General features: G+C 63.3%; 61 protein-coding genes and 6 pseudogenes (1 of these 67 running past the window's edge). 20 read left to right on the forward strand and 47 right to left on the reverse strand.

The genetic code is table 11. The features are described 5' to 3' along the window. The 3 genes and pseudogenes from H7A12_14905 to H7A12_14915 form a co-directional block, all read right to left on the reverse strand. Positions 1-575: site-specific DNA-methyltransferase (locus tag H7A12_14905; GenBank protein MCP5322086.1), on the reverse strand; the 575-nt coding region annotated here is incomplete at its 3' end. A gap of 47 nt (positions 576-622) precedes the next feature. Beyond that, positions 623-3563: pseudogene (locus H7A12_14910) on the reverse strand (DEAD/DEAH box helicase). Further along, positions 3560-3763 carry a helix-turn-helix domain-containing protein gene (locus tag H7A12_14915; GenBank protein ID MCP5322087.1) on the reverse strand — a complete coding sequence of 68 codons (204 nt, stop codon included), beginning with the start codon at positions 3761-3763 and terminating at the stop codon, positions 3560-3562. Before H7A12_14915 ends, H7A12_14910 begins: the two are co-directional and overlap by 4 nt. A gap of 607 nt (positions 3764-4370) precedes the next feature. Between H7A12_14915 and H7A12_14920 the strand changes: the two genes are divergently transcribed. Continuing rightward, on the forward strand, positions 4371-4970 hold the full coding sequence (locus H7A12_14920) for an AbiEi antitoxin N-terminal domain-containing protein (protein ID MCP5322088.1): 600 nt from the start codon (positions 4371-4373) through the stop codon (positions 4968-4970). Positions 4971-5163: 193 nt separating this feature from the next. Here H7A12_14920 and H7A12_14925 read toward each other — a convergent pair whose 3' ends face one another. The 5 genes and pseudogenes from H7A12_14925 to H7A12_14945 form a co-directional block, all read right to left on the reverse strand. Next, on the reverse strand, positions 5164-5346 hold the full coding sequence (locus H7A12_14925) for a hypothetical protein (GenBank protein MCP5322089.1): 183 nt from the start codon (positions 5344-5346) through the stop codon (positions 5164-5166). A gap of 71 nt (positions 5347-5417) precedes the next feature. Continuing rightward, positions 5418-7051: pseudogene (locus H7A12_14930) on the reverse strand (IS1634 family transposase). Positions 7052-7307: 256 nt separating this feature from the next. Then, positions 7308-8159 carry an AAA family ATPase gene (locus H7A12_14935; protein ID MCP5322090.1) on the reverse strand — a complete coding sequence of 284 codons (852 nt, stop codon included), beginning with the start codon at positions 8157-8159 and terminating at the stop codon, positions 7308-7310. Further along, the gene (locus H7A12_14940) at positions 8156-9637 is read right to left on the reverse strand and encodes a transposase (protein MCP5322091.1); all 1482 of its coding nucleotides are present in this window, start codon (positions 9635-9637) and stop codon (positions 8156-8158) included. The genes H7A12_14935 and H7A12_14940 overlap by 4 nt, the downstream gene beginning before the upstream one ends. A 76-nt stretch (positions 9638-9713) precedes the next feature. Next, positions 9714-10064, reverse strand: a complete 351-nt coding sequence (locus tag H7A12_14945) for a hypothetical protein (protein MCP5322092.1) — start codon at positions 10062-10064, stop codon at positions 9714-9716. Positions 10065-10516: 452 nt separating this feature from the next. Between H7A12_14945 and H7A12_14950 the strand changes: the two are divergent. From H7A12_14950 to H7A12_14970, 5 genes and pseudogenes are all read left to right on the forward strand, one after another. Then, positions 10517-10750 (forward strand): annotated as a pseudogene (locus H7A12_14950) (transposase domain-containing protein). 11 nt (positions 10751-10761) lie between these two features. Next, positions 10762-11308 (forward strand): annotated as a pseudogene (locus H7A12_14955) (virulence RhuM family protein). Then, entirely contained in the window at positions 11292-11633 is a 342-nt protein-coding gene (locus H7A12_14960) for a hypothetical protein (GenBank protein MCP5322093.1), read from the forward strand. Before H7A12_14955 ends, H7A12_14960 begins: the two are co-directional and overlap by 17 nt. Further along, on the forward strand, positions 11630-11965 hold the full coding sequence (locus H7A12_14965; GenBank protein MCP5322094.1) for a hypothetical protein: 336 nt from the start codon (positions 11630-11632) through the stop codon (positions 11963-11965). The genes H7A12_14960 and H7A12_14965 overlap by 4 nt, the downstream gene beginning before the upstream one ends. Next, positions 11962-13032: pseudogene (locus tag H7A12_14970) on the forward strand (DEAD/DEAH box helicase). Before H7A12_14965 ends, H7A12_14970 begins: the two are co-directional and overlap by 4 nt. A 160-nt stretch (positions 13033-13192) precedes the next feature. Here the strand turns inward: H7A12_14970 and H7A12_14975 are convergent. Then, on the reverse strand, positions 13193-14515 hold the full coding sequence (locus H7A12_14975) for an IS1182 family transposase (protein ID MCP5322095.1): 1323 nt from the start codon (positions 14513-14515) through the stop codon (positions 13193-13195). Here H7A12_14975 and H7A12_14980 point away from each other — a divergent pair. The 4 genes and pseudogenes from H7A12_14980 to H7A12_14995 all read left to right on the forward strand — a co-directional run bounded on the left by H7A12_14980 (position 14514) and on the right by H7A12_14995 (position 16901). Continuing rightward, positions 14514-14951: pseudogene (locus H7A12_14980) on the forward strand (S49 family peptidase). The gene H7A12_14975 and the pseudogene H7A12_14980 sit on opposite strands and share 2 nt — an antisense overlap. After that, on the forward strand, positions 14951-15112 hold the full coding sequence (locus H7A12_14985; protein MCP5322096.1) for a hypothetical protein: 162 nt from the start codon (positions 14951-14953) through the stop codon (positions 15110-15112). The pseudogene H7A12_14980 and the gene H7A12_14985 overlap by 1 nt, the downstream one beginning before the upstream one ends. 267 nt (positions 15113-15379) lie before the next feature. Beyond that, positions 15380-15640, forward strand: a complete 261-nt coding sequence (locus tag H7A12_14990) for a helix-turn-helix transcriptional regulator (GenBank protein MCP5322097.1) — start codon at positions 15380-15382, stop codon at positions 15638-15640. After that, a complete protein-coding gene (locus H7A12_14995) occupies positions 15621-16901 on the forward strand; it encodes a type II toxin-antitoxin system HipA family toxin (protein MCP5322098.1) in 1281 nt (426 codons plus the stop codon). Before H7A12_14990 ends, H7A12_14995 begins: the two co-directional genes overlap by 20 nt. Here H7A12_14995 and H7A12_15000 read toward each other — a convergent pair. The 3 genes from H7A12_15000 to H7A12_15010 all read right to left on the reverse strand — a co-directional run bounded on the left by H7A12_15000 (position 16871) and on the right by H7A12_15010 (position 21259). Next, positions 16871-17377, reverse strand: coding sequence for an N-acetyltransferase (locus H7A12_15000; protein ID MCP5322099.1), 507 nt, complete (start codon positions 17375-17377; stop codon positions 16871-16873). The genes H7A12_14995 and H7A12_15000 overlap by 31 nt on opposite strands. Positions 17378-17415: 38 nt before the next feature. Then, entirely contained in the window at positions 17416-18393 is a 978-nt protein-coding gene (locus tag H7A12_15005) for a DUF808 domain-containing protein (GenBank protein ID MCP5322100.1), read from the reverse strand. A gap of 517 nt (positions 18394-18910) precedes the next feature. Then, on the reverse strand, positions 18911-21259 hold the full coding sequence (locus H7A12_15010; GenBank protein ID MCP5322101.1) for a pyrroloquinoline quinone-dependent dehydrogenase: 2349 nt from the start codon (positions 21257-21259) through the stop codon (positions 18911-18913). 429 nt (positions 21260-21688) lie between these two features. Between H7A12_15010 and H7A12_15015 the strand changes: the two genes are divergently transcribed. The 7 genes from H7A12_15015 (at position 21689) to bfr (ending at position 28243) form a co-directional block, all read left to right on the forward strand. After that, positions 21689-22756: a TIGR03617 family F420-dependent LLM class oxidoreductase gene (locus H7A12_15015; protein MCP5322102.1), complete on the forward strand. Its 1068-nt coding sequence runs from the start codon at positions 21689-21691 to the stop codon at positions 22754-22756. Positions 22757-22973: 217 nt separating this feature from the next. Then, positions 22974-23546 (forward strand): TMEM165/GDT1 family protein, encoded by a 573-nt coding sequence (locus H7A12_15020; GenBank protein MCP5322103.1) that lies wholly within the window; start codon positions 22974-22976, stop codon positions 23544-23546. Positions 23547-23624: 78 nt separating this feature from the next. Then, entirely contained in the window at positions 23625-24677 is a 1053-nt protein-coding gene (locus H7A12_15025) for a VCBS repeat-containing protein (protein ID MCP5322104.1), read from the forward strand. A 133-nt stretch (positions 24678-24810) separates the two neighbouring features. Beyond that, positions 24811-25686: a transketolase gene (locus H7A12_15030; protein ID MCP5322105.1), complete on the forward strand. Its 876-nt coding sequence runs from the start codon at positions 24811-24813 to the stop codon at positions 25684-25686. Between the two features lie 2 nt (positions 25687-25688). Beyond that, on the forward strand, positions 25689-26654 hold the full coding sequence (locus tag H7A12_15035) for a hypothetical protein (protein MCP5322106.1): 966 nt from the start codon (positions 25689-25691) through the stop codon (positions 26652-26654). 60 nt (positions 26655-26714) lie between these two features. After that, complete coding sequence (locus H7A12_15040) at positions 26715-27767, forward strand: alcohol dehydrogenase catalytic domain-containing protein (protein ID MCP5322107.1); 1053 nt, start codon at positions 26715-26717, stop codon at positions 27765-27767. Positions 27768-27778: 11 nt separating this feature from the next. Continuing rightward, positions 27779-28243 (forward strand): bacterioferritin, encoded by a 465-nt coding sequence (bfr, locus tag H7A12_15045; protein ID MCP5322108.1) that lies wholly within the window; start codon positions 27779-27781, stop codon positions 28241-28243. A 52-nt stretch (positions 28244-28295) separates the two neighbouring features. On the opposite strand, the gene H7A12_15050 is transcribed toward bfr, so the two are convergent. From H7A12_15050 to H7A12_15065, 4 genes are all read right to left on the reverse strand, one after another. Further along, a complete protein-coding gene (locus tag H7A12_15050) occupies positions 28296-30506 on the reverse strand; it encodes a TonB-dependent receptor (GenBank protein MCP5322109.1) in 2211 nt (736 codons plus the stop codon). Positions 30507-30509: 3 nt separating this feature from the next. Further along, positions 30510-30659: a hypothetical protein gene (locus H7A12_15055; GenBank protein MCP5322110.1), complete on the reverse strand. Its 150-nt coding sequence runs from the start codon at positions 30657-30659 to the stop codon at positions 30510-30512. A gap of 176 nt (positions 30660-30835) precedes the next feature. Next, a complete protein-coding gene (gene yghU, locus H7A12_15060) occupies positions 30836-31690 on the reverse strand; it encodes a glutathione-dependent disulfide-bond oxidoreductase (GenBank protein MCP5322111.1) in 855 nt (284 codons plus the stop codon). A 107-nt stretch (positions 31691-31797) separates the two neighbouring features. Continuing rightward, entirely contained in the window at positions 31798-33009 is a 1212-nt protein-coding gene (locus H7A12_15065) for an MFS transporter (GenBank protein ID MCP5322112.1), read from the reverse strand. A 164-nt stretch (positions 33010-33173) separates the two neighbouring features. Here H7A12_15065 and H7A12_15070 point away from each other — a divergent pair, with 164 nt between their 5' ends. Continuing rightward, complete coding sequence (locus H7A12_15070; protein ID MCP5322113.1) at positions 33174-33434, forward strand: hypothetical protein; 261 nt, start codon at positions 33174-33176, stop codon at positions 33432-33434. Between the two features lie 21 nt (positions 33435-33455). Here H7A12_15070 and H7A12_15075 read toward each other — a convergent pair whose 3' ends face one another. Next, positions 33456-34814, reverse strand: coding sequence for a phosphomannomutase (locus H7A12_15075; GenBank protein ID MCP5322114.1), 1359 nt, complete (start codon positions 34812-34814; stop codon positions 33456-33458). Between the two features lie 94 nt (positions 34815-34908). Here H7A12_15075 and uvrA point away from each other — a divergent pair, with 94 nt between their 5' ends. Further along, complete coding sequence (gene uvrA, locus H7A12_15080) at positions 34909-37779, forward strand: excinuclease ABC subunit UvrA (protein ID MCP5322115.1); 2871 nt, start codon at positions 34909-34911, stop codon at positions 37777-37779. Next, a complete protein-coding gene (gene galE / locus H7A12_15085; GenBank protein ID MCP5322116.1) occupies positions 37776-38783 on the forward strand; it encodes a UDP-glucose 4-epimerase GalE in 1008 nt (335 codons plus the stop codon). The genes uvrA and galE overlap by 4 nt, the downstream gene beginning before the upstream one ends. 267 nt (positions 38784-39050) lie before the next feature. Here galE and rplQ read toward each other — a convergent pair whose 3' ends face one another. From rplQ to fusA, 30 genes are all read right to left on the reverse strand, one after another. Continuing rightward, on the reverse strand, positions 39051-39440 hold the full coding sequence (rplQ, locus tag H7A12_15090; protein MCP5322117.1) for a 50S ribosomal protein L17: 390 nt from the start codon (positions 39438-39440) through the stop codon (positions 39051-39053). 38 nt (positions 39441-39478) lie between these two features. Then, the gene (gene rpoA, locus H7A12_15095) at positions 39479-40480 is read right to left on the reverse strand and encodes a DNA-directed RNA polymerase subunit alpha (protein ID MCP5322118.1); all 1002 of its coding nucleotides are present in this window, start codon (positions 40478-40480) and stop codon (positions 39479-39481) included. 34 nt (positions 40481-40514) lie between these two features. Then, entirely contained in the window at positions 40515-41135 is a 621-nt protein-coding gene (rpsD, locus tag H7A12_15100; GenBank protein MCP5322119.1) for a 30S ribosomal protein S4, read from the reverse strand. Between the two features lie 24 nt (positions 41136-41159). Then, positions 41160-41555, reverse strand: coding sequence for a 30S ribosomal protein S11 (gene rpsK / locus H7A12_15105; GenBank protein MCP5322120.1), 396 nt, complete (start codon positions 41553-41555; stop codon positions 41160-41162). 54 nt (positions 41556-41609) lie between these two features. Continuing rightward, positions 41610-41966: a 30S ribosomal protein S13 gene (rpsM, locus tag H7A12_15110; protein MCP5322121.1), complete on the reverse strand. Its 357-nt coding sequence runs from the start codon at positions 41964-41966 to the stop codon at positions 41610-41612. Between the two features lie 113 nt (positions 41967-42079). After that, positions 42080-42196: a 50S ribosomal protein L36 gene (gene rpmJ, locus H7A12_15115; protein ID MCP5322122.1), complete on the reverse strand. Its 117-nt coding sequence runs from the start codon at positions 42194-42196 to the stop codon at positions 42080-42082. Between the two features lie 24 nt (positions 42197-42220). Then, positions 42221-43540: a preprotein translocase subunit SecY gene (gene secY, locus H7A12_15120; protein ID MCP5322123.1), complete on the reverse strand. Its 1320-nt coding sequence runs from the start codon at positions 43538-43540 to the stop codon at positions 42221-42223. Continuing rightward, complete coding sequence (rplO, locus tag H7A12_15125) at positions 43540-43974, reverse strand: 50S ribosomal protein L15 (protein MCP5322124.1); 435 nt, start codon at positions 43972-43974, stop codon at positions 43540-43542. The genes secY and rplO overlap by 1 nt, the downstream gene beginning before the upstream one ends. Before the next feature lie 16 nt (positions 43975-43990). Further along, positions 43991-44182 carry a 50S ribosomal protein L30 gene (rpmD, locus tag H7A12_15130; GenBank protein ID MCP5322125.1) on the reverse strand — a complete coding sequence of 64 codons (192 nt, stop codon included), beginning with the start codon at positions 44180-44182 and terminating at the stop codon, positions 43991-43993. Between the two features lie 17 nt (positions 44183-44199). Continuing rightward, complete coding sequence (gene rpsE / locus H7A12_15135) at positions 44200-44709, reverse strand: 30S ribosomal protein S5 (protein MCP5322126.1); 510 nt, start codon at positions 44707-44709, stop codon at positions 44200-44202. Between the two features lie 9 nt (positions 44710-44718). After that, positions 44719-45069 carry a 50S ribosomal protein L18 gene (rplR, locus tag H7A12_15140; GenBank protein ID MCP5322127.1) on the reverse strand — a complete coding sequence of 117 codons (351 nt, stop codon included), beginning with the start codon at positions 45067-45069 and terminating at the stop codon, positions 44719-44721. Positions 45070-45079: 10 nt separating this feature from the next. Further along, positions 45080-45613: a 50S ribosomal protein L6 gene (rplF, locus tag H7A12_15145; protein ID MCP5322128.1), complete on the reverse strand. Its 534-nt coding sequence runs from the start codon at positions 45611-45613 to the stop codon at positions 45080-45082. 29 nt (positions 45614-45642) lie between these two features. Beyond that, entirely contained in the window at positions 45643-46038 is a 396-nt protein-coding gene (gene rpsH, locus H7A12_15150) for a 30S ribosomal protein S8 (GenBank protein ID MCP5322129.1), read from the reverse strand. Positions 46039-46060: 22 nt separating this feature from the next. Continuing rightward, the gene (gene rpsN, locus H7A12_15155) at positions 46061-46366 is read right to left on the reverse strand and encodes a 30S ribosomal protein S14 (GenBank protein MCP5322130.1); all 306 of its coding nucleotides are present in this window, start codon (positions 46364-46366) and stop codon (positions 46061-46063) included. 6 nt (positions 46367-46372) lie between these two features. Next, entirely contained in the window at positions 46373-46912 is a 540-nt protein-coding gene (rplE, locus tag H7A12_15160; GenBank protein ID MCP5322131.1) for a 50S ribosomal protein L5, read from the reverse strand. 5 nt (positions 46913-46917) lie between these two features. Then, complete coding sequence (gene rplX, locus H7A12_15165; protein ID MCP5322132.1) at positions 46918-47235, reverse strand: 50S ribosomal protein L24; 318 nt, start codon at positions 47233-47235, stop codon at positions 46918-46920. Between the two features lie 44 nt (positions 47236-47279). Next, positions 47280-47648 carry a 50S ribosomal protein L14 gene (gene rplN, locus H7A12_15170; GenBank protein MCP5322133.1) on the reverse strand — a complete coding sequence of 123 codons (369 nt, stop codon included), beginning with the start codon at positions 47646-47648 and terminating at the stop codon, positions 47280-47282. Between the two features lie 45 nt (positions 47649-47693). Continuing rightward, positions 47694-47969: a 30S ribosomal protein S17 gene (gene rpsQ, locus H7A12_15175; protein MCP5322134.1), complete on the reverse strand. Its 276-nt coding sequence runs from the start codon at positions 47967-47969 to the stop codon at positions 47694-47696. Positions 47970-47971: 2 nt separating this feature from the next. Next, entirely contained in the window at positions 47972-48163 is a 192-nt protein-coding gene (gene rpmC / locus H7A12_15180; GenBank protein ID MCP5322135.1) for a 50S ribosomal protein L29, read from the reverse strand. Further along, on the reverse strand, positions 48163-48576 hold the full coding sequence (rplP, locus tag H7A12_15185) for a 50S ribosomal protein L16 (protein ID MCP5322136.1): 414 nt from the start codon (positions 48574-48576) through the stop codon (positions 48163-48165). Before rplP ends, rpmC begins: the two co-directional genes overlap by 1 nt. A gap of 34 nt (positions 48577-48610) precedes the next feature. After that, the gene (rpsC, locus tag H7A12_15190; protein MCP5322137.1) at positions 48611-49273 is read right to left on the reverse strand and encodes a 30S ribosomal protein S3; all 663 of its coding nucleotides are present in this window, start codon (positions 49271-49273) and stop codon (positions 48611-48613) included. Between the two features lie 18 nt (positions 49274-49291). After that, positions 49292-49624, reverse strand: coding sequence for a 50S ribosomal protein L22 (gene rplV, locus H7A12_15195; protein MCP5322138.1), 333 nt, complete (start codon positions 49622-49624; stop codon positions 49292-49294). Between the two features lie 23 nt (positions 49625-49647). Further along, positions 49648-49923 carry a 30S ribosomal protein S19 gene (rpsS, locus tag H7A12_15200; GenBank protein ID MCP5322139.1) on the reverse strand — a complete coding sequence of 92 codons (276 nt, stop codon included), beginning with the start codon at positions 49921-49923 and terminating at the stop codon, positions 49648-49650. A gap of 42 nt (positions 49924-49965) precedes the next feature. After that, complete coding sequence (rplB, locus tag H7A12_15205; protein ID MCP5322140.1) at positions 49966-50793, reverse strand: 50S ribosomal protein L2; 828 nt, start codon at positions 50791-50793, stop codon at positions 49966-49968. 15 nt (positions 50794-50808) lie between these two features. Continuing rightward, complete coding sequence (gene rplW, locus H7A12_15210) at positions 50809-51105, reverse strand: 50S ribosomal protein L23 (GenBank protein MCP5322141.1); 297 nt, start codon at positions 51103-51105, stop codon at positions 50809-50811. Continuing rightward, on the reverse strand, positions 51102-51719 hold the full coding sequence (rplD, locus tag H7A12_15215) for a 50S ribosomal protein L4 (protein MCP5322142.1): 618 nt from the start codon (positions 51717-51719) through the stop codon (positions 51102-51104). Before rplD ends, rplW begins: the two co-directional genes overlap by 4 nt. A gap of 22 nt (positions 51720-51741) precedes the next feature. Beyond that, on the reverse strand, positions 51742-52377 hold the full coding sequence (rplC, locus tag H7A12_15220; protein ID MCP5322143.1) for a 50S ribosomal protein L3: 636 nt from the start codon (positions 52375-52377) through the stop codon (positions 51742-51744). Between the two features lie 92 nt (positions 52378-52469). Beyond that, positions 52470-52781, reverse strand: a complete 312-nt coding sequence (rpsJ, locus tag H7A12_15225; protein MCP5322144.1) for a 30S ribosomal protein S10 — start codon at positions 52779-52781, stop codon at positions 52470-52472. Between the two features lie 149 nt (positions 52782-52930). Beyond that, complete coding sequence (gene tuf, locus H7A12_15230) at positions 52931-54124, reverse strand: elongation factor Tu (GenBank protein ID MCP5322145.1); 1194 nt, start codon at positions 54122-54124, stop codon at positions 52931-52933. Positions 54125-54156: 32 nt separating this feature from the next. Then, positions 54157-55907: the 3' portion of an elongation factor G gene (fusA, locus tag H7A12_15235; protein MCP5322146.1), read on the reverse strand. Its footprint extends 346 nt past the window's final position; the window shows 1751 of its 2097 coding nt (coding positions 347-2097); the start codon falls outside the window, past its right edge; it ends in the stop codon at positions 54157-54159.

Genomic DNA, 55907 nt, shown 5'->3' on the forward strand with positions numbered 1-55907 from the left:
CATAACAGAACGGCGTGGTTTGGACGGTTACCTGTGCGGCCGTCTTCGAGCTTGAAGCTGTAGTTGCTGAAGTTCTCGCCGCTCTTGGTGTAGTACTGATCCTTGTTGGCCCAGTGCAGCATCACCTCTTCGCCTGCGTAGGGGATGGCGTAGGTGTCGCCTTTGTAGCGGCGCTGGCTGATGAAGTCACCATCTTGGTAATAGCGCGAGAAAAAAGTGAGCAGGTGCGAGAACACTGCGTTCTCGTGTTCGCTGCTGCCTGCGGTCGCATCCTTCAGCCGGGCGCGTAAATCCTTGACCTTGGGCAGGTCGTCGGGGTTCGCCCCTAGCGCCTGTGCCTGCTTGATCGCTTCGTCCAGATCGGCCTGCAACTGCTGGGCACTGGCGGTGCTGCCAGCGGACAGGGCAGCCTGCACCTTCTCGGCCAGCCGGTTTTGCAGGTAGTCGTTGACCTCATCGGCACGAGCATTGAGGATGCGGTAGATGCCGAAGTCGAGTTCCGGGCGGTCGATCTGGAAGATCTCGCGCAACTTGGCGACGAGCTCCCGGAACTTTGGATTCTGTTTATTGGTCATGGTGTGCCCTGATCTCGGAGTTTCTGATTTCTTGGTGAATAGATGCTTCAGGTTACCTGCCAGCGGATGCTGAACAGGGTCTCGTGGCTGGTTTTTTCTTGCAAGCGCTGCTGAAGCGAGGCAATCAGCGCATCGCGCTTGGCGATGATTTCGTCTTCCACCTCAAAAACTTCTTGCCGTTGGCGACGTTGCTTGCGCTCTTGCTCAGCCAGTTCGCGCTGGATGCCGTCTTGCTCCTGCAAGGTGGCGGCCTTGCGGGCATCGCGCTTGAGCTGCGCGATGCGGGCTTTGGTGTTCTTCAGGGCCTCTTCGGCGGCCAGCAGCTTGTCGTCGGCCCAGCGTTCGAGCTTGTCGCGCTCTTCATGGAAGAGGCGCTGGTTGGCCTCCAGAACTCCTGAAATAGTAGCTGCTACCGCTTGATGGCTATTGGCTAGAAGCGTTTTTGGCACAAATTCTTGTAGGGGCGCTGGCTTGGCTGCGGCGGGAAGGGCCATCAGCTTTTCGCAGGTTTCCTGGTCTAGTACCTGACCATCGTCGGTGAGGCCGGAGAACAGCAGCGCCTCGGTGGTCTCGAAGGCGGTGACTTCCAGCCGGGCCAGCGTCAGCCAGCCGGACATGCCGCGCAGTCTCTCGATGACGGAGACCCGTGCGCCGTGTTTGCCATAGTCGAGCTTCAAGGTGGCGACGGGCGTTGCCGCATTCAGGCTGGTATCAATGCTCCATTCCCCCAGCGGGTGGCTGAGGCGGTAGGCGTGCGCCAGCATGTCCGGCTGGGCCGCACCACGAATGAGCTGGTAGCGGCCGGTGGCGATTCCAGTTGGCGGCGTGCTCAGAGAAAACGCGTAGGACTGCTCGTCGAAGCGCGCGCGGCCGCCCAATGCAAAGCAGGTGACACCCCAGAACCAGCGCCCCAGCTTGTCGAGCCGCGCTTCGGCGTCTTGAAGACGCAGTTTGAGGCGGTCGTGAACGTCCTCATCGAAGTTCTCCAGCAATTGGGACTGGGTGTCTTTGATGCGGTCGGCAATGACTTCTTCCAGCTCAGCTTGCAGGGCGTTGAAGGCGGCTTCGATCTGCTCGGGCTGGCGACAGGTGTCGTAGATCTGGAGGATGCGTTTCTCGAAGTCGAGGCCGCCTTCAATGCGACCCAGCACTTCATCGCTTGCACCGAACACACCGGAGAACAGGTTGAATTTTTCGGTGAGCAGTTCCAGCACACGCTGGTCGGCCTGGTTGCGGGTGTTCAAGAAGTTGATGACCACCACATCGTAGCGTTGGCCGTAACGGTGGCAGCGGCCAATGCGCTGTTCGACTCGCTGCGGGTTCCACGGCAGGTCGTAATTGATGATCAGCGCGCAGAACTGCAGGTTGACACCTTCGGCAGCCGCTTCAGTGGCGATCATGATTTCCGCGCCGGTGCCGTCGTCCTTGCGGAAGTGGTCGATCAGCGCGGTGCGGCGATCCACCTGCGGCGAGCCGGTGACGCGATCCGTGCCTTTGTACTCTTCGAGCCAGCGTTGGTAGATGACGGTGGAGTCTTCATGATTGTTGGTGCCGCTGAACAGCACCAGCTTGCCTGCGTGGCCGTTGGCGGAGAGAAAGCGGTGCAGGTACTCCTGTGTACGCTTGGATTCCGTGAAGATGATGGCTTTACGTGGCGCACGCAGCTCGGCCATATTGTCGAAGCCCAGAGCGAGCCCCTTCAGAAGCGCCTGGGCCTTGGTGTCGGTTTTCAGAGTTTGAGCGGCATCGACGAACGCGGCCAGCTCCGCAATCTCGGCGGTTATGGCAGCGCGGACAGCATGCGCATCTTTTGCAGCGCCCGGCTTGCCGTCCTCGGCTGGCCCGGACGCAGGGGCTTCGGTGTCTTCGTCGCCCTCGCTGGCTTCCTCTTCCAGGTAGTCCTGCTCCAGATCGTCCTCGGCAATGAGCTGTTCGACCAGTTGGCTGCCGTCGTCTTCCGTTTTGTCTTCCGTTTTGTCTGCCGTGAGCAAGCCCTGCAGGCGCTCGCGGATGGTGACCAACGTGGCAGCGACGGCGTGCGAACTGGAGGCCAGCAGCTTGCGCAAGATCAGTGCCGTGAGATGGCGCTGCCGTTTGGGCAGGGCGTAGGAGTCTTCCTTTTGCAGAAAGGCCGAGATGCGCTCATACAGCGCCTGCTCATCGTCGGTGGGGTTGAACGGCTGGGTGAGCGCCTTGCGTTCGGTGTACTTGATGTACTCCAGCACGTCACGGCGGAGTGTGCGTTTGGCGAAGCTGGCAAGGCGCTCGCGCAATTCGTCCAGGCCCGTCCCGCTGTTCATGAACTGCTTGCGGAAGGCCGTCTTCGTCGCCGAACAGGTGCTCGTCGATCAGCGTCGACAGGCCGTACAGCTCCATCAGCGAGTTCTGCAGCGGCGTGGCGGTGAGCAGCAGCTTCTTGCGGCCTTGCAGTGCGCGCTTGAGCGCCTGCCCGGTGCGGTTGCTGGCGCGGTGCGCGTTGCGCAGCTTGTGCGCTTCGTCGATGACCACCACGTCCCAAGGCACGGCACGCAGCTCGGCTTCCAGTTTGGCGGCGAACTGGTAGGACATGATCACGACCGCCTTGCCGACCAGCCGCTGCAGTGTGGCGAGCATGTCGCCAGCGGACTGCTTGCGCAGAGAAACGGCATCCACCACGGTGGTGGGCACGGCGAACTTGTCGTGCAGCTCCTGCGCCCATTGCTTGCGCAGGCTCGCCGGGCAGATGACGAGGAGCCGACGGCGGCGTTCAGCCCAGTATTGGCAAACCACCAGCGCGGCTTCGATGGTCTTGCCCAGCCCCACCTCGTCAGCCAGCAGTACGCCTTCCTGCAATGGGTTCCGAAGGGCGAACAGCGCCGCCTCGATCTGATGCGGGTTCAGATCGACGCTGGCATCGAACAGCGATTGGGAGAGGCGATCTACGCCATCGGCGGCGTGTCGCCGCGTCAGCTCGTGGGCGTAGTACTTGGCATGGTAGGCGGTAATCAATCGGAGTCCTCCGCCTTCTTCGACTGGTCGGCTATCCAGCCGTCGATGTCCGTTGCCCGGAAGCGCCATGTCCCGCCGACCTTGAAGGCCGGTATTTTCTTGGCTGCCGCGAGTCGGTAGATCGTCCGCTCCGTTACCTTCAGGTATTCGGCAACATCCTTGATCGTCAGAATTCCGCTTTCGCTGGTGTTTTTGGGCATGGAAGGGGCCAGTCGGATGATTGGTAAAGGACGACAGGATAGTGCAAAAGTTTCCAACTGGCGACCAAAAGCGACCGAACTCGGAAGGTTTGTCTCCTACTTGGTAGGGGATGGATTGCCTCAGTCAAGCTGAGTGCGACGCGCTTGCGCACGGTCTCAGGCGCGGGTGGCCAAATCGTCGAATCCACGCCCCCAAGGCGAAGGCGTTACTATCTGGCTCGGATTACGGACGCGGGTTCGGTTCCGTGTTCCACCACCAATACTGAAGCCCCAACTGTTATCAGTTGGGGCTTTTTCTTGTCTATTTGCGCCAGTTCCCGCGTGTTGTTGTGAGTTCCTGCGGAAGCCTGCGGACTTCGCCAGCCGCCCGCACTGGCCGTTCCGGGCCACATTTCACTCTCTCCTGGCCATTCCTCGCTCCGACCTCGCTCCCTGGAACTGGCCCTGAAGTCCGCAAAGGCCGCAACGCAGACCCATACAGATCAAAGGGTTACGCGCGAACGAATCAAGCGGTTGGATTGCAGCATCGGGGAGCAGAGAAACCACATTGGTTGTGTTCTGTCGGTATATATTGACAACTGCCGACGTAATGCAACATCATGGTGGCATGGAAACTTCGCACCAGACCATTCTCGATCTCGCCGCTCAGCGCGGCCTCATACGCCCGCGAGATCTCGACGCGCTGGGTCTGCCCAGTGTCGCCCTCACGCGGCTGGTTCGGCAGGGCCTGCTCACCCGCGTGGGTCGCGGTCTGTATGCCCGTCCAGATCGCAGCGTATCCGAGCATGGCACGCTGGCCGAGGTGGCACGCAAACACCCGCAAGCCATCGTCTGCCTGCTGTCGGCTCTGCGCGTGCACGACCTCACCACGCAGTCGCCATTCGAGGTCTGGCTCGCCATTCCCAACAAGGCTCGTGCACCGAAGATGGATTACCCGCCGCTGCGCATCGTGCGCTTTTCTGGGGCTGCACTGACGGATGGGATCGAGGAGCACCTCATCGATAGTGTGCCGGTGCGGGTGACCAATGTCGCCCGTACCGTGGCGGACTGCTTCAAGTTCCGCAAGAAGATCGGCCTTGATGTCGCCCTGGAGGCGCTACAGGAAGGCTGGCGTGCCAAGCGCGTGAGCATGGATGAACTCTGGCGCTATGCCACCCTGTGCCGCGTGGCCAATGTGATGCGCCCATACATGGAAAGCCTGTCATGAATGAATTCAATGTGGCTGAGCATGACCACGGTAATCGATGGCGAGCTGATCACGCTTTCTGATGGTCTGCAGCCGTGATGTGATATTGCGAGGTGTCCGGCATTGGCGCTGCCGGTGTCGACCGCGTTTTGGGTGCGACGCAACCGCAGCGCCCGGCGGCTGCGAGGCGCTGTGGCGACGGTCTGACGATGGCTCAGAAGACCGGGTCGGACGGCTCGTCGGGGATTGTGAGGGGCAGTTCGAGCTGGGTGCGCTCGGCGCGCTGGGCGGCGTACTCAGCGGCGGTGTGGCGATGGTGGCGACGGATCTGCACGAAGTAGCGCGACTCGAAGGCGCGGATCACCTCGTAGAGGAAGTCGAGGATGTGTGCCCCCAAGTTCCGCAGCTAATCACGCAAGTGTTTGATTTGACTTGGTGACGTAAGTCAAAAATGCCACAACAAGCGCTTCAGGCGGGTGCTTTGACGGTCAAGGCCTCGAAGAGTTGGAGTTGCTGGGGTGTGATCTTGCCAATACCGGTCAGGTGTTGCGTGCCGATAGTGACGCGGTGCTGCTGGATTCGCCGCAGCAGCTCCAGCGCGGTCTTCGGGCTGTGGACGCTGCCGTGCTGCTTCAAGCGCATGCGCATCACCCGATACAGCAGCAGCGCCGGGAAGCAGATCAGCGCGTGCGCGCGGATGCGATCCGGGAGGCGGTGGTACACCGGTGCAATCGCAAGGTCGCTCTTGAGCACCCGGAAGCCGCGCTCGATGTCGGCGAGTGCTCTTGTAGCGCTCGACGATCTGCGCGGCTGTAAAGTCCTCGACATTGGTCAGCAGTACCAGCTTGCCGTCGAAGGTCTCCGCGCGTGCGATGGCCGCCTCGTCGAGGGTATAGCTGAAGCGCTCGGCGTGGTATTGCGGCTTCACGAAGCGAGTCAACTCGGCCTCGGCAACGGCTTGCTGGAAGCGGCTGTAGGCACCGCGGTCGCTGGCCTTGCGGCCGCGTTCGGTGAGGCCTTTGTCCTGCGCGTCGAGCTTGGCGACAAGCTGGTCGGCGAAGGCTTCCAGTTCGGCGATGCGTTGGTGGCGGCTGGCCGTCTGCTCGGCCGCTCGGGTCGGATCGTGCGCGACCACCAGCCGGTGCTCGGCGAAGCGGCCTTCGGCCAGACCCTCGCCGAAGCTCATCGCATCGAGCGTGCCGCCCAGCTCTGCGTAGCGCCGTGCCGGCACCGCCAGATGAACTGCAACTTGCGCTCGGTCTGCCGGGCCAGCTCGCCGATCTGGGCGATGTTGTCCAGACTGAGCAGACCGCGGTCGGCGACCGGGATCACCCGCTCGACCGGGAAGCGCGCCAGCACCTGTTCGAGCATGGCCTTGAGGGTGGCGGTCTCGGCAACGTTGCCGGCATGCACGGTGTGCATCAGCGGCAAACCCTCGGCCGACTGCACCACGCCCAGCACGAACTGCCGGGCGATGCCGCCAGTTTCCTTGTTCATGCCATAGGCACGTACATCCTCGGGAACATGGCCCTCGCCGTGGATGCGCACCGTGGTCAGATCGTAGAACACCACCGACAATTGCTGATCGAGCATCGGCCGCAACAGCTGGGCCACCTTCGCCTCGACCTTCCCGGCGCGATCCATCAGCGCATCCAGCGTGCGCAGCAGGTGATCGTGCGAGACCGCCTCGGGCATGCCCGGGATCGCCACCGTCTCCAGCCATTCCAGACAGCCGAGCTTGGAATCGGGTGCACACAGGCGGTTGAACACCATCGCCCGCACCATCGCCTCGGCATCGAATGCGCGGCGCGAGGAGCGCAGGGCCTGACGTACGGCATCGCCCAAACCCAGACTCGACCACAGTTCATTCAGGGCATGCACATCGCCCAGCGCCCGTGCCGAGTCGTACTCCGGCACGGGTGCCGAGATCGGCACGCGACCGAGCGCACGCTGCAAGCCGTGGATGAGTGGATCGAGTTTCTTGCCGTCCAGCTCATCCAGGCGACCGAGGTTGGCGACCACGCGCTGGCGCACCCCGGCAGGTGGGTGCGGAAGCCTTCGACGAGTTGCAGGTAGCTCCGGCCGCCGGAGCGGGTGATGATGCGCGTGTACGTGTGTCAACGCTATCACATGCCAACCCGCCATTAAAGCCATCAAAACGTTAAGGCGTGACACAACACGATTGTCTGGAAATCGGGCTTGCGGCACGCCCAAGTCGTTGAAATCATGGAGTGTGGCTAGCGGCGACCCCGCCAAAACCGGGCACGAAGTGCGGAACTTGGGTGTGCCGCGCCCTCGTCGCTGAGCTGCTCGGGGAATTCGATGGGGTGGTGCCGGGACGATTTCATGGTTGCCGGCTCAAGCGCTGGTGAGCCGGGTGCGGCGCGTGCCGGCGGATTGCCCCGGGGGCGTGAACACCGCGAGGTACAGCTTCTCGTCGAGCTGGACGAGCTCGCGCTGCGCGGCGGCGGCGAGCAGTTCCGCGGCCATGGTGGTGAGCGCACGGTAGTTACCCATGGCGTGGTCGCAGACGGTGTGCATCAGCTCGGGTGTCATCAGAGCGGGGGCGCCGGCGCTTGCGAGCAGGTGCTTCAGGCAGGCCAGCAGTTCCTCGCGGCTGGCGTACTCCAGCGAGAGGCGTGCGCGGATGCGCGAACCGAGCGGCAGGAGTTCGTCGCGGCGCAGCAACTCGTTCAGACGCTGGTCGCCGGCGAGCACGACGCTCAGCAGGCTGCGCGAGTCGAAGTGCGCCGAGGCGAGCAGGCGCAACTCCGAGAGCACGAGCGGGGCGACCTGTTGCGCCTCGTCGATCAGCAGCACGGGGCGAAGCCGCGTGCTCTCCAGATGGGCGATCCAGCGGGTGCGCAGCGCCTTGAAGCCCATCCAGCGGTTGTGCGGGCGCAGCTCCACGGCGAACAGATCACCGAGCTCGCGGTAGAAGTCGGCGAGGTTGGCGCTCGGGTGCGTGAGTGCGGCGACGGTCAGATCCGGCACGGGGGCGAGGCGCTCGGCGATCAGGCGCAGCGCCACGCTCTTGCCCGTACCGACGTCGCCGCTGATCAGCGCGAAGCCGCCTTCGCGCACGAGCGCGTGCTCGATACGCCAGGCGAAGTTCTCCACCGCCGGCGTGAGGCGCAGCGCCTCGGTGGGCAGTTCGGGCGAGAAGGGATTCCACTTCAGACCATAAAGGGCGAGCAGTTGCTTGTTCATCGCAGCGGATCCTCGGCAAGGGGTGCGTCGTTGGACAGGGGCACGTAGGCCGGGGGCAGCCCGGTGGCGGCATACTCGACCATGAGCGCGCGCAACAGCGGCGCCATGGGGCTGTGCGCCGGCGGGTCGGGCAGTATTGGCACCGTAGGCGTGCGCACTGCGTGCAGGCGCCTCGCGGCGCTGGCGTGAGCCGTCTTGTCCAGCGGGTAGAGCGCACAGATCGGCGTCCCGCTCAGCGGATCGATCAGCTCGACCGTGCGCAGGTCCCAGCGCGCGTAGCGCACCGTGAGCCGTGCGAGGTGGCGGTAGCGCGAGGGCACCTCGAAGCGTGTGCTCTCGAGCGAGAACGTGCCGTCGGAGCGCCGTTGGGTGCGCACGGCTTCGGTGCGAAACGCCTGGCGCAGCCGCTCGCTCCCGGGGCACTCGCGTCCGACATCGGTGCCGTCGCCGTAGCGTGCCAGCGGCGAACAGCCGAGTTCGCTGTGAGAACGGCGGTTGTACTCCATCTCGACCCAGGCCTGCGTGGCCTCGTTCAGCCGCTCGAGCGTGAGCTCTGCGCAGCCCTCGAGCATCGCCATCAGGCGCGACTCCACGCTCGCCCAGAACGTCTCCTGCTTGGCGTTCTGGTACGGCGAGTACGGCAGCGTGGTCTCGTGCACGATGCCGAGCGTGTGCAGCCCGGCCGTGACCTCGGCGGCCAGCATCGGTGCGCCGTTGTCGGTCATCAGCGCACGCGGCAACGCGCGCTTCTGCAGCGCTTGCGAGAGCCCGTGCACGAAGGTCTCGGCCGTCTCGGCCAGATACCACTGCAGGTGGCAGGCAAGACGCGAGTGGTCATCGATCACCCCGAGCAGCACGGGTTTTTGCCACACGCCCGTGCGGCTGAGCACCGGGTGTGTGCCGTGGTGGAAGTCGGCGTGCCAGAGCGCGTTGGTGTGCGCGCTCTCGTAAGAGCGGACCTCGACCCGCGCGAGCCGTTCGCGTGCTTCGGCGCGAGCGGCGCTGTCGCGCACGGATCGCCGCGCCTGGCGAAACAACCCCTGCGCCGCAAAGTAGCGGCGCACGCTCGCGTACGAGGGCGCCGCCCCGAGTGCCGGATCCTCGCGCAGCCGTACGGCCAGGTTGTCGTAGTGCAGCTGCACCGTCCAGCTCGGGTGCGCGTGGTACTGGGCGTACAGCAGCGCACCGATCGCCGTCGACAGGCTGCGCTGGCGACCGGCATCCTTGCGCACCCCGCGGCGTAGTGCCGCCACCGGATCCGTGCGGGCGTTCTTCGCCGCGTAGTACCAGCGCTCGATCGTCGAGCGCCCGAACCGCACGGCCTCCCCCGTGACCGGGTGGCGCCAGTGTCGGGCCGCCAGCTGCACCAGCGTCTGCTGCAGCGCACCCGGCTCGGGCGGCGCCGCCAGCAGCGGACCGATGATCATGAAGCGCAGCCGTGCCCAGCGGTCTCGATCGCCCTCGACCGTCCTGCCCATGCGAAATCCCCGTGCGGTGAGTGTATGCGCAGCCTACGCAGCTCCTCCGCCTCGCGGCACCCGCATCGTCTGCGGGTCATCCGCGCGCCCTCACCGAACGCGACAGCGGTGCGAGCAGCCGCAGCAGCCCCACCACCGAAGTTGCCGAGAAGGCCTCACCCCAGCGTTCCAGCAATCCGCGCGGCAACGCTTGCTCCTCCACTGGCGTGGCCAGTCGTGCCCGGATCGCCGCCCACGGCGCACTGGCTGCGAAATCTCTCCGCCACCACCGTCGCCAGCGCTCGAGCGTGCGCAAACCGACCCCGATACGCTCGCACAGTCGCTGCCGGTGCCGCTCACTCAGACCCTGTGCCAGCGCACACGCCAGCACCACCACGGCGCCCGCAAACACCCGGCGCCCCAGAAAACGCACCGACGACGGCGTCATGCGCCGTCGGCACCCGTCGCGGGCACAGCAGAAACTCAGGCGTCGCACCCCGTCCGGCCCGAACAGCGCACGCGGCACGCCGCGCGGCTTTGCGCGGGTAGTCGGCGCGATGCAGCGGCGCACCGCACGCCGGACAGCCGCCCGCGCTCTCCTGCTCCGCCGGTCGTGATCGATCAGCTGCAAAAACCGCCAGAAGCTGGCATCGCGTAACAGGGCATGGCACATTGGAGTGGTCTCGCATTCTTGGTCGAACACGAGACAACCCCCTCGGAGGGCTTCTTGCAAGCTCTTCGAGGGGGCCTTGCTTCCGCTCCTCGCCAACCGTGACAAAAAACGGCCGGAAATCCCTCAGATAGTCTGGTCAGGCTCACTGGATAACCGCCACCCGCTCGGCACCGACCTCGGTCCAACAGAAGAGCCAATTGCGCTGTTTATGGGAAGCTTTCCATAACAGAAAAGCATGGATGTTCTCGGACACGCCTGCTGGCGCACGCGCCAGTGCGTTGGTCTACTCGCTCATCGAGACGGCCAAGGCCAATGGACGCGAACCGTACGCGTGGCTGTGCCTTGTGCTCGAACGCCTGCCACTGGCTAAAACCGTCGCAGAAATCGAAGCGCTGTTGCCGTGGAATGTCCATGACCAGGATTTAGCCATGAACCTGCTCGCTCGTGAACAATGGGGTTGATGGATCGGATACAGAAGATCACTGACATCTACGCCACGGCGCTGGACTACGACACCACAGCGACGGCCACGAAGCGTTTTTTGCAGCGGTGCAGAACAAGTTGCATTACGCCGTTCACGGGCAAACGGCCGCCGAGGTGATCGTGGATCGGGCGGACCACCAGAAAGAAAACATGGGCCTGACCCACTGGGAAGGCGCACCCCACGGCAAGATCCACAAATACGATGTATCCCTCGCCAAGAACTACCGGTCGGAGTTCGAGTTGGCGCAGATGCAGCGTATCGTGTCGGCCTATCTGGACATGGCTGAACTTCAGCCCATGCGCCGCATCCCCATGACCATGCAGGATTGGGAGGAACGCTTGAGCGGCCTCCTGGACTCTGGGATCGAGACATTCTGCAGGATGCAGGCAAGGTGTCTGCAGAAATCGCCAAGGCACATGCCGAAAGCGAATTCGAGAAATACCGCATCGTGCAGGATCGGTTGTTTGAGAGCGATTTTGACCGCTTGCTGAAACAGATTGAATCCGGCAACACGCTGGATGGCGACAAGGAATAAGGCGATGGCCGCCAAGAAAGCCATCAGCGATTACAAGAAGGCACTGGGCCAGCCCGAGGGCCTGGCCGAACTCACAGTGTTCTATTGCGAAGAGGTGTTCGACTTTCTGGCCGGATGCGGCATGGACGACGAAGGCTTCTATGACGCGCTGTTGCGGATGTTCGAGCAGGCACTGAAATATGTGCTGACCTTGCCCGCCGGGCAGAAGGCCACATTCATTGCCCGGCTGGACCGGGTGCGCCAACTGGGGCAGAACGTCGGCTGGGGCGTGGGCGATGACTTCGATCACTTCTGGTCCGAAGCCGGCTTGGTAGGTGAGGAATGAAGAAAACCGAGAAGGCTGTGCTGGGCACTTGGCGCATCACCGGTATGGAAGTCTGGGATGCCGACTACTTTGATATGGATGCCCCGGCGCACATCACGCTCCGCGACGATCTGACCGGCGCGCTCCAGTTCGGCCAGGTGCAAGGCGACATCGATGCGCGTGTCAGCAGCGTGGACGGCGTGGCGCGAGTGGAGTTTTCCTGGTCGGGTGCCGATGAGAACGACCCGATGAGCGGGCGCGGTTGGCTGGAGGTGACGGGCGATCAGGCGCAGGGACGCATCTTCATCCATCTGGGCGATGACTCAGCCTTCACTGCGGTGCGCGCGGGATGAACGGCCCGGAGGTCGATCAGGCTTTGGAACTGAAAGCCCTCCAGGCCGAAAACGCCCGCTTGGTCGCACTGCTCGAATTTCATGGGATCGAATGGCGGGTGCCGCCACAGCCAATCACCGTGGCTGCTCCAGAACCAGAACCATCCCGCCTTTCCACGGCTGAAAAGGTGACGCTGTTCCGCCGCCTGTTCCGCGGGCGCACTGATGTGTACCCTATCCGCTGGGAAGGCAAGACCTCTGGTAAATCAGGCTATGCCCCAGCCTGCGCCAACGAGTGGCGCGCCGGTGTTTGCGAAAAGCCGCGCATCAAATGCGGTGATTGCAGCAACCGCCTGCTGATCCCAATGTCCGATTCAGTTATCTACGACCATCTGGCTGGTGAGCACACGGTCGGCGTTTATCCGCTGCTGGAGGATGACACCTGCTATTTCTTGGCTGTCGATTTTGACGAGGCCGACTGGCGCGACGACGCCCGCGCTTTCATGCAATCCTGCCATGAACTGGGTGTCCCGGCTGCGCTGGAAATCTCTCGGTCTGGAAATGGCGCGCACGCGTGGGTGTTCTTTGCATCCCGCGTTTCCGCCCGTGATGCCCGGCGTTTGGGCACGGCGATCATCAGCCATACGTGCTCACGCGCTCGGCAACTGAAGCTGGAATCCTATGACCGCCTGTTTCCGAACCAGGACACGATGCCCAAAGGCGGCTTTGGCAACCTGATCGCCTTGCCGCTACAGAAGTGGCCTCGCGAGAGTGGCTGCAGCGTCTTCGTCGATGCCGATCTGCGCCCGTATCCGGATCAGTGGGGTTTCCTCGCCTCCATCCAGCCCATGGCCGCACACGATATCGAGCCGACCATCTTGCGGGCCACGGGCGGCGCCCATCCGCTGGACGTCACCTTCATCGATGATGAAGACTTGGCCACACCCTGGAAGCGTGAGAGCACATCGACCAAGAATCTGGCAGGGCTAGTGCCGAAGTCGTTGACCGTGACGCTGGCCAACCTGATCTATTTTGAGAAGGCCCAACTGCCGCAGGCACTGGCCAATCGCCTGATCCGCCTAGGAGCCTGCGCGGCAGAAGGGAAATCACATTGCCGAGAAATTCCAAGCGCACTTTTTGAAGCAGCGGACGCGGCGATGTGGAGGAAATGACCTGTGCGGCACGTACCTGATGACACATGCCCAAGCGTGGCAGTGGCCTGAGGGCGAGTTTTCTCTCTCTTGCCCCTCATGCCCACGCTGCCATCCGCCTCAAGTTCATCGCCAGACACACCAGTTTCCATTCGGCCCGTACCTTCTCCACGCCACGAAAACTGAATTGCCGGAATCCCAACACCGATTTGATCCAGCCGTTGGGTGCTTCCACGATGGCCTTGCGACGGCGGTACGCCGCCTTGCCGGCTTCACTGGCTAGCGTTTGCGCCATGTCCGCGGTGTGCGGGTATTTTTGTGCATCCACCTGCGCTTGTTCGCGCCCTTCTCGCCCCAGTGCCACGATGACCTCACAGGGCGTGTGTGCCAGCGCGGCCAGCGCCGCTTCACTGCGATAGCCGGTGTCGGCCAGAACCTGCTTCGGCAAGGCCCCCGTCGTGCGCTGTACCGCGTCCACCATCCCCGGCAACTGGCCACTGTCGGCGGCGCAGTCGGTAAGCTCTGCCGCCACGATGATCTGACGCTCGGCATCCACCGCCGTCTGCGCGTTGTAGCTGTGGTCGAAGCCGCCGTTGGACTGCTTCATGATCCGGCTCTGCGGATCGGTGAAGCTGGTCTGGTCGCTGTCCTCGGGCACGCCGAAGTCGCGTTTGAACGGTTTGCCTTTTCTCGGCTTGCCGTCGGAATCATGCGGCTTGCGCTCGTCGCCTTCATAGCGCCCGCGTGCGGTATCGGCCTCGCGCTGCTGCGCTTCCAGACGCGCCTTGCCGGCCTGGATCGCCGCCAGCCGCGCTTCGCGCCGCGCGATCTCGGCCGGCAGATCGTGATCGGGTTCGCTCGCCTCTGCCGCGTCCGTGGCGCGGGCGCGCTCCAGCAGCGCCGCAATCTCTTCCTTCAACTCCACTTCGGCCTTGAGCATCCGCCCATAGCTCATCGCCTTGTGGCGCGAGGCGTTGGCCTTCACCTTCGTCCCATCTACCGCAATCGTGCCCAGCTTCACCAGCCCGCACTCGCGCGCCAGCTTCACCACCTGCACGAACAAGGCCGACAGTTCCTCCAGATGCAGCGCACGGAAATCGCTCAGGGTCCGGTGCGCCGGGAAGTTGCCCGCCGCCAACACACGGAACGCCACGTCGTCATACAGCCGACGCGCCAGCTTGCGCGAGGAGAACACCCCCGTCGCATAGCCATACAGCAGCACCTTCACCATCATCTCCGGGTGAAACGGCTGATTGCGTGGCCCGCCCTTGGCGTAACGGGCGTGGAACGCCGACAGGTCCAGCGAGGCCACGGTGTCGGCAATGAAGTACGCCAGATGCCCTTCGGGCAGCCAGTCCGCCGCCGACACCGGCAGCAAATGCCCTTGATCAGGGTGATACGGAAGGTAGGAAGTCGTCATGTCGCAGTCGTCGCCCATCGTCGTCATGCCATTATTGTCGCCTATCAGAGCAGCGTTGGGCTTCTGCCGCGCAGGCTCCTAGGACGGTCTGCATTACACCGCCGTGTTCGCAGGCAACCACAAGAACGATTTCTCGCCGCACGGGCCGCTCACCCCGCAGGCCAGCACCGCTTTGCAGGCCGAAGTGGATCGGCTTTACGCCATCTTCGCCACGCAGGTCACGGCCATGCGCTGGCTGGATGTGGATGCTGTGCGCACCGCCGGCCTGTGCATGAACGGCTCGCATGCGTGGTTTGAACGGCACGGTCTGGACTTTCGTGCCTTTCTGCGTGAAGGGCTTGATGCGCAAACGCTGCTGGCCACGAATGACACGATGGCGCTGCGGGTGGTGAATTACGCAAAAGTGCACGCGCGAACTCGGCAGGAGAAGCACTGATGGGTGGCAGCAGCAAGAAGCAAACCGTCGGCTACCGCTACCGCATGGGCCTGCATCTGGTGCTGTGCCAAGGGCCGGTCGATGCCGTGCAGGAAATCCAGATGGCGAGCGCACGGCGTGAGCCTGACCAGACTATTGGCTGCAATTTTTGCGGAGATTGATGCCGTTATTCTCCGCAAAGAAAAGATAGTGGCGCAGTTCGGACATGGGACAGGCGAACTGCGCCATAAATTGGCTCGGTTCTGAAAACCGCGCCATATTGGGTGTAAATAGCTATCAATTTGGAATCGAGAACACCACTATTTCCCGATCGGGAAACAAAAGGCAAGTTATGCCCTAACCACACTGAACATTCCCGATCGGGAAATATCGTTTGCACATAGTCCGGTTGTGGTTGATAATTTCCCGAACGGGAAACTGAACAAGCCATGACATCCATTCGATCACCTCAACAACTAGGGCGTGCACTGCGTGCCGCTCGCAAGCAACTCGGGCTGACCCAGCCCCAGTTGGCGCTGGCAGCTGGGGTGGGCGTGCGCTTCATTGTCGATCTTGAAGCAGGCAAACCCACCTTGCGGCTGGAAAACGTGCTGCGGGTCATTGATGCCCTGGGTGGTGAGGTCCAGTTGAGTGGATTGCCATCTGATGCTTCCGACACTCAACGAGAGGATGACGGCCATGGCGCATGAGCTGGAAGTCTGGCTTTTCGCCGATCGTGTCGGCACGTTGGCCTTGGTCGATGGGCGACTAAGTTTTTGCTACGCACCCGATAGGCTGTCACACAAAAACGCCGTTGCCTTGTCCGCCTCGCTGCCCCTGCAGGCGGAGCCGTTCGACGATCGCAAAACGCGCCCGTTCTTTGCCGGTCTTCTACCCGAAGGGCAGATGCGCCGCCTGATTGCGCAACAGTTTCAGGTGTCTGACCAGAACGACTTTGCGCTGCTGGACCACATCGGCGGCGAATGCGCCGGAGCCGTGACGTTCCTTGAGCCTGGGCAGGCTTTGCCTGTGCCGAACCGCAGCGATGGCGTTCAATGGCTGAGCGACGAGGAAGTCGTGGCCATTCTGGATGAATTGCCGCGTCGCCCCATGCTGGCAGGCAAAGACGGCTTGCGGCTTTCCTTGGCCGGTGCCCAAGACAAGTTGCCCGTGGTTTTCGATGGTGCGCGCATCGGGTTGCCCCGGGGCGGTACACCCAGCTCCCATATCCTGAAACCGGCCATTCACGCCGTCCCCGACAGTGTGACCAACGAGGGATTCTGCATGGCACTGGCTGATGCCATGCGGCTCAAGCCGGCGAAATCAAGAATTCACCAGGTATTGGATCGCTCCTTTCTGCTGGTTGAGCGCTACGACCGACTGATCGATACCCAGGGGCACCGGCAACGGCTTCATCAAGAGGACTTTTGCCAGGCACTGGGCGTGGTGCCCGAAATGAAATACCAGAATGAAGGTGGCCCGGATCTGGCGCAGTGCTTTGATCTGGTGCGCAGTGCGACACGCCCCAGTGCGCCGCAAGTCCTGCGACTGCTCGACTACGTGATTTTCAATGCGCTGATTGGTAATCATGATGCGCACGCCAAGAATTTCTCTCTGCTGTACTCAGCCAAGGCTCCCGTTCTGGCACCGTTTTACGACACGCTCTCGACTGCTGTGTATCCAACACTGACGCAGAAGATGGCGATGAAAATCGGCAGCAAGTACAAGTTCAGCGAAGTCCAGGCGCAGCATTGGGAGCAGTTCGCCGAAGGCGTAGGCTTTACCAAGGCGCAGGCTAAACGGCGCATTCTGGAGCTGGCAAAGTTACTGCCTGCGACGGCGCGCAAGCTCCAGTCTGACCCCGGACACAGTTTTGCTGGCAATGCCGTGGTTGAGCAAATCAATACCTTGATTGAACAACGCTGCGCCCTGACCTCGCTTCAGCTTGTGGCCTCGAACGCCAGGTGGTAGGTGACGATGCCGCGCGGCGTCATCGGTCCAAGGGGCAACGCCTGGAAATACTCAGGTGGCACACCCGGGAGAACCAGGTCGGGGCTGGCGCGAAAGCCGAAGCGGCCGTAATAGCTCGGGTCACCCAGCAGCACGCACCCCTGGGCGCTCTGCTGCCGCAGGGCGGCCAGTGCTGCCTGCATCAGAGCGGAGCCAATGCCACCGCGCTGGCGCGCGGGAAGTACCGAGATCGGGCCCAAACCGAACCAATGCGCGCTGCCATCACTGATGTTCACGGGTGACAGCGCCACGTGACCGACCAGCACGTCATCGATCTCGGCCACGAGGGAGATCGAGAGCGCACCCGCGCGTCGCAGTGCGTTCACGACGTACTGCTCGGTATGACTGGTGTGTGTCGCACTCAAAAAGGCCGCAACCGTGACGGTCTCGATGGCCAGTACATCCGCTGGCACTTCGTCTCGGATTTTTGCTGGCATGGGTACCCCCGCCTCGATTCAAGGCCAGCAGCCGGATTTCACGCTTGCCGCATGCGCTGCGCCATCTGTACTGCACCCAGTACCAACAATCCTGCCAAGGCTCCGACGACGGCGTTGAGCCCATTGCTTGCGAGAGCCTGCCACAGCCACCCCATGCTGCCCTGAGCAACGGCTTGTGCCGCGCCTTCCACGGCATGGTGCAAAAACTTGATGCCGTGCACCAGGATTCCTCCCCCCACCAGAAACATGGCTGCGGTGCCTGCGATGGCCAGAAATTTCATCAGCCAGGGAGCCAACGCCAGCAAGAAACGCCCGAGCACTTGTGCCGCAGCCTGGGGTTTGCGACCCAACCAAAGGCCCAAATCGTCGATCTTGACGATGCCTCCCACCAGGCCGTAAACCCCCACCGTCATGAGAACGGCAATGGCGACCAGAACGGCCACCTGTTGCACGAAGCTGGCCGCAGCGACCGTGCCCAGAGCGATGACGATGATTTCCGCCGACAGGATGAAATCCGTACGCACAGCGCCTTTTATCTTGTCCTTTTCCATGGCAACCAAATCCACGCTCTGGCTGGCATTGGCACGAGCGTGCTGGACGTGAGCCGCTTCGTCATCCGCCTTGCTGTGCAATAACTTGTGCAGCAGCTTTTCTGCACCTTCAAAGCACAAAAACGCTCCACCCAGCATCAACAGTGGCGTGATCAAGCTGGGCAGCAATGCGCTGATGAGCAAGGCGGCGGGAACCAGAATGCATTTGTTGATCAGCGACCCCTTGGCCACCGCCCACACTACGGGAAGCTCTCGATCCGCACGCACGTCCGCAACCTGCTGGGCATTGAGCGCCAGGTCATCACCGAGGACACCGGCTGTCTTCTGGGTCGCCACTTTGGTCATGGTCGTGACATCATCGGCGATCGCTGCGCTCTTCTTGGCTGCGACTTTGGTCATGAGCGCCACGTCATCGAGAATGGCGGCAATATCATCAAGCAAGGTCAACAAGCTGGCACCAGCCATCGGCGGATTCCTGTACAAAGTGGCGAGTCGGCGAAATCCGCCGGGGTTCCACGCAGCGTAAGCGGTCAAACGAAGACGTTATATCTTTCCGTACGCCAGTATTGACCTCGTGCGATCGTGGACACAATCGCCGGCTCGACGATCGTGACCACGTTGCACGTCACATCCAGGCCAAAACGCAGCCCCGAGTCGTTCACCACCGCATCGCGTACCTTCTGCCTGCGTGTGCAGGTAATCGACTGTTCGGGTGGCGGCGAGCTTGCCTTCGAAGCCGTCGAGCAGGCATACACCCACATCGGATGCCGCCCGGGCACTGGCGCACCGCGCCACACCCATGAACTCAACCTGCCAGGGCGGCGTGCCTGGTCGCTGGCGCACCACCCGTACGTCGTGCTCTACACATCGAGCGCCCTGAACAAATCGACATCTGGCGCGTGTTGCATGGTCAGAGCGACACACCGGCGTGGATGCACGAACTCGACACGGTGTGACGGCGGGCCAACCAACGCCTTCACCGTTACTGCGGCAGTGCAAAAGCGATCAGATAATCCCCCTGCCTGGTACCCAGCATGGCGGAACCGCCAACAGCGAATACGACGTACTGCCGTCCGTTCTCCACGTAGGTCATTGGGGTTGCCTGCGGCCCGGCAGGTACATCTGCCTGCCATTTGAGCGCGCCCGTCTGGCTGTCGAATGCACGAACCCGGTTTTCGGCGGCGGCGCCGATGAAAGTCAGGCCACCCCGCGTGACCAGTGACCCACCGAAGTTGGGCGTGCCCAACGTCACATCGATTCCGAGAGACGACTGGTCACGGGTGCCCCCCAACGGGCGCGACCAGAGACGCGTCCTGTCCTTCAGATCGAAGGCTTCCAGCACCCCCCAGGGCGGCGGCGTGCACGGGATGCCCAGCGGTGACAGAAACATTTCGAGGGCCACACCATAGGGTGTCCCGGCCTGTTCCTGGTAATAGCCCTGTTCCTGCAACAGCTGCTTCTTCCGCTTGCCCTCGGCGATCGCCTCTTCCTTCTCGCTGTGGGGGACCAGCGTCCAGATCTGGGCGATGCGGTTCGAGTTGACGAACAACCGTTGTCGTTCCGGATCGATCGACACCCCTCCCCAGTTCACGCCACCGACGGATGAGGGGTAGACCAGCGTGCCCCGCACTGAAGGCGGCGTGAACATCCCTTCATAACGGGTTTCGAGGAAGCGAGCGCGGCACCACACCTGATCGAAGGGCGTAAGCCCCCACATGGAGGCTTCCGACAGTTCGGGCGGTACGAGCGACGGCAATGTCGTCGGAAACGGTTGCGCTGGCGCCAGGATTTCACCCGGCACCGCGCCGCGCGGGGTTGGCCGCGTCTCCAGCGGCGTCACGGGCTCACCGGTTCGTCGGTCCAGCACGAAGAGCTGGCCGCTTTTGGTCGCCTGTATCAGCGCAGGGACCTTTCCCTTCGGCGTGTCGATATCCACCAGCGTTGCCTGTGCTGCGATATCGTAGTCCCAGATATCGCGATGCACGGTCTGGAACGACCAGCGCGGACGCCCGGTCGCGACATCGAGCGCGGTCACCGAACTGGCGTAGCGGGCCTTGTCATCGTCCTTCAGCCCGCCGAAGAAATCGGGGGTGGCATTGCCCATGCCGACATAGACCAGCCCCAGTGCCGCATCGCCACTGGCCACGCCCCAGGCGTTCGGCGCCCCGCGCGTATACACCTGCCCCAGCGCCGCAGGTGGCGCATCGGGCGCGACGGCCGGATCCCACGCCCAGCGCAGGACGCCCGTCACCGCGTCATAGCCCCGGATCACCCCGGAGGGTTCGTCAACCGATGCGTTGTCCTTGATCGCACCGCCCACGACGATGACGCCGTTCACGATCGTCGGCGGCGACGTCAGGCCATAGTAGCCAGGCAAGACCTCGCCCAGCCCTTCGTGCAGGTCTATCGCTCCGTTCCTGCCGAAGGATTGGCAAGGTGCTCCGCTTTGCGCATCGAGGGCAACCAGCTTCCCGTCGATTACCGGCGCAATGATCCGCTGCGGACATTCCGCAGCACCGGGTGCCTCATGGTAAGCGACCCCCCGGCAGGTAATCGTACTCATGCCAGTCATGTCCGGCTGCGGATCATGGCGCCAGCGTTCCGTGCCCGTCACCGCGTCCACGGCGATGACGGTACTCTCGGGGGTGCAGACATACAGCGTCGAACCCACCTTGAGCGGCGTGGTCTCAAGCGCTGGGTGATTGCCCTGCTTGAGATGGCGCAGCGCGCCCATACGCATGACCCAGGCCACTTCCAGCCGGCTGGCATTGGCCGTCGTGATCTGATCGGCCGGAGAAAAGCGACTCGCGCCCAGATCGTTGCCATAGTGCAGCCATTGCGCCGCATCACCGTGCATCGCCGTGCCCTGCGCCAGCGTGGTATCGGCATTGCCCGAATGGTTGTTGTGGAAGGCAAACCAGCCCATGGCAGCAATCGCGACAACACCGCCCAAAATGCCTGCGCCCCAACGCAACGACGTGCGATCACTCGCCGCCGGCGCGCACCCCACGAGCCACCACGGCGCCCATGCAACCACGCCGACCACGAGCGGCACGCCCACACGGGGCAGGGTCAGCCACAGATCGATACCCGTCTCACGCACCGCCCAGATCAGCGTCAACAGAACGACGCCGAGATAGACGAGCAAACCACGACGCCGCCTGCGTGCCACCAGCACACCGGCAAGAACGGTTCCAAGACCCGCTGCAAGGTAATAGGCCGTGCCACCCCTAGACATCAGCCAACCGCCCGCGAGGCTGAGCGATATCCCGTACGCCAGAACGGCCAGACCGACGACGGCGGCAAGGATGCGGTTCGGTTCCTTGTTCAATACACGCACCTCATCAGGTATCCCGTGCCATCCTTCGATAGCATCGCCGGGTTGCTGGCATCCATCGCCACACCTGCAAGCCTGGATGCAGCTGCGCGTGGTGTTGCCCGATGACCAGCCAGCCCGACTGAAACTGCTCGGCAGCAGTATGCTCGGGTAAAACCAGCTTTGCCAATCGAGGACAATTCGCCGAACCACGCCCCGCCTGATGGCGTCATTGCAACGGGGGCAACGCAGAGTGCGAACTGCCACGCAGACCGGGCCAGCCTCCGCTACATTGCCGACCCGGCGCCCGACTGGAAACTGCGGAGACACCCCTGCGCAAGCGCGCACTGCGCATCCCTGGCGACGCGTCCCTGGTTGAGGTTTCCCGCGTCGCAACGATAAGCTGACAACAACACCCATATTGCCAACCAGGAGGCAAACCGCATGCGCGTCGGTATCGCCCTGATCGAAGGCTACAGCTTCAGCCGCGACCCCGAGGAACTCGGCTTCCGTGGCCTTGCCGCAAGCGCCAGACGGATCGAGGAGTTGGGTTTCGACGGCATCCTGTCGTCCGAAACGGCCGGCCATGACCCCTTTTTTCCCCTGCTGATCGCTGCCGAGCACACGAGTCACGTGGGACTCGCAACCGGCATTGCGGTCAGTTTTCCGCGCAGCCCGATGGTCACCGCGCAGATGGCCTGGGACCTGCAACGCCTGTCCGGCGGACGCTTTTCGCTCGGGCTCGGCACGCAGGTGAAGGGTCACAACGAGCGCCGCTACGCCACCCCGTGGACCTCGGCACCCGGACCGCGCATGCGCGAGTACGTGCAGTGCCTGCAAGCGATGTTCGAAAGCTTCCAGAATCCCGGCAAACCACGCTGGTTCGAGGGTGCACACTATCGCTTCTCGATGCTGCCACCGGTCTTTGCGCCCGAACCAATCGCACATCCGAAGATTCCCATCCACCTGGCTGCCGTGAACCCGTACATGGCGCGACTGGCCGGTGAACTGGCTGACGGAGTATTCGCACATCCGGTCATCACGGCACGCTACCTGCGCGAAGTCATGCTGCCGGCAGTGGAAAAAGGCACGCACCGGGCCGGGCGTGATATGTCCGAAATCGACATCATCGGCGCACCCGTCGTGGTCACCGGGCGCGACGAGGCCGAACTCGACGAAGAGCGCAAGCTGCTGAAACGACGCGTGGCGTTCTACGCATCGACGCGAACCTATCGTCGCGTGTTCGAGGTGCACGGTTGGCAGGAACTCGGCGACCGCTTGCACGCACTCTCGGTCGAGGGGCGCTGGGAAGACATGACGCGCCTGATCCCGGACGAGATGGCCGAGGAGTTCGCCACCATCGGCAGGCTCGAGGAAATCGGTGACCGCCTGCGTGAACGCTGGGGTGGATTGCTGACCACGCTGAACCTGCCGACCGATTACCCGCTGCGCACGCCCGAGGAGGCCAGGCTCGCACGCAACGCGGTCGAGACGTTGCAGCGCGCGGGCTGACAGCGAGTTGACCGCTTGTCGCCTGCTGCCTGCTACAATCCGCGCCTCATTGGGGAGTAGCTGCTCTTCGGCATCGAAGAGGCTTGCGTCAACACACTTGACCGGCAGGTCGTGGCGCAAGCGGTACTGGGGCTTGGCGAGACCATTGATCACGACGCATCCGATGTGGCCGGGATGAGTCGTGATCATTCGTCTGCCGCCGGGCCCGGATACTTCGATGGAACCATTTCTGGTCTCGACGGGAGTTGTTGCCCTCGCCGAGGTCGGCGACAAGACCCAGTTGCTGGCCTTCGTTTTCGCCGCACGCTTCAAGAAGCCGCTGCCGATCATCCTCGGCATCCTCGTGGCCACCACCGTCAACCATAGCCTTGCCGGCGTGCTCGGTACCTGGATCAGTGCCAACGTGAGCGCGGACGTACTGCGCTGGGTCCTCGGTCTCTCGTTCATCGGCATGGCGATCTGGACGCTGATTCCCGACGAAATCGACAAGGACGACACCACGGCCGCCACTCGTCTCGGCGTGTTCGGAGCCACGCTCGTGACGTTCTTCCTCGCCGAAATGGGCGACAAGACCCAGATCGCCACGGTGGCCATGGCCGTGCACTTCGGCACACCGCTCCTGGTTGTGATCGGTACCACGCTCGGGATGCTGATCACCGACGTTCCTGCCGTCCTTGTCGGTGACCGGTTGGCAGCCAGGATTCCGATGGGACTCGTCCATTCGATCGCCGCTGCAATCTTCGCGCTGCTCGGCGCGGCAACCTTGCTCGGCACAGGTCCGGACTCCTGAATCGGAGTGCCGGTATCAAGTTTGCGCCCGACTGGCCGATCACGTGCTGCATGAATCCCTTGCCGCACGGGTGTGCCCATGAAGATCGACAGCGCCGACATCCAGATGACGAACCAGCGCCACGCGGTCGAACAACGCACCACGCAAGAGACGCTCAGGATGTGGGTGGGCGAGCGCCGCCCGGATTTCGAGGGTGACGCCCCGGCACAGCGCACTGCGCTGCCTGCCGACACCGTGCGGATTTCAGGCGAAGCCCGAGCGGCAGCCGAAGCCACATCGACCATGGGTCCGGATCTGGATGCAGACCTGATCAACGATCTGCGCTTCCAGTTGCTGATCCGGATGGTGGAGGCGATGACCGGCCGCAAGGTCCGGCTGCTGAAGGTGGAAGACACCCAGCCGCAGACACCGTCAGCGGCAGACATCCCGGATCCGCAGAGCACTGACCGGCAAGCGGCTGGCTTCGGCGTCGAATACGAGTATCACGCGACGCGTTTCGAGGCCGAACAGACCCGCTTCAGTGCCGCAGGCATCGTGAAGACGACCGACGGTCGCGAGATCCGCTTCGATCTCACGTTGCTGATGAGCCGCGAGCACCTGGAGCAGGTCGACCTCAGCCTGCGCGCAGGCGATGCCGTGCGCAAGCAGGACCCCTTGGTGATCAACTTCGACGGCACGGCGGCACAACTCACGGAAGGCAAGTTCAGCTTCGACCTCGACAGCGACGGCAAGCCCGATTCGATTTCCTTCGTCGGCAGCGGCAGCGGCTTCCTGGTGCTGGACAGGAACCACGACGGCAAGGTCAACAACGGCAGCGAACTGTTCGGTCCGGCCACGGACAACGGGTTCCTGGAGCTGGCCGCCCACGATCAGGACGGCAACGGCTGGATCGATGAAAACGACTCGATCTATCGGCAGCTATATATCTGGACCCGCGACAGCAACGGCAACGATCATCTCGGCACACTGGCCGAAAAGGCGGTAGGCGCAATCAGCCTGAGCCATATCGGCACGCGTTTCGACCTCAGGAACGTCGACAACCGGTTCGATGGCCAGATCCGTTCGAGTGGTATCTACCTCCGGGAAGACGGTGGCGTCGGCACGGTGCAGCAGATCGATCTCGCCGTGTAATACGACACATCAGTCGCTCGCGAAATTTGATGCAATCGCATGATGCGCGGCAACCGCGCATCCGATAGTCTGTGCCCAACGTCCCCTGGACGGTCACCATCTCTCCCATAGAACACCCAAAGGTACCGAGCTTGTGACGAAAATCCACCTGAACCATGTTCCCGATCTGATCGAAAAGGCCGGCGAGATCCGCAAGCACCTGTGTCGCTGCGCGCGTTACGCCGGCAATATCCACCTGGCCGGCCCGCTGTCAGCCACCGACGTCGCAGTCGCTGTGTACTACAAGTATCTCGGCTTCGATCCGGACAACCTCGAAGACCCGGGCCGCAACATGTTCGTGCTCAGCAAGGGGCACAACGGCGTGCTTCTTTACTGCATCTTCTGCGATATGGGACTGCACTCCTGGGACGAGTTGCTCAACAACTACAACAAGATCGGCTACAGCTTCGGCGCGCACCCCAACCGCAAGTACGTGCGCGGCATCGAAGTCTCCACCGGTTCACTGGGGCACGGCCTGAGCTGGAGCGTCGGCTTTGCCCACGCGAATCGCAACGAGGGCATCGACTCGCGCATCTACTGCCTGCTCGGCGATGGCGAAATGGAAGAGGGCTCGAACTGGGAAGCCATCATGTACGCGGCGTCGCACAACCTCGACAGCATCGTGGCAATCGTCGACAACAACCAGTGCTCGGCTTCGTTCATGGCCGGTGAGAACATCAAGTGGAATTCGATGGGCGACTGCTGGCGCGCCTTCGGCTGGGACGTGCGAGAAATCGACGGCACCAACATGCACGAGATCGATCGCACGCTGGCCGGTCTGCCGCCGGTGAATCTGCGCAATCCCGGCAAGCCCGTCTGCATCATTTCCAACACCACCAAGGGCCAGGGCGTGTCGTACATGACGGACCGCCCCTACGCATGGCACATCGGTGGGCTGGACGACGAGAAACTGGCCGAGACCCTGACGCTGATCGACCAATACACAGCAGAACAGCACAAGAGGACCTGAGCATGGCCGGTTTCACATTCAATGTCAGCGATATCGCGGCGATGATGAACGCGAAGGACCTGGTGACGAAGAAAATGGTCCAGCTTGTGAAGGACCATCCGAAGGTCTGCTACATCAACTCGGATGGCACCGGCAAGTCGGGTCCGGTGCGCGAGCTGTACGACCAGTACCCGAACCGCGTCCTCGACGTCGGCATCGCCGAGATGAACCTGGTCACGATGGCAGCCGGACTCGCACGCAGGGGCTACATCCCGTTCGGCCAGACGTTCGGCCCGTTCCTGTGCATACGCGCACTCGACCAGATCCACAACGACCTCGCGTACAACGACCTGCCCGTGCGCCTGATCGGCACCCATGGCGGCTTGTCGTCCGGTTATGGCCCCACGCACAACACCATCGTCGAATTCGGGGTCATGAATGCGATTCCCAACATGACGATGATCGCGCCCAGCGATGCCGACCAGTGCGTCAGGATGCTGGAAGCGTCGCTGACGTGGCCCGGCCCGATCTACATCCGGATTCCGCGCGGCGAGGAGCCGGCTGTCTACAACGCCGATTACGATTACGTGATCGGCAAGGCGGTCGAAGTGAAGGAAGGCGATGACGTCACGATCATCGCGACCGGCACCGGCGTCTACAACAGCCTGCGCGCGGCCCTGGCACTGCAGGAGGACGGTCTCAGTGTCGGCGTGCTCGACATGCACACGATCAAGCCGATCGACAGGGAGGCGATCCTGACCGCAGCCCGCAGGACCGGCACCATCGTCACCGTCGAGGACCACAACATACTCGGTGGTCTGGGCAGCATCGTGGCCGACGTACTGATGGAGGCCGGGGTGCCCGCCAGGCTGAAGAAGATCGGCATTCCCGACAAGTTCATCAGTTTCGGCTACCCCGAGGAAATCTATCCGCATTACGGTTTCGATAGCCCGGGCATTGCAAAAACAGTACGCGCGTTCTGCTCCTGATCCACGCTCAGGAGTCCAGCAAGTACGCCATACGGTCCCGGTTGTTGCAGGAGAAGGCTTGTGAAGCAACTGTTCATCACGTCGTTGCGTGACTTCGAAAAACAGACCATGGGCACCGTCGAGGCAAGGGAAGTGCCCCTGCCCGAGCCTGCCGCTGACGAGGTGCGGGTCAAGGTTGTCTACGCGTCGATCTGCGGTTCGGATGCCCATACCCTGACGGGCGACCTCGGCGAGTTTGCCGAAGGCGCGCAGGCGATGTTGCCGATGCCGTTCGGCCACGAGCTGTCCGGAATCATCGACAAGGTCGGGCCCAGGGCCGAGGCTTACGGCTACCACGTTGGCGACAGGGTCATCGTGAACTATGCCAGGTATTGCTACGCCTGCGACCAGTGCCGCAGCGGCCGTGAAAACTTCTGCGTGAACCTGCAGTTCTGCATGAACGGCTTTGCCGAATACGCGTGCTACCACGTGACGCAGGTATTCAGGCTGCCCGAGCAACAGGACCTGCTGAGCGCCTGCCTGATCGAACCGTTGACGATCGCTCTCGCCGTGGCCGAGCAGGCGAAGTTCTCGTGGGGAAAATCGGTGGCGATCATGGGCGCCGGTGGTATCGGTCTGATGCTGGTCCAGTTGGCCCGTCTGTCCGGCGCCTCGAACATCACCGTGTTCGATCTGGTGGAAGAAAAGCGCGCCCTGGCACTGCAGCTTGGCGCCGACCACGCCTTCGATCCACGCGAGGCAGGCGTACTCGACAAGACCTTTGCCGCTGCCGGTGGGAAGTTCAACTGCGTGGTGGAAGGCACCGGCGCAATGTCTGCGGCCGCAATGACGCTCGATCTGCTCGCGCGTGACGGCGACTGCGTTTACTTTGCGATGTACGGCAAGGATCCCATCCTGCCGGTCAACGTGCACAGCCAGTTCTACTGGGACCAGAAACACCTGCACGGCATGCTGATGGGAGCCGGCCTGTTCCCGAAGGCAATCCGGCTCGCACGCCGCGTCGACCTCAGGACGCTGATCCAGCGCGTGCACCCGCTCAGCAGCCATCAGCAGGCGATCGAGGACCTGTACTCGAAGAAGTACGTCAAGGTCGTGATCAAGATGGACGAATGAGGATCGGCACCATGCGCGGCAACGAGGCGATCATCGCGTACCTGAACCGCTATCTCGCATTCGAGCTGACCGGCATCAAGCAGTATCTGCTCCATTCGCGCAGTGCAGCAGACCAGGGCTTCAGCCGCCTGGCTGAAGTGCAACTGGAGTACAGCAGGGAAGAGGCCACACACGCTGCCCGCATCATGGACCGCATCCTGTTTCTGGAAGGGGTGCCGACGCTTGTCGACATGCATCCGGTCGAGCTCGGGCAGGACGCGCTGCAACAGCTCGGGCACGACCAGCGCCTCGTCACCGAAGCGATTGCGCTGCTGCGCGAGGGAATTGCCGCCTGCGAACAGGTGGCCGACTTCGTCAGCCGTGATTTCCTGCGCGAAATGCTCGACGACGAGGAACGGCACTCGCACTGGATCGCGACCCAACTGGATCTGGCTGCGAAGATCGGCCGCCAGAACTACCTGCAATCACAGGTCTGAAGGCCGTGCTCCGCGTATCCGGAAGACACGCGAAGCACGCCTGCTCAACCCCTTACCACTTGTAGGCTGCCGAGAACATGTAGGTACGCGGCTGCTGCCAGTTGGCCGTACGATACATGCCGAAGTCGATGCCGTAACTCTCCTTGTCCTCGTCGGTCAGGTTGCGCACGAAGAAGGCGAAGTCCATGCTGCCTTCGCCCATCGGCACATCCGACAACTGCAGCCGCAGGTTGAGGTTTTCCGTACGCGGCATCGAATCCATATCCTTGGAATAGCTGCCACCGGCATTCGGCGCGGACAGGCTCTTGTTGACTGCATACAGGTACAGCTTGTCGGTGAAACTGTAGTCGAGCAGCAGTCCAAGCTCGCCGAAGCTCAGGTGAGCCAGCGTGCCTTCGAGTTGCAGGCTGAAGGTGTTCTCGGGCGCGAGCGGTGCCAGACGGTTCGATGCCGTATCGATGACTGGCCGACCCGCTATGTTCAGCGCATTGTCCATGTACTTGTCGAACTTCGTATCCAGGTAGCCGTAATTGCCCGCGATACGCCAGTCGTCGGTGATCTGCAGCGCAAACTCGATCTCGGCGCCCTTGTAGATCGCAATGCCCGCGTTGGTGAGCTGCGACTGCGTGGTGGCCGGAATCAGGCGGGTGAACTGCATGTCCGACACCTTGTTGTGGAACAGCGCAACGTTCAACCTCGCGCGTCCATCCCACCACAGCGACTTGATGCCCACTTCCTTCGATACCGAGGTCTGCGGCTTGTACGGTATGGTCACCTCGGGGGCGGCGACCTCCGAGCTGAAGCCACCACTCTTGAAACCCTTGGCGATGCGGACGTAGAGATTGATGTCATCGGTCGGTGCCCAGGCGAGAGCGGCCATCGGCGTGGTGTCGCTGAAGCTCTTGCCGTAGCTGGTATGGCAAAGCAGACCCGGCGTGGAAGCACAGGGAGCGGCCGTGTTGATGGGGCCGCCAAAGCTGGCGGTCTGGAGGCGCTCGGTCCAGCCTTCGCGTTTTTCCCATGTATAGCGGTAGCCCAGAGTCGCGGTCCAGGCGTCGTTGAAGTGCCAGTCGACCTGGCCGAACGCCGCCCACGCATCGGTCTTCGCCGCGTAGTTCGATTGCTGCGTCGGCAGGCCGAACAGCGACATCAACTGGTTGCCGTGGGTCACCCCGTCGTCCGTGAACGAGTACAGCCCTGCCACCCAGTTCACGCTGTCGCGACTGGCGATCCACTGCAGTTCGTGCGAGGTCTGCTCGTAGTCCGTCCGGCGATCGTAGGTGACCATCATGCCCCAGGGGAAGGAATACGCGGCCGGCACCATGGGCACGATGATCGAGGCGAGCGGTGTGCCCGAGATGTTCTGGTTGTCGCCGAAGTCCATGGTGCGGTAGGCGCCGATGTACTTGATCTGGTCGTCCGGGGTCGCGTCGAATTCGAGGGTCAAGGCGTGCGAACGACCACGCGCAGTCTCGTACGGCGCCTCCTGGCCAGGTGCCACAGCGGTCGAGATATGGCTCGGGCGCTTGTTCGTCACGAACGGCAGCGCTGCGTTCTCGATGGCCGTGCCGAGCGGAACACCGGGGCGATTGAACATGCTGGGGAAACTCCCACCCCACCCCACCACGGACGCCAGCGTGGTAGGCACCGGCGCCTGGTCGAGGTTCGAGTAGTCGAAGTCGTAGACGGCAACCAGGTCATCGGCAATATCGAGCTTCAGCGAAGCGCGGAATGCCTCCTTGTCGGCATCGCCGAAATCCGGGCCGGTCCGGTTCTTTGCCCAGCCGTCTGCAACCTCCTTGCGCGCGGCGAAGCTGGCCGAGGCAACGCCCCACTGCGGCAGGTCCATCTGGACACGGCCGATACGACGGTTGTAGTTGCCAAGCTCGAGCTTCGCGTTGCCGCTGAATTCACCGGACGGGCGACGCGTGACGAAGTTGATCGCGCCTCCCTCGGTGTTGCGACCGAACAGCGTGCCCTGCGGACCGCGCAGCACCTCGACGCGCTCGAGATCGATCACATCGAACACGTTGCCCTGGGACTTGCCCAGATAGACGCCGTTCAGATACAGCCCAACCGGCGCGTCGAACCAGATCGCCGGCTGTCCGTTGGTACTGCCGCGAATCGAGACGGTAGAGATCGTCTGCACACCGGCGTTGGGACGAAACATCACGTTCGGCGCGATGGCGTTCAGATCCCCGAGGCTCTGGATATTGCGCATCTCCAGTTCCGCACCCGATACCGCCGAAATCGCCAGCGGCACTTCCTACAGGTTTTCCTCGCGCTTCTGCGCGGTGACGATGATCTCCTCGAGCGCAACGCGATCCTGCGCATGAACCGGCGCCTGCGACGTGGCTGCCATCAGCGTACCGATGGCCAGACACAGGGCCTTGACCGCATGATGCTGTCTCTTCATGGTTTTTTCTCCGTGTTGTGTCGCCTGGCAGTACCGGTCGACCGGACTCCAAGCGTAGTCCAGAGCGTCCCACCGGCTGGCCGATCACCGGTTTCTACGTAATTTGTGCACACAACCGCCACGGAATCGCGCTCACCCGGGACACACGGCACGGGCGCAAAAACCACCGCGCTTCGTCAACTGCTGATTTCAATACGCTCGAAATCACTGGCGTCGTGGCGCTCGGCCAACTGGCTCGACGGTTCGCCCCATACATTGTTGACCCGCCGGCCTCGCTTCACGGCCGGACGCTCGGCGATCTCGTGCGCCCAGCGCAGCACATGGGTGTAGGTGTGCGTTTCGAGAAACTCGCCGGCGTCGTAGACCTTGCCCATGACGACCGCGCCGTACCACGGCCAGATCGCCATGTCGGCGATCGTGTATTCGGCGCCGGCAATATACGGTCGGCTCGCAAGCTCGCGATTCAGCACGTCGAGCTGGCGCTTCACTTCCATCGTGTAGCGGTTGATCGGGTATTCGTACTTTTCCGGCGCATACGTGTAGAAATGTCCGAACCCACCGCCGAGGATCGGGGTACTCGCCATCTGCCAGAACAGCCAGTTCAGACACTCGGTGCGCCCGCGCACGTCACGCGGCACGAAGGCAGCGAACTTGTCGGCCAGATACAGCAGGATCGATCCGGATTCGAACACACGCAGCGGCGGATCCATGCTGCGGTCGAGCAGCGCCGGGATCTTCGAGTTCGGATTGACCGCGACGAAACCGCTGCCGAACTGCTCGCCATCGATGCGAATCAGCCACGCATCGTATTCGGCACCGCTGAATCCCGCCGCCAGCAGTTCCTCGAGCAGGATCGTGACCTTGACACCGTTCGGCGTACCGAGCGAATACAGTTGCAACGGGTGCCTGCCGACCGGCAGTTCCTTCTCATGCGTGGGTCCGGCGATCGGACGGTTGATGTTCGCGAACCTGCCGCCGGTAGCACCGGTTTCCCACTTCCAGACCCTGGGTGGGGTGTAGTTGCTGCTCATCTCTGGACTCTCCTCGGTTCAGGTCATCTCGCATTCGGATTCACGCCAGCAGGTCAACAGCACGGGCAAGCGCAATCCGCCACGACCGTACCCGTGCGCAGCCCGGATCATCCGTCCCGGCCGACCTGCGGCAAGCCTGCACGCGCACGCCAGACGATGGCCAGCCCCGCAGCAGCCATCAGCGCTGCCACGTAAAACGGCGACGGCCGCGATACGTGATCGTAGATGTAACCGCCCATCAACGGCCCGATGATCCGCGCCAGCGCCGCTATCGACTGGTTGACGCCGAGCACCTCGCCCTGCTCGTGCGCAGGGGTCAACAGACTGATGCTGCCCGAGACCGCCGGATTGATGAAGCCGTTGCCCAACGCGAGCGCAGTCATCGCCAACGCAAGCAGCCAGATCCACGGACTCAGCCCGACGAAGAGCATGCCGCAGATGAAGAAAAGAAAACCGATGATGAGCATGCGACGCTCGCCGTGGCTGGGCAGGTACTTGCGCACCAGATAGCCCTGCGTGAACGCGATACAGATTCCCACGTACGCAAACCCGTAACTCGACTGCCGCACACCCCAGCCAAAACGGTCCTGCATGTAGAGAAACAGCGAAGCCTCCATGTTGGCCATCGCGAGGCCGATCGCGAACTGCGCAAACAGCAGCGAACCGACGACAGGCCGTTGCATTTTCTCCGCGATGCTCCTGAGGCGCGAGCCACGCGGGCGCTGGCGGCGGCTCTGCTCGCTCAGCGACTCGTCCAGCACGAACACCGCCAGGGTGAAATTCAGCAGGCTCAGGAAGGCCGCAGCCAAGGCCGGAAAGTTCTCGCCGAAATGCGCGAGCAGTCCGGCGATCGCCGGACCGAGCACGAAACCGAGACCGAAGGCCGCACCGATCAACCCCATGTTCCGGGATCGGTCCTGCGCCGGCGTGATATCCGCGATATACGCCATCGCCGTCGAGATGTTGGCGCTGAAGGCGCCGGCCAGCAGGCGCGCCGCGAACAGCAGCCACAGGTGGTCGGCAAAATAGAACAGGGTGTGTGCGATCGCCGTCCCGGCGATGCTGACCAGCAGCACCGGACGGCGACCGACGCGGTCGCTGATCCCGCCCCAGAACGGCGAGAACAGAAACTGCATGCCCGAGTAGACGGCCATCAACAAGCCGACTTCGAAGGCCGAGGCGCCAAACTCGCGCGCGAGGTAGGGACTCAGCGGGATGATGATCCCGAAGCCAACGAGGTCGAGAAAGACCGTGAAAAAGATCACGGCCAGCGGGTGCCTGTTCACGCGCGTGCGCGTGGTACCCGTTTGCGTCGACATGGTTCGAGGGGAATCTCCGGTTCGTTGCGCATGGCATCGTAGCAACCGTCTGCGCGGCCTGTCACGGTACGAAATACCGGGCATGTGATTGGGAAAACTCGCATGGCTTGCGCGACAGCGCACGCGCAATAGTCGTCGCAAGCCATGCAGGCAGGAACCCGGCCATGGACGGCTACTTCATCGTCATTCTCTCCGACCCCGATGCGCAGGTACTGCGCACGCGGCTGACGCGCGATCCGGGACTACATCCCGGAACACACGCGTGCGAACCCGCCACCGAACACCTGTTGTATTTCGAGCTGTGCAACGACGCCGAGACGGCATGCCGGCGCGAACGACAGTTGCGCCACTGGAACCGTGCGCGCAGGGCGCACCTGATCAGCACGATGAACCCGCTGTGGCGTGACCTGAGAAGCCTCTGGTAGCTGCGACGGACGCCGAGGCGCCTATGCGCCACGAACCAGCGCCAGCAGTTCGTCACGCCGGGCCTCCATCAGCGCCACATCCCCGCGCGATTCCACGTTCAGGCGCACCACCGGCTCGGTGTTCGACATGCGCACATTGAAGCGCCAGTCCGGGAACTCCATGCTGAGCCCGTCGATGTGGTCGACGACCGTGGCGGTGGACCGGTAACGGGCCTCGATGCCGGCGAGCAATGCGGCCGGGTCACTGACACGGCTGTTGATCTCGCCGCTGCACGGGAAACGCGCGGCACGCTCGGCGATCAGCGCCGACAAGGGCTTGCCGCTGGCACAGACCAGCCCGGCCACCAGCAGCCACGGGATCATGCCCGAATCGCAGTACGCGAAATCGCGAAAGTAGTGGTGTGCACTCATTTCCCCACCGTAGATCGCGTTCTCGGCGCGCATGCGCTCCTTGATGAACGCGTGCCCGGTCTTGGTGCAGACCGGCACTCCGCCCAGACCCTGCACGATATCGATCGTGTTCCACGTCAGGCGCGGGTCGTGCACGATCCGCTCGCCGGGATGGCTCCTCAGGAATGCCTCCGCGAGCAGGCCGACGATGTAATACCCCTCGATGAAACCACCCTTCTCGTCGAACAGGAAGCAGCGGTCGAAGTCACCGTCCCAGGCAACGCCGAAGTCAGCCCCGTGCGCAATGACCGCCTCGATCGTCGATGCGCGGTTTTCCTCGAGCAGCGGGTTCGGTACGCCGTGCGGAAAATTGCCGTCTGCCTCGTGATGTACCTTGACGAAGCGCAGCGGCAGGTGCGGCTCCAGCGCGTCGATGACCGCGCCGGCACCGCCGTTGCCCGCGTTGACCACGACCTTCAGCGGCTTCAGCAGCGCGCGGTCGATGTAGCCAAGCAGGTGCTCGACGTAGCGCGCGCGCACATCGACACGGCGCAGCGAGCCACGCGCGCCGACCGGCGCAAACGCATTGCGTTGCGCCTGGTCCCTGATCTCGAGCAAGCCGGAGTCGCTGCTGATCGGACGCGATCCCTCGCGCACGAACTTCATCCCGTTGTAGTCCTTCGGATTGTGGCTGGCCGTGACGACGATGCCGCCGTCGACACGCTGGTCGAAGGTCGCGAAGTAGATCTCTTCGGTGCCACACTGCCCGATGTCGAGCACGTCGACCCCGGAATCACGCAACCCCTCGACCAGCGCCGAGCAGATCTCGGCACTGCTCAGGCGGATATCGTGCCCCACCATCACGCTGCGCGGCTGCACCACCGCGGCATAGGCGCGACCGATGCGGTAAGCGATCCCGGGATTCAATTCGTCCGGGATGCGCCCGCGCACATCGTAGGCCTTGAAACAGTCCAGTCCGGCGTTCTCCATGCGTACTCCCTCTTCGTTCCGTCATCCGGGTGCAGGCGCTCGTGCCCGCTGCGAGCGCGTATACTCGCCCATTTGCCGATCCGTACACGCTCCCATGGCCATGATACAGGTGCGCGGCGCGCGCACCCACAACCTGAAGAACGTCGATCTCGACATTCCGCGCGACCGCCTCGTCGTGGTCACCGGCCTGTCGGGTTCGGGCAAGTCCTCGCTCGCCTTCGACACCCTCTACGCCGAGGGGCAGCGGCGCTACGTCGAATCACTGTCCACGTACGCGCGGCAGTTCCTGTCGGTCATGGAAAAGCCCGACGTCGACCATATCGAAGGGCTTTCACCGGCGATCTCGATCGAGCAGAAATCGACCTCGCACAACCCGCGCTCGACCGTGGGCACGATCACCGAGATCCACGATTACCTGCGCCTGCTGTTCGCCCGCGCCGGTGAGCCGCGCTGCCCGGAGCACGGTCTGCCGCTCAGCGCACAGACCGTGAGCCAGATGGTCGATGCGGTACTCGCGTTGCCTGAAGGGGCGCGCCGCATGCTGCTTGCCCCGGTGGTGCGCGAGCGCAAGGGCGAGCACGTACAGACGCTCGAGCAGTTGCGCGGCAGCGGTTTCGTGCGTGCGCGCATCGACGGCCGCGTGACCGAGCTCGACGATGTACCCCCGCTGGACAAGGCACGCAAGCACACGATCGAGGTGGTGGTCGACCGCTTTCGCGTGCGTTCGGATATTGCCCAGCGGCTTGCCGAATCGTTCGAGACCGCACTCGCGCTTGCCGACGGACTGGCCATCGTCGCCCCGATGGACGAACCCGGCGAGGAGCAACTGTTCTGCGCGCGCTTCGCCTGCCCGCACTGCGGTCACAGCATCGCAGCACTCGAACCACGCCTGTTCTCGTTCAACAACCCGGCCGGGGCGTGCCCGGGCTGCGACGGACTCGGCCAGCAGCAGTTCTTCGACATCGAACGCATCGTGCAGAACCCGGGCGCGAGCCTCGCACACGGCGCGATCCGGGGCTGGGACCGGCGCAACGCCTACTATTTCCATATGCTGCAGTCGCTGGCGCGTCATTACGGCTTCAGTACCGACGTGGCGTTCAGCGAGCTCACACCAAGTCAGCGCAAGGCGGTGCTCTACGGCAGCGGCGACGAGGTGATCCGCTTCGACTACGCGAACGAGCGCGGCGACATCGTGCAGCGCACGCACCGCTTCGAGGGCATCGTGCCGAACATGGAGCGCCGCTACCGCGAGACCGACTCGGCGCTGGTGCGCGAGGAACTGGCGAAGTTCATCGGCACGCGTCGCTGTGCCGTCTGTGACGGCAGCCGGCTGCGCATCGAGGCACGCCACGTGTTCATCGACGACCGCTCGCTGCCGGATCTGTCGATGCTGCCGGTGGGAGCAGCGCACCGGTACTTCGGCTCGCTCACTCTCGGCGGACGCCGCGGCCAGATTGCGGAGCGAATCCTGCGCGAGCTCGACAGCCGGCTCGGCTTCCTGGTCAACGTCGGGCTCGACTACCTGACGCTCGATCGCAGCGCCGAGACCTTGTCCGGCGGGGAAGCGCAACGGATCCGGCTCGCGAGCCAGATCGGTGCGGGTCTGGTCGGCGTGATGTACATTCTCGACGAACCCTCGATAGGCCTGCACCAGCGCGACAACGCGCGCCTGCTCGCCACACTGACGCACTTGCGCGACATCGGCAATACGGTGATCGTGGTAGAGCACGACGAGGACGCGATTCGTTGCGCCGATCACCTGATCGACATCGGACCCGGAGCCGGGGCGCACGGCGGCGAAATCATTGCCAGCGGCACCGTCGCCGACATCATCGCGGAACCGCGCTCGATCACCGGCGATTACCTCGCCGGACGGCGGCGCATCGCACTGCCATCACGGCGCACACCGTGCGACCCGCACCGCCAGCTCGTGCTGAGCGGCGCCGCCGGCAACAACCTGAAGCAGGTGAATGCCGTGTTTCCGGTCGGGCTTCTGGTCTGCGTGACCGGTGTCTCCGGCTCGGGCAAATCCACGCTGGTCAACAACACGCTGTATCCGCTCGCAGCGACCGCGCTGAACGGGGCGAGCACGCTGGGCGCTGCGACACACACCGCGATCAGCGGGCTGGAGCACTTCGACAAGTGCATCGATATCGACCAGAGCCCGATCGGGCGCACGCCGCGCTCCAACCCGGCGACCTATACCGGGCTGTTCACACCGATCCGCGAGCTGTTCGCGGCGACTGCCGAGGCGCGCTCGCGTGGTTACGGACCAGGACGCTTCAGCTTCAACGTCAAGGGCGGGCGCTGCGAAGCCTGTCACGGCGACGGCGTGACGCGTGTCGAAATGCACTTCCTGCCCGACATCTACGTCCCCTGCGACGTCTGCAAGGGCCAGCGCTACGACCGCGAGACGCTGGACGTGCAGTACAAGGGCCGCAACATCCACGCAGTGCTCGAGATGACGATCGAGGAGGCGCTGGCCTTCTTCGCTGCAGTGCCGGTGATCGCGCGCAAGCTGGAGACGCTGGTCGAGGTCGGCCTGTCGTACATCCGGCTCGGACAGGCAGCAACCACGCTTTCAGGCGGCGAAGCCCAACGGGTGAAGCTCGCGCGCGAGCTGTCGAAACGCGATACCGGCAGGACGCTGTACATCCTCGACGAGCCGACCACGGGCCTGCATTTCCACGATGTACAGCAGTTGTTGAACGTGCTGCACCGCCTGCGTGACCATGGCAACACCGTGATCGTGATCGAACACAACCTCGACGTGATCAAGACCGCAGACTGGGTCATCGACCTGGGACCCGAAGGCGGCGACGGCGGCGGCACCATCGTCAGCGAAGGCACGCCGGAGCAGCTCGCAGCCGATCCGCGCTCGCACACCGGTCGCTTTCTGGCGCCTCTGCTGGCTCGCGAGGTCATGACGGATACCACTCGAAGCATACGGACGAAGCACGCATGAAAATTCTGGTCACCGGCGGCGCCGGCTACATCGGCAGCCATACCTGTGTCGAACTGCTGCAGGCAGGACACGACATCGTCGTGCTCGACAACCTCGTCAACAGCAGCGAGACGGCACTGCGGCGGGTGCGCTCCATCACCGGACGCGATTTCGCCTTCGTGCGTGCCGATCTGCGCGATGCGCCAGCACTGCGCGAGCTGTTCGCCCGCCATGCATTGGACGCCGTGATCCACTTTGCCGGACTGAAGGCCGTCGGCGAATCGGTACTGAAGCCGCTGATCTACTACGACAACAACATCGCCGGCACGCTACGCCTGCTCGAGTGCATGGGCGAGGCCGGCGTGCGCCGCCTCGTGTTCAGCTCATCGGCCACGGTCTATGGTGACCCGGTCGCGGTGCCGATCCGCGAGGACTTTGCGCTCTCGGCCAACAACCCCTACGGACGCACCAAGCTGTTCATCGAGGAGATGCTGCGTGACCAGCAGTGCGCAGATCCCGCCTGGGACATCACACTGCTGCGTTACTTCAACCCGGTCGGAGCACACGCGAGCGGTCTGATCGGAGAGGATCCAGCCGGAATCCCGAACAACCTGATGCCGTATGTGGCCCAGGTCGCAGTCGGCAAGCTCGAGTGCCTCAGCGTCTGGGGCAACGATTACCCCACCTCCGACGGCACCGGGGTGCGCGACTACATCCACGTGGTCGACCTCGCGCTGGGGCACCTGGCTGCACTGACGCGCCCGCCGCAGGCCGGAGTGCGCGCCTTCAACCTGGGCACCGGCAGAGGCTATTCGGTACTGGAGATGATCGCGGCCTTCGAACGCGCCTGTGACCGGCGCATCAACTACCGCATCGCGCCACGGCGTCCGGGCGACGTCGCCAGTTGTTATGCGGATCCGGCGCTGGCGAAGCGCGAACTGGGATGGGAAGCAAGCCGCGACGTCGACGCGATGTGTCGCGATACCTGGAACTGGCAGTCACGCAACCCAAGAGGTTACGTGTAGGGGCGCGCGGCGCGCGCCCGTATCTCTCGCGCGGCGCGCGCCCGTATCTCTCGCGCGGCGCGCGCCCGTATCTCTCGCGCGGCGCGCGCCCGTATCTCGCGCGGCGCGCATCCACGAGGAGGGCGTGCGCGGCACGCACGAGGAGGGCGTGCGCGGCACGAAGGGCGTGCGCGGCACGCCCCCTACAACCACACAACGAGCGAATGTACGGGCGTGCCGCGCACGCCCATTTCGCGCACAGCGCACGGCCCTATTCACGCGGGTGGTTCAATCGTCGTCGTCGTTCGAGGCAATCGTCTGCGGGCGGTCTACCAGTTCGACGTAGGCCATCGGAGCCGCGTCACCGGGGCGGAAACCGCATTTCAGGATGCGGATATAGCCACCCGGGCGCTCCTTGTAGCGAGGCCCCAGCTCATTGAACAGCTTGCCGACTGCTTCCTTGCTGCCGGTACGGCTGAACGCGAGGCGCCGATTGGCGACCGAATCGCTCTTCGCCAGCGTGATCAGCGGTTCGGCAAAACGGCGCAGTTCCTTCGCTTTCGGCAGCGTCGTGCGGATCAACTCGTGCTCGACCAGCGACACGGTCATGTTGCGCCACATCGCCGTGCGGTGCGGGCTGTTGCGGTTCAGTTGACGTCCTGAGGTGCGGTGACGCATTGTCCTGGTCCTGTATCAGCGTGTTGCGCCTGCGCCACTCAGTGCGCGCGGCCTTCGTTCTTCAAGCTTGCCGGCGGCCAGCTCTCGAGGCGCAGACCCAGCGACAGCCCGCGCGATGCGAGCACGTCCTTGATCTCCGTCAGCGACTTCTTGCCAAGGTTCGGCGTCTTCAGCAACTCGACCTCGGTGCGTTGCACCAGATCCCCAATGTAGTAAATGTTTTCCGCCTTCAGGCAGTTGGCCGAACGCACCGTGAGTTCCAGATCGTCCACCGGCCGCAGCAGGATCGGATCGACCGGCTCGCTGCCCTGTCCTGCCTGGGCAACCGGCTCGCGGTCCTTCAGCTCGACGAACACCGACAACTGCTCGTGCAGGATGGTCGCGGCTCGGCGAATCGCTTCTTCCGGATCGATGGTACCGTTGGTCTCGAGATCGATCACCAGCTTGTCGAGGTCGGTGCGCTGTTCGACCCGCGTCGCTTCGACGTTGTACGCCATGCGGCGCACCGGCGTGAAGCTCGCGTCGAGCTGCAGCCGACCGATCGTGCGTGTCGCTTCTTCGTCCTGGGCGTGCGCTTCCGCCGGCACGTAGCCGCGACCACGCTCCACCTTGATCTGCATGCGCAGTGCGCCACCGGCGTTGAGGTGCGCGATCACATGATCGGGATTGCGGATCTCCACGTCGTGATCGAGCTGGATGTCGCCGGCCGTGACCACACCGGGTCCCTTGCCGTTCAACGTGAGCGTGGTGTGATCGCGCCCGTGCATCACCACCGCAAGTCCCTTCAGGTTCAGCAGGATGTCGATCACGTCCTCCTGTACACCCTCGATCGTGCTGTACTCGTGCAGCACCCCTTCGATCTCGACCTCGGTCACCGCGCATCCGGGCATCGACGAGAGCAGGATGCGACGCAGCGCATTACCCAGGGTATGTCCAAAACCACGCTCGAGCGGCTCCAGCGTAACGCGCGCACGCGTGGGGGCGACCTGCTGGACGTCGATCAGACGTGGGGTGAAAAATTCGCTGACGTTGGCTTGCATATGACACCTGCACACTGGTTCCCGGACACGGACCTTACTTCGAGTAGAGCTCCACGATCAGGTTCTCGTTGATTTCGGGAGAGAGATCGACGCGATCAGGGACCCGCTTGAAGGTGCCCTCGAGCTTGTTGGCATCGATCTCGATCCATTCGGCAGTACCGCGCTGGGCAGCCAGCGTCATCGCCGACTGGATGCGCAATTGCGCCTTGGCGCGCTCGCGCACCGAAATCACGTCCCCGGCCTTGACCTGGTAGGACGGAATGTTCAGCTTGCGCCCGTTGACCAGGATCGCACTGTGCGAGACGAGCTGGCGCGACTCGGCGCGGGTGGCGCCGAAGCCCATGCGGTAAACCACGTTGTCCAGGCGCGACTCGAGCAGGCGCAACAGGTTCTCGCCGGTGGCACCACGCTGGCGTGCTGCGTCCCTGTAATAGTTGCTGAACTGCTTTTCGAGTACGCCGTAGATCCGGCGCACCTTCTGCTTCTCGCGCAACTGCACGCCGTAGTCCGACAACCGGCCACGGCGCTGGCCATGCTGCCCGGGTGCTGTTTCGGTCTTGCACTTCGAGTCAAGCGCGCGCACACCGCTCTTCAGGAAGAGGTCCGTGCCCTCGCGGCGCGAAAGCTTGCAGGTCGGTCCGAGATATCTCGCCATTCCAGTTACCCTGATCCAGTAGATTTACACGCGACGCTTCTTTGGCGGCCGGCATCCGTTATGCGGGATCGGCGTCACGTCGGTGATGTTGGTGATCTTGTAGCCACAGGCATTCAGCGCACGCACTGCGGACTCGCGGCCCGGCCCAGGGCCCTTGACCTGCACGTCCAGGTTCCGCAGCCCGTATTCGAGGGCGATGTTGCCCGCCTTCTCTGCAGCCACCTGTGCCGCGAACGGCGTGCTCTTGCGTGAACCGCGAAAACCCGCACCGCCTGAAGTCGCCCAGCTGAGCGTATTGCCCTGGCGGTCGGTGATCGTGACGATGGTGTTGTTGAAGGACGCGTGGATATGTGCCACGCCGTCGGCCACCTGGCGGCGGACCTTCTTCTTGACAACCTTCGCTTGCGACGGCTTTGCCATGTTCTGTTCCTGTGATTCCCCGTTCGAGCCGTCTCGCCGGCCCGGATGATGCTGTTACTTGCGAATCTGGCGCCGCGGTCCCTTGCGGGTGCGCGCGTTGGTCTTGGTGCGCTGGCCACGGACCGGCAGCCCCCGGCGATGACGCAGACCGCGGTAGCAGCCCAGGTCCATCAGCCGCTTGATGCTCATGTTGACTTCGCGGCGCAGATCGCCCTCGACCGAATGGCGCGCCACGGCGCCGCGCAGTGCCTCGACCTGCTCTTCCGACAGCGAGGAAATCTTCGCGTGCTGGGCCACCCCGGTGGCTTCGCAGATCTTCTGTGCCGTGCTGCGACCGATCCCGTAGATGTAAGTCAACGCGATCACCGCGTGCTTGTGGTCGGGTATGTTGACTCCAGCGATACGAGCCATTCAGATCACTCCGTCTTCTTTCCGGTTCGGCCGGCGCATGAAAAAGCGCGGCAGTTTATTCCCGGCAGGATGCAATATCAACCGCGACGCAGCGCGCCGCGCACTATTCCCGCTCAACCCTGGCGCTGCTTGTGGCGCGGCTCGACCTTGCAGATCACGCGCACGGTGCCCTTGCGACGCACGATCTTGCAGTTGCGGCACACCTTCTTCACCGATGCCTGTACTTTCATTTCGGATCTCCTTCCCGGAACGCCTCAACGGCGGCCATAACTCTTCAGGTTCGCCTTCTTCATCAGCGACTCGTACTGGTGCGACATCAGGTGCGACTGGACCTGCGCCATGAAATCCATCACCACGACCACCACGATCAGCAACGAGGTACCACCCAGATAGAACGGTACGTTCCACAGCACCACCAGCGCCTGCGGCAACAGGCAGACGGCCGTCATGTATATGGCGCCGAACAGCGTCAGCCGGGTGAGCACTCCATCGATGAAGCTCGCGGTCTGCTCACCGGGGCGGATCCCCGGCACATAGGCCCCGGACTTCTTCAGGTTGTCCGCCACTTCCTTCGGGTTGAATACCAGCGCCGTATAGAAGAAACAGAAGAACACGATCAGCACCGTGAACAGCACGATGTTCAACGGCTGCCCCGGTCCGATCATGAACGCCACACTCTGCAGCCATTCCATGCTCTGCGCCGATTGCCCGAACCACTGCGCGATCGACGCCGGGAACAGCAGGATGCTGCTTGCGAAGATCGCCGGGATCACGCCGGACATGTTCACCTTCAGCGGCAGATGGCTCGCCTGCCCCTGCACGACGCGTCTTCCGACCTGGCGCTTCGCGTAGTTCACCGTGATCCGGCGCTGACCGCGTTCGATGCGCACGATCAGGAACACCACGCCCACCGCGATCACCAGGATGACGAGCATCACCAGTATGTTCAGTTCGCCCTGGCGCGCCTGCTCGAGCGTCTGCCCGAGCGCACTCGGCAAGCCGGCCACGATACCCGCGAAGATCAGCATCGAAATTCCGTTGCCGATGCCACGCTCGGTGATCTGCTCGCCGAGCCACATCATGAACATCGCGCCGGCGATCAGCGCTACGATCGCGACGAACACCACGCTGAAACCCGCGGAGTAGAACAGCCCCTGTGCCGCCATGCCGACCGCCATGCCGCTCGCCTGGACCGCTGCCAGCAGCAGCGTGCCGTAACGCGTGTACTGCGTGATCTTGCGTCGCCCCGCTTCACCTTCCTTCTTGAGCTGCTCGAGCTGCGGCATCACCGAGCTCATCAACTGCACGATGATCGACGCCGAGATATACGGCATCACCCCGAGCGCCATCACACTCATGCGCTCGAGCGCACCGCCCGAAAACATGTTGAACAGCCCGACGATCGTGCCCTGATTCTGGCTGAACACCGCCTTCAACTGGTTCGGATCGATGCCGGGTACCGGGATATGCGTCCCGATCCGGTAGACGATCAGGCCGAGAAACAGGAAGCGCAGGCGCGCCCAGAGCTCTCCCAACCCCGCCTGGTTCAGTCCAGCGCCCGGCAGCTTTGCCATCAGTCCTCGACCTTGCCGCCCGCGGCCTCGATCGCCGCACGCGCTCCGCGTGTGACCGCAATGCCCTTCAGATTCAGTGCCCTACCGACCGGTCCGGACAGAAACACGCGCACGCGCTCGATGTTGCGCGTGATCACGTTCGCCGCCTTCAGCGTGTCCAGATCGACGACGTCGGCTTCGACCCCGTTCAATTCCGACGTGCGCAACTGGGCCGTCACCCGCGCTATCCGCGACGTGAAGCCGTATTTCGGCAGCCGCTGCTGCAACGGCATCTGACCGCCTTCGAAACCTGGCCGGACGTTGCCGCTCTTGCGCGCCTTCTGGCCCTTGTGCCCGCGGCCGCCGGTCTTGCCGAGTCCGCTACCCATGCCGCGCCCGATGCGCTTGGGCGCATGGCGATGGCCGGGAGCCGAGGCAAGCGTGTTCAGACGCATCTTTTGGTCGCTCATCTCATGCACCTTCGATCTTCAACAGGTATTCGACCCTGTTGATCATGCCGCGAATCGCGGGCGTGTCCTCGACCTCGACCGCGTGCCCGATGCGACGCAGCCCAAGCCCCCTGACGCAGGCGCGGTGGCTCGCAAGCCTGCCCGCGGTGCTGCGCACCAGCGTCACCTTCAGTGTCCTGCCCTGATTCGTCATCACCTGTATCTCCCGTCTCAACCGACGATGTCGGCCACGGTCTTGCCGCGCTTGGCCGCGATCTCTTCCGGCGTGTGCACCGATTTCAGTGCTGCGATCGTCGCACGCACGACGTTGACCGGATTCGTCGAGCCGTAGCACTTGGCCAGTACGTTCTGGACGCCGGCGATTTCGAGTACGGCGCGCATCGCACCTCCGGCAATGACTCCGGTACCCTCGCTGGCCGGCTGCATGAACACCTTGGAGGCGCCATGACCCGCACGCACCGGATACTGGATGGTGCCGTGATTGAGCTCGACCTGGATCATGTTGCGGCGTGCCGCATCCATGGCCTTCTGGATCGCCGCCGGAACCTCGCGCGCCTTGCCACGCCCGAAGCCGACCTTGCCCTTGCCGTCACCGACGACCGTGAGTGCGGTGAACGCGAAAATGCGTCCGCCCTTCACGACCTTCGCTACGCGGTTGACCTGGACGAGCTTCTCCTGGAAGCCCTCGTTAGCACCTGAATCCTGCCGTTCGAACGCCATAGTCGTACCCTAGAATTCCAAACCGCCTGCGCGCGCACCTTCAGCCAGTGCCTTGACGCGCCCGTGATACCGGAAACCGCTGCGGTCGAAGCCGACGCGGGTGATCCCTGCCGCCAGCGCCCGCTCGGCGATCAGGCGGCCCACACTGCCTGCGGCATCGGCATTGCCGGTGGAACCGCCACGCAGATCCTTCTCCAGCGTCGACGCACTCGCCAACACCCGGTCGCCCGCGGGCGAGATGATCTGCGCATAGATGTGCTGCGGCGTGCGGTGTACGCAGAGCCGGTACACTCCCAGTTCGCGCATCTTGGCGCGGCTGCGCCGTGCTCGGCGCACTCTTGCTGCCTGCTTGTCGCTCATGTCTTTGGCCCTACTTCTTCTTCGCTTCCTTGCGAATCACGTTTTCATCCGAGTAACGCACACCCTTGCCCTTGTAGGGCTCCGGCGGACGGAACGCCCGGATCTCCGCCGCCACACGCCCCAGCAACTGCTTGTCGGCGCTTTTCAGCACGATCTCCGTCTGCGTCGGCGTCTCCGCCGTGACGCCAGTCGGCAACTGGTACTCGACCGGGTGCGAGAAACCAAGCGTCAGGCTCAACGTCTCGCCCTTGGCCGCGGCGCGATAGCCGACACCGATCAGTTGCAGCCGACGCTCGAAACCCGTCGACACGCCGGTAACCATATTGCCGACGAGTACGCGCGTGGTACCGGTCAGCGAATCGGCAGTCATATCCGCGCTGCGCGGCGTGAAGGTGAGCAGGTCGTCCTGCCTCTCGACCCGTACCGATTCGTGCACGGTCAACTGGAGGGAGCCCTTGCTCCCCTTGACCACCACCGCGTTCCCGCTCAGCGTCACTTCGACGCCTGCCGGCAGGACTACGGGTTTCTTGGCAACTCTGGACATGGTTCTTACCCGTCGATCAGTTCGTCACATCAGAACACGGTGCAAAGGATTTCGCCGCCGATGCCGGCCGCGCGTGCGGCACGGTCGCTCATCACGCCCTTGCTCGTCGAGATGATTGCGATACCCAACCCTGCGCGCACCTTCGGCAACGCATCCTTGCCGGCGTAGCGACGCAGGCTGGAACGGCTGACGCGATCGATCTCGGCGATCACCGGCTTGCCCTCGTGGTACTTCAGCGCCACTTCGAGAACCGGCTTGCCTTCTTCCGCGGCAACCTTGAAGCCGGCGATGTAGCCCTCGTCGCGCAGCACGCGCGCAATCGCAAGCTTCAGCGACGACGATGGCATCTTCACCGTTGCCTTCGCCCTGGCCTGGGCATTGCGGATGCGGGTCAGCATGTCCGCGATCGGATCCTGCATGCTCATATCGATTCCACCTCGCGTGGTACTACCAGCTCGACTTGACCAGCCCGGGGATATCCCCGCGCATGGCCGCCTCGCGCAGCTTGTTGCGGCCAAGCCCGAAACGGCGATACACGCCATTCGGACGACCAGTGATCTCGCAGCGGGTACGCAGACGTACCGGATTCGCGTTGCGCGGCAGCTTCTGCAACGCAACGATCGCGTCCCAGCGCTCGTCGTCACCGAGCTTCGGGTCGCGAATCCGCTCCTTCAGCTCGGCGCGCTTCTTCGCGTATTTCGCGACCACACGCTGGCGCTTCTTTTCCCGCTCGATCATTGAAGTCTTGGCCATCTGGACTCAGCCCCTGAAAGGAAAGTTGAATGCCCGCAGCAACGCGCGCGCTTCGTCGTCCGTACGTGCAGTCGTCGCGATCGCGATGTCCATCCCGCGCAACGCATCGATCTTGTCGTAGTCGATTTCCGGAAAGATGATCTGCTCGGAGATGCCCATCGAGAAGTTGCCGCGGCCATCGAAGCTCTTGGCGCTGATGCCGCGAAAATCGCGCATGCGCGGGATCGCGATGTCGATCAGACGCTCCAGAAACTCGTACATGCGCGCCTGGCGCAACGTGACCTTGCAGCCCACCGGCCAACCCTCACGGATCTTGAATCCGGCGATCGAATTGCGCGCCTTGGTCGCCACCGGCTTCTGGCCGGAAATCAGCGCCATGTCGTTCATCGCGTTGTCGAGGATCTTCTTGTCACCCACCGCCTCGCCCACGCCCATGTTCAGCGTGATCTTGGTGATGCGTGGAACTTCCATAACGCTCTTGCAGCCGAGTTCGCTCATCAGCTTCGGAACGATCTCGGTCTTGTAGAGCTCTTTGAATCTCGCCATTTCTGTCACCCGTCGATGAGTTCACCCGAGGAGCGGAACACCCGCACCCTGGTCTTGTCCGCGAGCACCTTGTAGCCGACGCGATCGGCCTTGCCGGTCGTCGGGTTGGCCAATGCCACGTTGGACACGTGCACCGACGCTTCCTTCTCCACGATGCCACCGGCGGTGCCGAGCTGCGGATTGGCGCGCGTATGGCGCTTGACCATGTTCACGCCCGCGACGATCACCCGGTCATCGTCGAGCACGCGCACGATGCGACCGCGCTTGCCCTTGTCCTTGCCGGTGATGACGATCACCTCGTCATTGCGCCTGATCTTTGCCATTGCCCTGATCTCTTGTCTCTTTACTCTTGCCCCGCGCCTCTGGTTCAGAGAACCTCGGGTGCCAGCGAGATGATCCGCATGAACTTCTCGGTGCGCAGTTCACGTGTCACCGGTCCGAAAATGCGCGTGCCGATCGGTGCCAACTGGTTGTTCAGCAGTACCGCCGCATTGTCGTCGAAGCGGATGATCGATCCGTCGGGACGGCGCACACCCTTGCGCGTGCGTACGACCACGGCGTTCATCACCTGCCCCTTCTTGACCCGGCCGCGCGGGATCGCATCCTTCACGGTGACCTTGATCACATCACCGACGCGCGCATAACGGCGGTGCGAACCACCCAGCACCTTGATGCACATGACGCGGCGCGCGCCGCTGTTGTCCGCCACTTCCAGGTACGATTCGGTCTGAATCATGTTCTACTCCAGTTCGCCTGTGCCGCCGTCACCGTCTGCGCCGCGTCACGCTTCGACGCGAACCGGGCGCTCGTCGATGCGCACCAGCGTCCAGGTCTTCGTGCGCGACAACGGGCGCGTCTCGCGCACCGTGACCAGATCACCGGTGCGGCACTCGTTGTTCTCGTCGTGGGCATGTACTTTCGACGAACGCGTGATGTACTTGCCATACACCGGATGTTTCACGCGGCGCTCGATCAGCACCGTGATCGTCTTGTCCATCTTGTCGCTGACTACGCGACCCGTCAGCGTCTGTACGTTCTTGCCCGCCTCAGCGTTCATGCTCACTTACCTGCCTTTTCCCCGAGAATGGTCTTCACGCGCGCGATGTCACGACGCTGGGCCTTCAGCAGATGCGACTGACCAAGCTGCCCCGTCGCCTTCTGCATGCGCAGCTTGAAGCGCGCCTCCAGCAGACGAAGCAGTTCCCGGTTCAGCTCGTCGATCGATTTCCCGCGCAGTTCGCTTGCGTTCATCACATCACCGTTCTCTTCACGAATACCGTCGGAATCGGCAGCTTGGCGGCTGCCAGTGCGAGCGCCTCGCGCGCGAGTTCCTCGCTTACACCCTCGATCTCGTAGAGCACCTTGCCCGGCTGGATCTGCGCAACCCAGTACTCCACGCTGCCCTTGCCCGATCCCATCCGCACTTCGAGCGGCTTCTTCGAGATCGGCTTGTCCGGGAACACCCGGATCCAGATCTTGCCGCCACGCTTGATGTGGCGGGTGAGCGCACGTCGAGCGGCCTCGATCTGACGCGCAGTCAGACGCCCGCGATCGGTCGTCTTCAACCCGAACTCCCCGAAGCTCACCTTGCTGCCACGCTGGGCAAGGCCACGGTTACGTCCCTTGAACTGTTTACGAAACTTGGTCCGCTTCGGCTGCAACATCGTTGTCTACTCTCGCAAATGAGTCGCGCGACCCTTACCTGGTGGCTGTCGCCTGGGCCTCGGCCGGCCGGCCGATGATCTCGCCCTTGAACACCCACACCTTCACACCGATCACACCGTAGGTGGTCTGCGCCTCGTGCGTCGCGTAGTCGATGTCGGCACGCAGCGTATGCAGTGGGACGCGTCCTTCGCGATACCATTCGGTACGCGCGATTTCGGCTCCGCCAAGCCGCCCGCTCACCTGCACCTTCACGCCTTCGGCGCCGGCGCGCATCGCGCTCTGCACCACGCGCTTCATCGCACGGCGGAACATGATCCGCCTTTCGAGCTGCTGCGCCACGCCCTGTGCAAGCAGCTTCGCGTCGAGGTCGGGCTTGCGCACTTCCTCGATGTTGATCTGTACCGGCACGCCCATGCGCCGGGTCAGGTCCTTGCGCAGACGGTCAACGTCTTCACCTTTCTTGCCGATCACGATACCCGGGCGCGCCGTGTGCACCACGATGCGCGCAGTCTGCGCCAGACGCTCGATGACCACGCGGCTGACCGAGGCGTTTGCGAGGCGCTGCTCGATGTACGAGCGCGCACGCAGATCCGTGATCAGGTTCTTCGCGTAGTTCTTGCTGTCCGCATACCACACCGAGTTGTGCTTGCGGACGATCCCGAGCCGGATCCCGGTCGGGTTTACTTTCTGACCCATCGTGTCTCCCGTTGTGCCTCAGCGATCGGCAACCTTGACCGTAATGTGACAGCTGCGCTTCATGATGCGATCGGCGCGGCCCTTGGCGCGCGGCATGATGCGCTTCAGCGTTGCGCCCTCGTCCACGTACACCGAGCTGACCTTCAGCTCGTCGACGTCCGCACCCTCGTTGTGCTCTGCATTGGCGATCGCCGAATTGAGCACCTTGCGCACCAGTACGGCAGCCTTCTTGGTGCTGAACGCCAGCGTATTCAGCGCTTCCTCCACCGGCCTGCCGCGGATCTGGTCCGCCACCAGGCGGGCCTTCTGGGCGGAGATGCGTGCGCCCCGGAGTTTTGCCATGACTTCCATCTTCAGGAACCTCGTCCGTACGCTTACTTCTTCGCCTTCTTGTCCGCCGCGTGCCCCTTGTAGGTGCGCGTGGCGGCAAACTCGCCCAGCTTGTGGCCAACCATTTCCTCCGAGACATGCAGCGGCACGTGCTGGCGACCGTTATGCACGGCTATCGTCAGCCCGACCATGTCGGGAGAAATCATCGAACGACGCGACCAGGTCTTGATCGGTCGCTTGTCGCCCTTGGAGGCTGCCGTCTCGACCTTCTTCACGAGATGCAGGTCGATGAATGGTCCTTTCTTCAGCGAACGTGGCACAGTCTGAGTCCTCTTGATCCGTTTGGCGCGGAACCGCTGCCCTTATTTCCTGCCGCGGGCGCGTACGATCATGCGATCGGTGCGCTTGTTGGAACGTGTCTTGTAACCCTTGGTCGGTATGCCCCACGGCGTGACCGGATGCCGGCCACCGCTGGTGCGACCCTCACCACCACCATGCGGGTGATCGACCGGGTTCATCACGACGCCGCGTACCGTTGGACGCACTCCGCGCCAGCGCTTCGCGCCGGCCTTGCCGAGCGAACGCAGGTTGTTCTCGGCATTCGATACTTCGCCCAGTGTCGCGCGGCAATCGACCAGGACCTTGCGCATCTCGCCGGAGCGCAGACGCAACGTCGCATACTGCCCCTCGCGGGCCACCAACTGCACACCGGCTCCGGCACTGCGTGCGAGTTGCGCACCCTTGCCCGGCTTCATCTCGATGCAATGCACCACCGAGCCGAGCGGAATATTGCGCAGCGGCAGCGTGTTGCCTTCCTTGATCGGTGCGGCTTCACCGGACAGCAGCTCGTCGCCGGCCTTCATGTTGCGCGAGGCAATCACGTAGCGACGCTCACCGTCGCGGTACAGCAGCAGCGCGATGTGCGCCGTGCGGTTCGGATCGTATTCGAGGCGCTCCACGCGCGCCGGAATGCCATCCTTCGCACGCTTGAAATCGATCACGCGGTAATGCTGACGGTGGCCGCCGCCCTGGTGGCGCACCGTGATGCGTCCGGAGTTGTTGCGCCCACCGTGCCTGCCCTGTGCTTCGAGCAGGGCACGATGCGGCGCACCCTTGTGCAGGCTCGCATCGCTGACCTGCACGACGAAACGCCTGCCCGGCGAAGTCGGCTTTTTCTTTACGACTGCCATCTTCCCAGCTCCCGATTAGTCCGTAACCGTGAAGTCGATGTCCTGACCGGCCTCGAGCCTGACGTAGGCCTTCTTCCAGTCGGACCGCTTCGCGACACCGTTGCGATTCAGCTTCACCTTGCCCTTGACGTTCAGGACGCTCACGTCGAGGACCTTCACCTTGAACAACTGTTCCACCGCGGTGCGGATCTCCGGCTTGGTCGCATCCCGCGCCACGCGGAAAACATACTGGTTGGCGTGCGCAGCCACCGTCGTGGTCTTTTCCGAGACGTGCGGTCCGAGCAGGACGCTGAACACTCTCTCCTGATTCATCCCAGCATCTCCTCGAACTTGCGCAGCGCCGGCACGGTCACGACCACCTTCTCGTAGGTCACCAGGCTGACCGGATCGACCCCGGCCACGTCCCGGACCTCGACGTGAGGCACGTTGCGCGCTGCCAGATACAGATTGCGGTCGACTTCGTCAGCGACGATCAGCGCCTCGTCGAGCCGGTATCCGGCAAGCTGCTGCGTCAGCAGTTTCGTCTTCGGCTCGGCCACATCGAAGGACTCGACCACCACCAGCCGCTGCTGACGCGCCAGCTCGGAGAGGATCGAACGCATCGCAGCGCGATACATCTTGCGGTTCAGCTTCTGCGCGTGGTCCTGCGGCACGGCTGCAAAGGTCACGCCGCCGCTGCGCCACAGCGGACTGCGGGTGCTGCCTGCCCGGGCACGGCCAGAACCCTTCTGCTTCCACGGCTTGCGGCCGCCACCGCTCACTTCCGAGCGGGTCTTGTGCTTGCGCGACCCCTGCCGGCCCGCCGCGAGATACGCGACGACGGCCTGATGCACCAGGTCTTCGTTGAAATCCCGGGCGAAAGTCGCATCGGACACCTGCACGGTGCCGGCGGACGCATTGCCAGGAGCGGTGATACTCAATTCCATGCGTATGTACTCCCAGCGATCCTCAGGCTTTCTCGGCCGGACGCACGACCACGTCGGCCCCCGGTGCGCCCGGAATGGCTCCCTTGACGAGCAGCAGGTTGCGTTCGGTGTCCACACGCACGACCTCGAGCGTCTGCACGGTGACGTTCGCATCACCCATGTGACCCGCCATCTTCTTGCCCCTGAACACCCGGCCGGGCGACTGGTTCTGACCGCTCGAACCCGGAGCCCGATGCGAGCGCGAGTTGCCGTGGGTAGCGTCCTGCATGCTGAAATTCCAGCGCTTGATCACTCCCTGGAAGCCCTTGCCGCGCGAACGGCCTCTCACGTCGACCTTCTGCCCTGCCTCGAAGCTGGCCACGGTGATTTCAGTGCCAACCGCAGGCGACTCGGTACCGTCGTCCAGGCGGAATTCCCACAGCCCACGACCGGCAGCAACTCCGGCCTTGGCAAAATGCCCGGCCTCCGGCTGCGTGATACGGGAATTGCGACGCTCGCCGACCGTGACCTGAACGGCGCTGTAGCCATCGCGGTCGGGCGTCTTCACCTGGGTGACGCGGTTTGGCGTCGCCTCGATCACGGTTACCGGAATCGAGACCCCGGCAGCAGTGAAAATGCGGGTCATACCGGTCTTGCGACCGACAATGCCAATAGTCATCTTGTCGTCCTCAGTGTACGGGGCTTTACCCTCTATGGCCGCACGCGAGCGTGCGTTACACATGCCCGGTGCAGCCGGGCGATCCCGGCGGTTCAGCCGAGACTGATCTGTACCTCTACTCCGGCAGCCAGATCCAGCTTCATCAACGCGTCGACGGTCTTCTCCGTCGGTTCCACGATATCCAGTACCCGCTTGTGCGTACGAATCTCGTACTGGTCACGCGCGTCCTTGTTGGCATGCGGCGAGACCAGGATCGTGTAGCGCTCCTTGCGGGTGGGCAATGGAATCGGTCCGCGCACCTGCGCGCCGGTACGCTTCGCCGTATCGACGATTTCCTGCGCGGAAACATCGATCAGACGGTGGTCAAAAGCCTTCAGGCGAATTCTGATCCGTTGGTTCTGCATCTGACCACTGGGCTCCGGTTCGATACTGCTGCCGCCAGCATTTCGGGCTTGGCCGAAAAAGAAGCGGGATTTTAAGTTTGCTCCCCGAGCGTGTCAACACGATTCGGGGAGGCTCTCAAGATTTCCAACTATTCACGTCGTGGCGACGCTCACTCGATGATCTTGGCCACCACGCCGGCGCCCACCGTGCGTCCGCCCTCGCGGATCGCAAACCGCAGGCCTTCCTCCATCGCGATCGGCACGATCAGCGTCACCACCATCTGCAGGTTGTCACCCGGCATCACCATCTCGACGCCTTCCGGCATCTCGCACGCCCCCGTCACGTCCGTCGTACGGAAGTAGAACTGCGGACGATAGCCCTTGAAGAACGGCGTATGCCGCCCCCCCTCTTCCTTCGTCAGCACGTACACCTCGGCCGTGAACTTCGTGTGCGGCTTGATCGTGCCCGGCTTCGCCAGCACCTGTCCACGCTCCACATCGTCGCGCTTCGTGCCACGCAGCAGCACACCAACGTTCTCGCCCGCACGACCCTCGTCGAGCAGCTTGCGGAACATCTCCACACCCGTGCACGTCGTCTTCACCGTCGCCTTCACGCCGACGATCTCGACTTCCTCGCCAACCTTCACGACCCCCCGCTCGACCCGACCCGTCACCACCGTGCCGCGACCCGAAATCGAGAACACGTCCTCGATCGGCATCAGGAACGGCTGGTCGATCGCACGCTGCGGCTCCGGTATGTACGCATCCAGCGTCTCCACCAGCTTGCGCACCGCACTCGTGCCCAGTCCGTTGTCGTCCTTGCCTTCCAGCGCCATCAGCGCCGACCCCGTGATGATCGGCGTGTCGTCGCCCGGAAAATCGTACTTCGACAGCAGCTCGCGCACTTCCATCTCGACCAGCTCGAGCAGCTCCGCATCGTCGACCATGTCCGCCTTGTTCAGAAACACCACGATGTACGGAACACCCACCTGGCGGCTCAGCAGGATGTGCTCGCGCGTCTGCGGCATCGGACCATCAGCGGCCGAACACACCAGGATCGCACCGTCCATCTGCGCCGCGCCCGTGATCATGTTCTTCACGTAGTCCGCGTGGCCGGGGCAGTCCACGTGCGCGTAGTGGCGCACCGGGCTCTCGTACTCCACGTGCGAGGTCGCGATCGTGATCCCGCGCTCGCGCTCCTCCGGCGCGTTGTCGATCTGGTCGAACGCCCGCATCTCCCCGCCCCACGTCTCCGCGCACACGCGCGTCAACGCCGCCGTCAGCGTCGTCTTCCCGTGGTCAACGTGACCGATCGTACCCACGTTCACGTGCGGCTTCTTACGCTCGAATTTTTCCTTGGCCATGGTTCGCTACCTCAGACAGTTCTTGCAAAAGATCAGGATTTGTTCCGTGCGATGATTTCTTCGGCGATGTTGTTCGGTGTCTCGGCGTACTTCTTGAATTCCATCGTGTACGTCGCGCGCCCCTGCGTCGCCGAACGCAGATCGGTCGCGTAGCCGAACATCTCCGACAGCGGCACCTCCGCGGTGACGACCCTTCCCGAGGGACCGTCGTCCATGCCCTGGATCAGGCCGCGCCGGCGATTCAGGTCGCCGATCACGTCGCCCATATATTCCTCGGGCGTCACCACCTCGACCGCCATGATCGGCTCGAGCAGCACCGGGCTTGCCTTCTTCGCCCCTTCCTTCAACGCCATCGAGCCGGCGATCTTGAACGCCATTTCACTCGAATCGACCTCGTGGAAGGAACCGTCGAAGATCGTGACCTTCATCGCGAGCAGCGGATAGCCGGCGATCACACCGTTCTGCATCTGCTCGCGCACGCCCTTGTCGACCGCCGGCACGTATTCCTTCGGTACCGTACCGCCGACGACCTCGTTGTGGAATTCGTACTCGGCATCGGCCGGCAGCGGCTCGAGGCGCAGCCAGACGTGGCCGTACTGACCACGGCCGCCCGACTGGCGCACGAACTTGCCTTCGACCTCGACACTCTTGCGGATCGTCTCGCGGTAAGCCACCTGCGGCTTGCCGACGTTGGCCTCGACGTTGAATTCGCGCTTCATGCGATCGACGATGATCTCGAGGTGCAACTCGCCCATGCCGGAGATGATCGTCTGCCCGGTCTCTTCGTCGGTATGCACGCGAAACGACGGGTCTTCCTGCGCCAGCTTGCCGAGCGCCACACCCATCTTTTCCTGGTCGACCTTGGTCTTCGGTTCCACCGCCACCGAAATCACGGGCTCGGGGAACTCCATGCGCTCGAGCAGAACCTTGCGGTCGATCGCGCACAGGGTGTCACCGGTGCCCACGTCCTTCAGACCCACCGCCGCGGCGATATCACCGGCGAGCACTTCCTTGATCTCGGTACGCTGGTTCGCGTGCATCTGCACCATGCGGCCAACACGCTCCTTGCGGTCCTTCACCGTGTTGTACACGGCCGAACCGCCCTCCAGCGTCCCCGAATAGACGCGGAAGAAGGTCAGCGTGCCGACGAAGGGATCGGTCGCGATCTTGAACGCCAGTGCCGCGAACGGCGCCGTGTCGTCAGCCTCGCAATGGATGACGGTGCCATCCTCGAGTTCGCCCTGGATCGCCTTCACTTCGGTCGGCGCGGGCAGGTACTCGATGACCGCATCGAGCATCGCCTGCACGCCCTTGTTCTTGAACGCCGAACCGCCGAGCACCGGGATGATCTCGCTCTTCAGCGTACGCTGGCGCAGCCCCCACTTGATCTCCTCCTCGGTGAGCGGCTCGCCCTCGAGGTATTTTTCCGTCAGCTCGTCGGAGGCCTCGGAAGCCGCAGCGACGAGGTCGTCACGCAGTTCGTCACACGTTGCCTGCAGCTCGGCCGGAATCGGCCCGTACTGGAACGTGGTGCCCTGATCCGCCTCGTTCCAGAGAATCGCCTTCATCTTCACCAGATCGATCGCGCCGGCGAACTTGTCCTCGGCCCCGATCATCATCTGGATCGGCACTGCAGTGGCGCCGAGCCGGTCCTTGACCTGGCGCACCACGCGCAGGAAGTCGGCGCCGGCACGGTCCATCTTGTTCACGAAGATGAGACGCGGCACCTCGTACTTGTTCGCCTGGCGCCACACCGTCTCGGTCTGCGGCTGCACACCCGCAC

The organism is Pseudomonadales bacterium, from assembly GCA_024234165.1.
In the GTDB taxonomy this organism is placed as follows: domain Bacteria; phylum Pseudomonadota; class Gammaproteobacteria; order Pseudomonadales; family UBA5518; genus UBA5518.

Coding starts and splice junctions, on each gene's coding strand:
- H7A12_14960 (MCP5322093.1), top strand. CDS start 11,292: ATGGCGACAAGGAATAAGGCGATGGCCGCCAAGAAAGCCATCAGCGAT.
- H7A12_15005 (MCP5322100.1), bottom strand. CDS start 18,393: ATGGCTGGTGCCAGCTTGTTGACCTTGCTTGATGATATTGCCGCCATT.
- H7A12_14975 (MCP5322095.1), bottom strand. CDS start 14,515: ATGACGACTTCCTACCTTCCGTATCACCCTGATCAAGGGCATTTGCTG.
- H7A12_15055 (MCP5322110.1), bottom strand. CDS start 30,659: ATGAAGAGACAGCATCATGCGGTCAAGGCCCTGTGTCTGGCCATCGGT.
- rpmD (MCP5322125.1), bottom strand. CDS start 44,182: ATGACGAATCAGGGCAGGACACTGAAGGTGACGCTGGTGCGCAGCACC.
- H7A12_14940 (MCP5322091.1), bottom strand. CDS start 9,637: ATGGGCAGGACGGTCGAGGGCGATCGAGACCGCTGGGCACGGCTGCGC.
- rplC (MCP5322143.1), bottom strand. CDS start 52,377: ATGACTATTGGCATTGTCGGTCGCAAGACCGGTATGACCCGCATTTTC.
- H7A12_14945 (MCP5322092.1), bottom strand. CDS start 10,064: ATGACGCCGTCGTCGGTGCGTTTTCTGGGGCGCCGGGTGTTTGCGGGC.
- rplW (MCP5322141.1), bottom strand. CDS start 51,105: ATGAATCAGGAGAGAGTGTTCAGCGTCCTGCTCGGACCGCACGTCTCG.
- rpsN (MCP5322130.1), bottom strand. CDS start 46,366: ATGGCCAAGACTTCAATGATCGAGCGGGAAAAGAAGCGCCAGCGTGTG.
- H7A12_15000 (MCP5322099.1), bottom strand. CDS start 17,377: ATGCCAGCAAAAATCCGAGACGAAGTGCCAGCGGATGTACTGGCCATC.
- rpsC (MCP5322137.1), bottom strand. CDS start 49,273: ATGGGTCAGAAAGTAAACCCGACCGGGATCCGGCTCGGGATCGTCCGC.
- rpsE (MCP5322126.1), bottom strand. CDS start 44,709: ATGGCGTTCGAACGGCAGGATTCAGGTGCTAACGAGGGCTTCCAGGAG.
- H7A12_14920 (MCP5322088.1), top strand. CDS start 4,371: ATGGAAACTTCGCACCAGACCATTCTCGATCTCGCCGCTCAGCGCGGC.
- galE (MCP5322116.1), top strand. CDS start 37,776: ATGAAAATTCTGGTCACCGGCGGCGCCGGCTACATCGGCAGCCATACC.
- H7A12_15015 (MCP5322102.1), top strand. CDS start 21,689: ATGCGCGTCGGTATCGCCCTGATCGAAGGCTACAGCTTCAGCCGCGAC.
- rpsD (MCP5322119.1), bottom strand. CDS start 41,135: ATGGCGAGATATCTCGGACCGACCTGCAAGCTTTCGCGCCGCGAGGGC.
- rplF (MCP5322128.1), bottom strand. CDS start 45,613: ATGTCCAGAGTTGCCAAGAAACCCGTAGTCCTGCCGGCAGGCGTCGAA.
- H7A12_15070 (MCP5322113.1), top strand. CDS start 33,174: ATGGACGGCTACTTCATCGTCATTCTCTCCGACCCCGATGCGCAGGTA.
- H7A12_15020 (MCP5322103.1), top strand. CDS start 22,974: ATGGAACCATTTCTGGTCTCGACGGGAGTTGTTGCCCTCGCCGAGGTC.
- rpsJ (MCP5322144.1), bottom strand. CDS start 52,781: ATGCAGAACCAACGGATCAGAATTCGCCTGAAGGCTTTTGACCACCGT.
- rplB (MCP5322140.1), bottom strand. CDS start 50,793: ATGGCAGTCGTAAAGAAAAAGCCGACTTCGCCGGGCAGGCGTTTCGTC.
- rpmJ (MCP5322122.1), bottom strand. CDS start 42,196: ATGAAAGTACAGGCATCGGTGAAGAAGGTGTGCCGCAACTGCAAGATC.
- rplV (MCP5322138.1), bottom strand. CDS start 49,624: ATGGAAGTCATGGCAAAACTCCGGGGCGCACGCATCTCCGCCCAGAAG.
- secY (MCP5322123.1), bottom strand. CDS start 43,540: ATGGCAAAGCTGCCGGGCGCTGGACTGAACCAGGCGGGGTTGGGAGAG.
- rplD (MCP5322142.1), bottom strand. CDS start 51,719: ATGGAATTGAGTATCACCGCTCCTGGCAATGCGTCCGCCGGCACCGTG.
- H7A12_15025 (MCP5322104.1), top strand. CDS start 23,625: ATGAAGATCGACAGCGCCGACATCCAGATGACGAACCAGCGCCACGCG.
- rplP (MCP5322136.1), bottom strand. CDS start 48,576: ATGTTGCAGCCGAAGCGGACCAAGTTTCGTAAACAGTTCAAGGGACGT.
- H7A12_14985 (MCP5322096.1), top strand. CDS start 14,951: ATGGGTGGCAGCAGCAAGAAGCAAACCGTCGGCTACCGCTACCGCATG.
- H7A12_15065 (MCP5322112.1), bottom strand. CDS start 33,009: ATGTCGACGCAAACGGGTACCACGCGCACGCGCGTGAACAGGCACCCG.
- rpsH (MCP5322129.1), bottom strand. CDS start 46,038: ATGAGCATGCAGGATCCGATCGCGGACATGCTGACCCGCATCCGCAAT.
- H7A12_15035 (MCP5322106.1), top strand. CDS start 25,689: ATGGCCGGTTTCACATTCAATGTCAGCGATATCGCGGCGATGATGAAC.
- rpsM (MCP5322121.1), bottom strand. CDS start 41,966: ATGGCTCGTATCGCTGGAGTCAACATACCCGACCACAAGCACGCGGTG.
- rplR (MCP5322127.1), bottom strand. CDS start 45,069: ATGAGCGACAAGCAGGCAGCAAGAGTGCGCCGAGCACGGCGCAGCCGC.
- rpsQ (MCP5322134.1), bottom strand. CDS start 47,969: ATGAACGCTGAGGCGGGCAAGAACGTACAGACGCTGACGGGTCGCGTA.
- yghU (MCP5322111.1), bottom strand. CDS start 31,690: ATGAGCAGCAACTACACCCCACCCAGGGTCTGGAAGTGGGAAACCGGT.
- H7A12_14990 (MCP5322097.1), top strand. CDS start 15,380: ATGACATCCATTCGATCACCTCAACAACTAGGGCGTGCACTGCGTGCC.
- rplO (MCP5322124.1), bottom strand. CDS start 43,974: ATGCGTCTGAACACGCTTGCCTCGGCTCCCGGCCATCGCCATGCGCCC.
- H7A12_14995 (MCP5322098.1), top strand. CDS start 15,621: ATGACGGCCATGGCGCATGAGCTGGAAGTCTGGCTTTTCGCCGATCGT.
- bfr (MCP5322108.1), top strand. CDS start 27,779: ATGCGCGGCAACGAGGCGATCATCGCGTACCTGAACCGCTATCTCGCA.
- rplN (MCP5322133.1), bottom strand. CDS start 47,648: ATGATTCAGACCGAATCGTACCTGGAAGTGGCGGACAACAGCGGCGCG.
- tuf (MCP5322145.1), bottom strand. CDS start 54,124: ATGGCCAAGGAAAAATTCGAGCGTAAGAAGCCGCACGTGAACGTGGGT.
- rpmC (MCP5322135.1), bottom strand. CDS start 48,163: ATGAACGCAAGCGAACTGCGCGGGAAATCGATCGACGAGCTGAACCGG.
- H7A12_14965 (MCP5322094.1), top strand. CDS start 11,630: ATGAAGAAAACCGAGAAGGCTGTGCTGGGCACTTGGCGCATCACCGGT.
- rpsK (MCP5322120.1), bottom strand. CDS start 41,555: ATGGCAAAGCCGTCGCAAGCGAAGGTTGTCAAGAAGAAGGTCCGCCGC.
- uvrA (MCP5322115.1), top strand. CDS start 34,909: ATGGCCATGATACAGGTGCGCGGCGCGCGCACCCACAACCTGAAGAAC.
- H7A12_14935 (MCP5322090.1), bottom strand. CDS start 8,159: ATGAACAAGCAACTGCTCGCCCTTTATGGTCTGAAGTGGAATCCCTTC.
- rpoA (MCP5322118.1), bottom strand. CDS start 40,480: ATGCAAGCCAACGTCAGCGAATTTTTCACCCCACGTCTGATCGACGTC.
- rplX (MCP5322132.1), bottom strand. CDS start 47,235: ATGGCAAAGATCAGGCGCAATGACGAGGTGATCGTCATCACCGGCAAG.
- H7A12_15075 (MCP5322114.1), bottom strand. CDS start 34,814: ATGGAGAACGCCGGACTGGACTGTTTCAAGGCCTACGATGTGCGCGGG.
- rplQ (MCP5322117.1), bottom strand. CDS start 39,440: ATGCGTCACCGCACCTCAGGACGTCAACTGAACCGCAACAGCCCGCAC.
- H7A12_14915 (MCP5322087.1), bottom strand. CDS start 3,763: ATGCCCAAAAACACCAGCGAAAGCGGAATTCTGACGATCAAGGATGTT.
- rplE (MCP5322131.1), bottom strand. CDS start 46,912: ATGGCGAGATTCAAAGAGCTCTACAAGACCGAGATCGTTCCGAAGCTG.